Raw genomic sequence first — 56,511 nt, 5'->3', positions numbered from 1 at the left:
GATATTTTTGAGAAATCTTTTATGGAAAATGGGAAAACTTCTCTGTATTATAGAGAAATGTGTGGTTGAAATCTGTTATTGTAAATTTGTATAAATCTTTATACCTGATATTATTTACTGCTTTTTTTCTGTTATTTTTTCGAATATTGAGTCCTATAAAAGGAAAGGCATTTCTGAACTCAGAAATGCCTTTCCTTTTATAGGAATGAAAAATGTACTTGTTAAGCATCCACATTTGCATAATTTGCATTTTCTTCAATAAATTCACGACGTGGGCCGACGTCTTCACCCATTAACATTGAGAAAATGCGATCAGCTTCAGCTGCGTTTTCTATTGTTACTTGATGCAAAATTCTATTTTCGGGATCCATCGTTGTCTCCCAAAGCTGGTGTGCATTCATTTCTCCCAAACCTTTATAACGTTGTGTATGAATTTGGTTTTCACTGCCATTTCCATATTTTAAAATAAATTGTTGTCGTTGCTCGTCTGTCCAACAATATTCTTCGACTTTTCCTTTTTTACAAAGATATAGAGGTGGAGTAGCCAGATATAAATATCCGTTTTCTATAAGAGGACGCATATGCCTGAAGAAGAAAGTCATAATTAATGTCGCTATATGACTCCCGTCGACGTCGGCATCGGTCATTATAATAATTTTATGATAACGTAGCTTGGAGATGTTTGCTTCTTTTGTGTCATCTTCTGTCCCAATGGTTACTCCTAATGCTGTATATATATTGCGAATTTCTTGGCTTTCAAGGACTTTATGATGCATGGCCTTTTCTACATTTAGAATTTTACCGCGCAATGGTAAAATAGCTTGAAAAGCACGGTCACGTCCTTGTTTCGCTGTTCCACCAGCAGAATCCCCTTCGACCAAGAATATTTCACAATCCTCTGGGGTTCGTTTTGAGCAATCAGCTAATTTTCCGGGTAAGCCACCTCCTGATAGTGGTGATTTGCGTTGTACCATTTCTCTGGCATGACGGGCGGCATGACGGGCAGTTGCTGCTAAGATAACTTTCTCGACAATTGCTTTTGCCGGTTTGGGATTTTCTTCCAGATAATTGCGTAAGGCTTCACTTACAGCTACGTCTACAGCTCCGATTACTTCATTATTTCCTAATTTAGTTTTGGTTTGTCCTTCGAATTGAGGCTCCATGACTTTTACTGAAATAACAGCGGTAAGGCCTTCTCTAAAATCATCACTGCTAATCTCTACTTTTACTTTTTCGAGCATTTTAGAGTCTTCGGCATATTTTTTCAATGTACGGGTTAATCCACGCCGGAATCCAGCTAAATGAGTTCCACCTTCTATGGTGTTGATATTGTTTACGTAAGAGTAGATGTTTTCATTGTATGAAGTGTTGTACGTCATAGCGACTTCTACAGGAACACCTTGTTTTTCTGTATTGATATGTATAATATCTTCTATAAGATGTTCTTTGGAGCTGTCGATATATCGAACGAATTCTTTTAGGCCTTCGATGGAATAAAATTCTTCCTTTTTGTATTCTCCATTTTCTTTTTTCTCTCGTTTATCAGTTAAGGACAGATAAATGCCTGCATTCAGAAATGCTAAATCCCGTAAACGAGAGGCTAAAATATTTGCTTGGTAAACTACATCAGAAAAAATATCACCGTCGGGTTTGAATGTGATTGTTGTCCCAGTTTCGGTTGTTGTTCCGATGATCTCAACGTCATGAAGCGGTTTCCCACAAGAATATTCTTGCATGTATATTTTCCCGTTTCTTTTTATTTCTGCTCGGAGATAAGTTGATAATGCATTTACGCACGATACACCTACACCATGTAACCCTCCCGATACTTTATAAGAGCCTTTGTCAAATTTACCTCCGGCATGAAGTACAGTTAATACAACTTCAAGAGCAGATTTATGCTCTTTTTCATGCATATCGACCGGAATACCTCGTCCATTATCTACAACTGTGATAGAATTATCTTCATTGATGAATACGTCGATGTGAGTGGCATATCCGGCAAGTGCCTCATCAATAGAGTTGTCAACTACTTCATAAACTAAATGATGCAAACCTTTTACGCCGATGTCGCCGATATACATGGCCGGACGTTTTCTTACCGCTTCGAGACCTTCAAGCACTTGGATGCTGTCGGCAGAGTACGAAGCGTTGTTAGCCTTTTGTTCTTCTGACATATTTTTTTTGTATGTTTTTGTTTTTTAAACTGATAGATGAATCTGATGCAGAATGAGCAATCGAATTCAAGAATAAACAAAGTTAGCAAAAAAACTCGGATAGATAAAATCTGATGAATAGATTTTCGTTAAAATAACCTGCTAGAAAAATAAAATATAAAATGAAAAAGCACTAAGAAAAATCTTAATGCTTAAAGTAGCCCATAGGGGAATCGAACCCCTCTTTCAAGAATGAAAATCTTGCGTCCTAGCCGATAGACGAATGGGCCTTCTTCGAAAAGTCTATAATTATCTCTTATAGGTTTTCTCAAATGCGAGTGCAAATATAGAGCTGTTTTTTTAATTGACAAAATATTTGATAAAAAAATATGCCTAAACGGTATCTTTTTATGCATTTCCGTTATGTTTTGCCATATATATTGCCTTGCTAAAGCTGCATGACCTCTTTTTAGTTATCATTTTGACTCTTTGATAAGAATAAATATTAATCTCTTTCCATTTTGATATTATACAAAAACATTATTTTTGTGCTAAATTATCGTAGGATGCTGGATAAAACAACTGGAATTGTTTTAAGTATAACGGCTTATAATGATAAGGCGTCATTGGTTCATGTTTATACAGAAAAATATGGGCGAATTACCTATGCATTACCTTTACAACAAGGTAAAAAGAGCCGTCTTATGAGGACATTGCTTTCTCCATTTGCTATTTTATATATTGACGGAGAAATTAAGCCAAGGCAAGATATTCAGCGCATTAAGGATGTTCAGACCGCTGTCCCTGTATCTCGATTACATTATGATCCAATAAAAAATGCAATTACGCTTTTTCTTGCCGAGTTTCTCTCGAAAGTTATTCGTGAGCCTGAACCTAATAATTCTTTTTTTAGATTTTTGTTACAATCAATACAATTACTTAATTTGATGGAGGATGGAAAGGCTAATTTCCATATTTGCTTTCTTATCGAATTGACTGGTTATATGGGGTTTTATCCCAATATTTCCGGATATAAAAAAGGTGATTTTTTTGATTTGATAAATGGAGTTTTTTCTGCTGTTCGTCCCAATCATTCTTATTTTTTATCTTCGATGGAAGCTAGAGTATTTTATAAAATAATGAGAATGAATTATAATAATTTGCATTTGTTCCAGTTTAATCGAGGAGAACGATCTGAAATTTTAGACTATATAATAACTTACTTTAAATTGCATCATGCTGGATTTCAGGAGTTGAAATCTTTGGATGTATTGAAAGCCCTCTTTGATTAATTCTGATTTGGCTACATGAAGATTTTATTGTATTTTTGTATCAAAATATAAAAGTCTTTGTAGTTCAATGGATAGAACGAAAGTTTCCTAAACTTTAGATCCGGGTTCGATTCCCGGCGAAGATACAAAAAAGCTGTAATGATTATCATTACAGCTTTTTTGTATCTTATAAATGAAGAGAGCCAGAGATTATAATCTCTGGCTCTCTTCATTTATAAGATAGTTCACTAACTTACTTTTTTAAGGATGCAGCTTCTTGTGCTTGTTCCTTTTTTTGTTTGCGGCTTTGTAATTCATAAGCAATGGGGACAGCCATGAAGAGTGTGGAAAGAGTACCTATAATTACACCTAATAGCATGGCGAATGTAAAGCTACGGATTGTATCTCCTCCTAATACAAAGATACATATCAAAACAATTGCCGTACTCAATGATGTACTGATAGTACGAGATAATGTACTATTTAGAGCATCGTTAATGACGATAAATTTGTCTCGTTTTGGATAAATATTGGCAACTTCTCGAACACGGTCAAATACAACAACTTTATCATTTACTGAGTATCCAATCACTGTTAGAATAGCAGCAATAAAAGATTGATCGATTTCCATGGAGAATGGTAAGATTCCATAGAATATGGAATAGAAGCCGATGATAATGACAGTATCGAATGCCAATGCAACTAAGGTTCCTACACTAAACGAGATGTCTCGGAATCGTAATAAAATGTAAAGAGCAATAGCGATAAGGGAGAATAATACTGCCCAGAATGCTGCAATTTTAATATCATCAGCAATACTTGGTCCCACTTTTTGGGTACTCATGATATGCTGGTCTTTAAATTGAGCTTGAGATTCATCTCCAATTAAATTGCCGTTTTTGATTGAGCGATATATCTTACCTTCGATTTCTTCGTCAATTCCATCGGAGCTATCCATAATTTTGTAATTGGTAGAGATGCGAACTTGGTTGTCACTACCAATTGTGATTACGGATAAAGTGCTTCCTTCAAATTCCGGTTTTAGCAAGTTTGCAATTTCTTGAGTATTTACAGTCTTGTCAAAACGAACTACATAGTTACGACCTCCAGTGAATTCAATGCCTTGATTCAATCCTTTGGTCGCAAATGAGATAGCTCCAATTACTACTAATATTCCTGCTACAATGTATCCGATTTTGCGTTTTCCAAGGAAATTGATATTTGGATGAGCCAATAAATTCTTTGTCAAAGAAGTCGTAAATGTTAAGTTCTTGAACCATCCTTTTTCAAGACCTTTTTCAAATACTAAACGCGTTAGGAATACGGCTGTAAAGAATGACATAATAATACCGATAATCAATGTGGTTGCAAAGCCCTTGATAGGTCCTGTTCCGAAAAAGAATAGGATAATACCGGTAATAACAGATGTCAAGTTTGAGTCAAAGATTGCAGAGAATGCATTTTTGTAACCGTCGGTAATTGCTGATTTTAGATTTTTGCCTAACCGGAGTTCTTCTTTTGATCTTTCAAAGATAAGTACATTTGCATCCACGGCCATACCTAATGATAATACTAACCCTGCAATACCTGAAAGTGTAAGTACAGCTTGGAATGATGCCAATACTCCTAAAGTAAAGAACATATTACAGATAAGTCCTCCATTGGCAATCAATCCTGGTACTACACCATATACGCTGATCATGTAAACCATTAACAATATAAGTGCGAAAATGAATGACATGATACCGCTTTGTATAGCTTCTTGTCCTAATGACGGACCGATAATATCTTCTTGTACAATTTTGACAGAAGCTGCCATTTTACCGGATTTCAGTACATTAGCTAAGTCTTTTGCTTCTTCTGGAGTGAAATTTCCAGATATTTGTGAACTACCTCCTGATATTTCTGTATTTACTACAGGGAAAGAATACACTTGATTGTCAAGGACAATAGCGATACATTTTCCAATATTTTCACGAGTAAGTTGTTCCCATATTTTGGACCCTTCAGCATTCATCGTCATGCTTACAACGGCTGAGTTAGTTGTACGGTCAAAATCTTCCCGGGCGTCGGTAATAACGTCTCCTTCCAATGGGGGGCGACCTCCATTCGTCGCTTTTAATGCTACTAATTGATAATATTGTTCTTTTTCGTCAATTGCTTTCACTGTCCATTTGAACATGATATTGGCAGGTAACAATTCACGAACTTGAGGTATTTGCAAATAATGGTTGACTGCCGCTGTATCGGAATAATGCGCTATTCCGACTGCAGGACTTTGACTGACTGCACCCTGTTGGGAAACGTTGAGTTGCAACTTGGCGAATAATGGATTCTGTTTTTTCCAAGTTTCAATTCTTTGCTGGTCGCTTTCTGTCTTATTTAATTCTTTTTTGATTTTCTGAGCAACACTATCTTGAACATTAGTTGGATTTTGTGCTAAAGTTGTACTGTCAACGCTTGCTGTGGTATTTTTTACTACGGATGTGCTATCTGTTGTAAGATTTTCTGCTTGAGCAATGATATCATTTGCTGCAGCCAATTGATTGTAGAACTCACTTAAGTTATAAGTTTCCCAGAATTCAAGGTTAGCACTTCCTTGCAGGAGTTTTCTAACACGTTCAGGCTCTTTTACACCGGGAAGTTCGACTAAGATACGTCCGTCTTTTTCCAAACGTTGAATATTAGGAGCGACAACCCCGAAACGGTCTATACGCGTACGAAGAACGTTGAACGAATTGTCGATAGCGTCATCCAACTCGGAACGAAGAACTTTGAGTACTTCATCATTTGTTGCATTTGGTGTAATCTTATCTTTTAATTGATACGTGCTAAAAATAGCTGCTAAACGGACATTCGGGTCCAGTTTTCTATACTCATTGTAAAATGCTGATAAGAAATCTTTGTTTTCGGCTTGGTTAGCTGTTGCGATAGCTAAAGCTTTGTTGAAATTGGGGTCGAGGTTATTGTTCGAAAGAGATTTGAGAACGTCTGCTACAGAAATCTGTAAAGTTACATTCATACCACCTTTTAAATCTAGACCGAGGCCAATTTCCATTTCACGGCACTGTTTAAAGGTATAATACCATAAATACACTTTTTCAGTCGAAATAGAGTCCATGTATTGGGCATACTTCGTGCTATCTCCGTTTGCGTATTCTTCCGCTTTATTCGTCTGATATCGGGTCACCAGAGAGAATGACAGGTAAAATAAGCATACTAGCGTAAGTAATACCGCAAAAACTCTAATAAATCCTTTGTTTTGCATAAGATTATTACTTTATGATTTTTATTTAATTTGATTATCGCATTTTTAATAAGGTGCAAATATATGTTTTTTTTCAATTCGGCTAACAAAATGTTTGATTAATTTGTGTTTGTTATTATTATTCAAGGGCAGAAAAGATGCTTTTGCGACTTTTAATACTTCTTTTTTGTATCTTTACGGTCATTAATTTACAGAATAAAGTTATAAAGATGCGAAAAGAAAGAGATTCGATATATATTCCGATAATTTTAGTATTGGTACTAGCCGGAGGCTTTATATCATCATGTGCGAATATGGCACGGCCTGGTGGGGGGCCAAAGGATGAGACACCTCCAGTATTTGTAAAAAGCGATCCTTTGCCGAATCAAATAAATGTAAAGAAGAATAAAATAGAAATAGAATTCGACGAGATTGTTTTGGTGGAAAAGGCGACGGAGAAGGTGGTTGTTTCTCCTCCACAAAAGGAGATGCCGCTTATTCGTACTTCTGGGAGAAAAGTGATTGTAGAATTAAAAGATTCTTTGAGACCGAATACTACATATACAATAGATTTTGCAGATGCAATAGTTGATAACAATGAGAAAAATGTTTTAGAAAATTTTAGTTTTGCTTTTTCTACGGGGCCAATTATTGATACATTACAGGTTTCTGGTATATTATTAAATGCAGAAAATCTGGAACCGGTGACGGGCATGCTGGTAGGATTGCATTCGAATCTTAATGATTCGGCTTTTACTAAAACTCCATTTGAGCGTATTGCTTCTTCTGATGCTCGTGGTTATTTTTCGATACAAAATGTCTCTCCCGGAACATACCGTATATATGCATTGAAAGATTTAAATCGGGATTACCGATTTGATAATGCGACAGAAGATATAGCTTTTACAGATGTAACTGTAGTGCCATCAGTGGAAACCGTGATACGGCCAGATACAATTTGGACTGATAGTGTGACTATAGACACTATAATGATGAATCAGGTAGTTCTTTACCATCCTGATAATATCTTATTGAAATCTTTTAATGAAAATTTTAAAAATCATTATTTGGAAAAAAGCGAGCGTCTTTCTCCTCAAAAAATGTCTTTATATTTTTCAGCTCCAAATGACACTTTGCCAAAAATGAAACCTCTTAATTTTGATAGTGAAGATTGGGCATATGTAGAGTCGAATATAACAAACGATACAATACATTATTGGTTGAAAGATTCATTATTATATAAACGTGATACATTGGTATTTGAATCATATTATATGCGTACCGATAGTTTAAGAAAATTATCGATGTATACGGATACGCTTAAAATGATTTATCGACGTAAAAAGACTGTGGTAAAAGAAAGACGGAAAAAAGATGAAAAAGAGACTCCGGCAATTGAATTTTTGAAGCTTTCGGCAATAGTGCCGTCTTCATTAAATGTATATGATTTTTTACGGTTTGAATATGCAGAACCAGTAGATACCATAGACCGGAATGCTATCCATTTAGAAATAAAGAACGACACATTATGGAATCCAGTTGAGTTTACATTTAATCGGGATTCTGTAAAGATGCGTATGTATTTATTGAAGCATAAGTGGAGACCGGGAGAAGAATATAGGATTTCAATAGATTCGTTGGCTGGATTGAGTGTATATGGAACTCCAACAGATAAGTTTTCTCAGACATTTAAAGTGAGAGCATTAGAAGAATATTCTAATTTGTATTTGGCTACACAAGGAGTAACAGATTCGGCGTTTGTGGAGCTATTGAACAGCAATGATACTCCAGTTCGAAAGGTCCCTGTTGTGGATGGAGGTGCAGAATTCTTGTATCTTGATCCAGGGACTTATTATGCTCGTTTGGTAATTGATAAGAATGGTAATGGAAAGTTTGATACTGGGAATTATGCAGAAAAAAGACAGCCTGAGGATGTTTACTATTATCCTAAAGCATTAAAATTGAAAGCAAATTGGGATGTAGAACAAGATTGGGATGTATTTGCTTTACCATTGGAACAACAGAAACCTCGAGCTATTGTAAAAAATAAACCTAAAGATGAGAAGGCTGCAGATGAAACAGATGAAGGATCTTCTGAAAATGATATGCCGTTTAGTAATCAGTAATATGGTATGGAGAGTAGAGAAGGTTTGTGCCGGATGTGCTCTGCTAATACTCTCTTTTTCGATGACGGTCTGGTCCCAGCAGTTAACGACAGATAATGCACATTGGGGAGAAGAAAATTTATCATATGATGTAATTTACCAATGGGGTTTTATTTGGAAAAAGGCGGCAAGTGCCCGCTTAATATTGAAACCTGTGGTTATCAATGATGTATCATGTTATAAGTCTCAAATGGATGCTCGAACTTTAGCTTTTGCTGACCGTATTTTTCGGGTAAGAGATACATTAGTTTCTGTTATGAGGCGTAGAGATTTACGACCATTGTATTATGCCAAAATTTCTGATGAAGATAAAACATATCGAAAAGATGAAGTAAAATATAAATATGAAAAGGGGGCAGAAGGCTGTGTGGGCGAAATTACATTATATCGTCCAAAACGTAATGCTATTGAACATTATACTGTTCCGTCGAGCAAGCTGACATATGATATGTTGAGCGTATTTTACTATTTGAGAACAATCGACTTTCCAGTAACTCCTATGTATCAACGATTTAATTTAAATATATTTTCAGGGAATCATATAGAATATTTATCGATTGAATTTATGGGGCGAACGATTTTAAAGTTGAGAAATAAGGAATTTCCTGCATTTCGCCTCAAACTTCACTTTTCGACGGATGAGGGTGAAAATGAAAGTGATAATATTACAGCGTGGATAAGTGATGATAATCGTAGAATACCGTTACAGGTGGAAGGAAAACTTGCTATTGGTTCTTTAAAAGCTATTTATGCCGGAAATTGAAAGATGAAAAAAGATGGATTATGTAGATTTTTTTAAAAAAGACCATTTTGCTATGGATGCGGGGATAGAGCTAAAAGAAGCGAAACCTGGATATGCTGTAGCATGTGTGAATGTTATAGAAAAACATTTAAATGCAGGGGGAGTAGTTCAGGGGGGACTTCTTTTTACTTTAGCAGATTTGGCTATAGCTGCTGCAGCAAATGCTCATGGGTTACTTGCTTTTTCGATACAGTCAGATATCCGCTTTTTGTCGAGTGGGTATTTGAATGATATATTGACAGCAACAGCGACCGAAATTCTTTTGCATAAAACTGTTTGTCATTATAGGGTAGAAATAAAAAATCAGTCGGATGTACTGATTGCTGTTTGTGATGGAATATGTTACCGGAAAAACGTGACGAATGGACTGTAGATGTTATGTAATAATAAAAGGGGAAATCTTTGAAGGAACCCTTTATGTGAAGAAATAGTGAGCTCTTTATAAACGATGTTTCATCTACAAAAATAACCGTCTTATCTATATTATTATAAGAGCGGTTATTTTTGTAAATAAATTCATTATAACTTTTTATTTATTCAATTTCCATTCGAAACCATCTTTAGTATCTTTTATTTCAAAACCAATTTCTGTAAGCTTGTTTCGAATGAAGTCTGATGTAGCCCAGTCTTTTTTGGCTTTGGCATCTTTACGGACATCCAGCAATACATTTATAGCTTGTTTATATGCTTCGGTGGAAGAGGAATCTATATTGCTTTTTTCTGATTTGATTCCTAATATATCAAACATAAATATCTTGAATGTATCTTTCAGCTTATTCAAGTCTTTACTGTTTAATGTAGCATTACCAGTTGAGACTGTATTGATAATACGAACACCTTCAAATAAGTGAGATATTACTATCGGGCTACTCAAATCATCATTTATGGCTTCATAACATCTTGATTTTAAATCAGGTACTTCGATAGAGCTATTTTCTGCTGGAATAATTTTGTTCAGATTTTCCCATCCATCTAATAGTCGTTGTAAAGCTTTTTCTGAAGCTTGTAACGCTTCATTGCTGAAATCGACTGTACTGCGATAATGAGCTTGAAGAATAAAAAATCGAATAGTCATTGGACTGTATGCCTGAGATAAAAGAGGGTGATTCCCAGTAAAAAATTGTTCGAGAGTGATAAAGTTGCCTAATGATTTTCCCATTTTCTGCCCATTGATAGTAATCATATTGTTATGCATCCAATAATGCACGGTTTCTTTACCTTGTGCTGCTACCGATTGGGCTATTTCACACTCGTGATGAGGAAATAGTAGGTCCATTCCACCGCCATGTATATCAAATTCCTCTCCTAAATATTTAGTACCCATAGCTGAACATTCGAGATGCCAACCGGGAAATCCATCACTCCAAGGTGAGGGCCATCGCATGATGTGTTCTGGTGAAGCTTTTTTCCATAGAGCAAAGTCAAAACTGTTTCGTTTTTCTTGTTGTCCATCTAATTCACGGGTAGTATTTAATAACTCATCTATATTACGTCCTGATAATTTGCCGTAGTGATAGTCTTTATTGTATTTTTCTACATCGAAATAAACAGATCCATTGCTTTCATATGCATAACCGGCGTCAAGTATTTTTTTTATGTATTCTATTTGTTCAATAATGTGTCCTGAAGCGTGAGGTTCTATGCTGGGAGGTAAAACGTTCAACGCCTCCATTGCTTTGTGGTATCGGTTAAGGTAGTATTGAACAACCTCCATTGGTTCTAGCTTTTCAAGCCGGGCTTTTTTCGCAACTTTATCTTCTCCTTCATCTGCGTCATTTTCAAGGTGTCCAACGTCTGTAATATTTCGTACATATCTTACTTTGTAACCGGTGTGTTGTAAATAACGAAACAAGAGATCAAATGTTATGGCCGGGCGAGCATGTCCTAGATGAGCATCTCCATAAACTGTTGGTCCACATACGTACATGCCTACATATGGGGGATTAATGGGCTTAAATATTTCTTTTTTTCGTGAAAGAGTATTATAAATAGTTAGTTTATTTTCCATAATTGTACGGATTTGTCTATTATCATGCAAAGGTAATATAAATATATAAAACTTTCTTGTATCGTTAGAAATTGCGATTCCGTATCGAATTTCCAAATGACTTACAAGTTATCTCATCGGGTAATAGTTTTAATATTCGTACATTATTTACTGCTGGGGCACTATAGCTAAATTTTTTGTCTGTATAGTGTTCCATTAAGATATTCAGAGCTTCTACTTTCTCTTCATAATTTTCGACAAAAGCAATTGTACCTTTACATATTACACTTTTAGATACCATACTATAACTACATGCTACATTGGGATGTTGGTAAATCAGGTTTTCTCCAGAATTAAAAGTGAGGCATACCTTCTTATTCTTGTTTAGTAGTTGGATTTTTTTTCCGTCTGGTCCCGAATGCAGATAAAATATGTTGTTTTTGTATCCAAAATTCATAGGTACGACATAAGGACTTTGGTCATTATCTATCATGCCCAAATAACATACCTTACATTGATTTATAATAGTTTCTATCTGAGACTTTTCTTCAATAGTAAATGTTTTCATCTTTTTTTATTTAAGCTTCTCCGCCTGGAGCCATGAAAGGCGGCATGTTATTATTATTGTCATTCATACGAATAGGTCCGAATTGCTTTTCATATTTCAGAATATTTTCTTCTATAGCAAACATTAATCTTTTGGCGTGCTCAGGAGTTAAAATAATTCGTGATTTTACAGGAGCTTTAGGTACCCCAGGCATAAGACGAACGAAGTCGACGACAAATTCGGAAGAAGAATGTGAAATAATAGCTAAATTGGAGTAAATGCCTTCTGCTATTTCAGGTGTAAGCTCGATTTGCATTTCGTTGTTTTCATTTTTCATATTCTATATTATTTTAAATTCAAAGTAAAATTTTTTTCTTTTATATTATAGCAATTAACATATATTTTGATTGTTGTGAGATTTTGTCTTATAAGTAGTGGAGAAATTCTGAATGAAGCATACCCTGCGGTAAGAAAACCTGCAGGATCATTATTTTTGTCATGTCTTAGCTGTAAGCGTAGAGTATCATCAGGTAGTTGCTTCTCTGGTATATAAATCATCTCAAGGCTGTGAGGTATATTATTAAATTCTATTTTATATCTTAAATTAATACATTCTCCGCCATACCAAATAGAGTTTAAGTAAATGGAATCATCTTTTATTGTTGGAGCATCTTCTGCTGAAATGTTTAGTATTCCTTTATAGAGAACCTGTCCGATTGACCGGACTTTTATTATATATTCTTTGTCTGTAATTCTTTTTTCTTTTATTACATAATTCAACATTACACGTTGCATGTTTTTTATACCTTCGGGGGTGATTGTATTATCGGGAATCAGGTAAGAGCCATTGTCTAATTGAAAATAAACAGAATTATTATTGATAAGGCACGTTACCATATCAAGGCGGAATTCTTCATAATCAAATGTTTCGTCATTTTTACAAGATAAAAAAATCCCTGAGAACAGGCATAAAATGGCAATATGTTTTATCTGTAAATTCATATTATTTTAGGTTGGCTCAAGTTATAAAAGATTTTCTTCGGGCAAAATGATTAATCCGTCCTTCATTTGAATAATACGATCAGCCATTTTTGCCAGATTTTCATCGTGAGTTACAATTACGAAGGTTTGGTTAAACTCTTTTCTCAGGTCAAAAAATAATTTATGAAGCTCGATTTTATTTTGAGAGTCAAGGCTTCCTGATGGTTCATCAGCTAGAATAACGTCTGGATGATTGACTAATGCTCGAGCTACTGCGACTCGTTGTTTCTCTCCACCGGACAATTGTGCAGGTTTATGATTTATTCGGTTCGAGAGATTTAAGAACTCTAATATTTCTTTTGCCCTTTTTTCACTCTCAGATATTCGTTTTTTTTGTATCAAAGCGGGAATCATAACGTTTTCAAGGGCTGAAAATTCAGGGAGAAGCTGATGAAATTGAAAAACGAAGCCGATATGATGGTTACGGAAAGCCGCTAGTTCTTTTTCTTTTAGTTGACTTATTTCAATATTGTCAATGGTTACACTTCCTGCATCTGCTTTTTCCAAAGTTCCTACGATTTGTAATAGGGTTGTTTTACCGGCACCACTAGGCCCTACAACCGCAACGATTTCACCTCTATTGATATGAGCGTTAATTCCTTTTAGAACATGTAATGGACCATAATTTTTTTCTATGTTTTTTATTTGTATCATTCTCCAATTAATTTTCTGATAGTGTAAGATGCTAAATAACAACCAAAAATTGCGGGTAAATAAGAGATAGTTCCGACAGTTGATTTTTTGTTCCTTTCTTCATCTGTACGTATAATCGATTTTCTTTCGGTTTGTTCTGTAGAGAAAACTACTTTCAGCCCCTTTTTTATGCCAAGGGTTTGTAATCTTTTTCGGACAGCTTTTGCTAATCCACAATGATAAGTTTCTGAAATATCGGCAAATGTAATTTTAGATGGGTCAATACGTCCTCCAGCTCCCATTGATGATATAATTTTAGTCTTATTTTTTAAACAAGCAGTAATCAGAGCAATTTTGGGCGATAGTGTATCGATTGCATCTACTACAAAATCATATCTGTTATTTTTTATTATCTTGTCAATTTCTTCTTTTTCTATAAATTGGTATTGAGCATCAAGAATCAATTCAGGATTAATATCTTGTAATCGCTGTGCTAAAATATTGACCTTGGGTTGATTGAGTGTACTATGGAGTGCTATTAATTGTCGATTGATATTAGTTTTATTTATTGTATCTCCATCGATAATGGTAATATTTCCTATTCCGGCTCTACACAGCATTTCGGCAGCATAAGCCCCTACACCACCTATGCCTACGACAAGTACCTTTGACTGTTGTAAGAGAGAGAATTTATCAAAGCCGATTAATTGTTGAGTCCGAGAAAACCAATCTTCCATTTTTAAATTGTTTTATAATTACGAAGATACGGGTTTTCTTGAAAAAAGAGTATAAGGAATAAAATAATTAAGTGTTGTAAGTATTTGAAATCTTATTGGAAGATGGATTCTCGTTTAATGAGAGTAGGTAATTTATTGTTTTTAGTAGCATTAATTAATTTGTTTTCTATAAGTAATATTATACAAAAAAGGCAATAATTAGTATTGATAAATTGTGAAAAGGATAGAAAAAATATTTTTATTAGGAAAGAGATTGGAGGTATACAGAAGGTCTTTTTAGTATTTCGATAAAAGTTTTTTAGAAAAAGATAGAATTATGTACAATGACAGAAGATAAAAAGAGTCTCAAGTAGAATTTAGAGGCCATTTAAATCTATTAATAATAATGAGGGTACCTATTTGTCTGATGGTAATGATGGTAAAGATTATCTATTGAAGACGAGTAAATAGAAATTATTTACCTGTGTTTTCGGTATATTTATGTTTAGAGATAAAAGATGAAATGAAGGAATGAAAATTAATAAAAGTTTATTGTATGTATTTAAATTGGTTGTTGTATGAGAAATTAAAATATTAGTTTTAATTTTGTTAATAATAAATTAAGATAGATGAAATTATATTGGATATGATAAAGAGCATTCATTTTATATTTCTATTTAGTATTTTGAGTTGTTTTGTAACAGCTCAAAATATAACGTATCATACAATAAAAGATATTCCGTATCGTATCNATTAGGTGTAGTTTCAGTAAATTACCGCTTGTTGCCAAAGGGGACTTTGGCAGATTGTATTGATGATGCGGCAGCAGCAACAGCGTGGGTTTTTCAAAATATTGCAAATTATGGAGGTGACCCTCAAAAAATTTTTGTGTCGGGCCATTCTGCAGGAGGGTATTTAACTAATATGATAGGACTGGATAAAAAGTGGTTAAGAAAATATAATATTGATGCAGATTCTATTGCTGCATTAATCCCGTTTAGTGGACATGCCATTAGCCATTTTGCATATCGACAATCGAAAGGGATGAAAGATACCCAGCCCAGTATTGATGAGTTTGCTCCTCTATATTATGTGCGACCAGATGCTCCTCCATTGATTATTGTATCAGGCGACCGAGAGTTGGAAATGTTGGGGCGTTATGAGGAAAATGCATATTTTTGGCGTATGATGAAAGTCGTAGGGCATAAACAGGTATATATATATGAATTGGGAGGGCATGATCATGGAGCTATGGTTAAACCTGCTTTTCACATATTAAAGAATCATGTAAAACGAATTTTAGATAAAAAGTAGAAACTTATTTTAATTAATAATGAAACTCTCTTTCTCCTTTGAGTTGAGGTTAAGTAAAGGAGGTTCTTTGTAAATAAAGTTTGTAGTGCAGGGTATACCCTTATCGAGACCTATTGTGAATTTGTACGAGTTATTATTTTCGGTCAACATATATACGGTATTATATTCTTTATCGTCGGAGGGAATATAAAACATTCCCCAACTCTCTTGTTCGTTTTGAACTTCGTTCGTTAGTGGCATCCATCCCGATATTTTAGGAGAATATTCTATTTCGAACGGGTAGTGTAGATAGTTGATTAAGATTAGATAGTTTGCAAATTCTATATCGTATGGAAAGGTAATGATAAAAGTGTTGTGTTTTATTGGAGTTATTTTTAATATGGCTTGGTAGAAATCATGATTGTACATGTTACAGAATTGTATAGTAACATTGGTGATTTCTTTTTGAGAAATATTTGCAATATATATAAATTTTTTATTGTCGACAAAAGAATCTGGCATGAATTCTTTATTCGGGCGATGAGGATCTTTATATTCCGGTATTTTTTCGTCTGGTTTTTTCTTTGAAATTTTATATGCGAAATAAAGGAGAACAATAAATAGAGTACCATATATCCATTGATTTATCATCTTATCGGATTTTAAATGTTAATAATATATGGCAAATATATTTATTTTTGGATATTTTTTAGCAATAATTAGATTTTTAATGTTTGGAGGAAGATGTAATCGGGATATTATTATGAAAACAAAAATATTATATAAATGCGAAAAAGCCGATACAATTCTATATATCGGCTTTTTTTGTAATAATAATTTTGTTTTATGCTTTTTCTGATAAAGCTTGGTGCATGGATGCTGCAGCTCTTCGTCCATCTCCCATAGCAAGAATAACTGTAGCGCCTCCGCGTACGATATCACCGCCTGCATACAGGTCGGGAATGTCCGAACGCATAGTTTCCTGATTTACTATTATGGTTCCCCATTTACTTACTTGTAATCCCTTAATTGAATTTGGGATTAAAGGGTTAGGAGATACTCCTACACTTACTACCACTTCATCTACGTTTATTAGTTCTGTCTTTCCAGGGATAGCTATAGGACTTCTTCGCCCTGATGCATCAGGCTCTCCTAATTCCATCTTTTGAAGTAACATTTGCTTTACTTTCCCTTTTTCATCTCCGATATACTTGATAGGATTGTATAAAGTAAGAAATTCAACACCCTCTTCTTTAGCGTGTTTTATTTCTTCTATCCGGGCAGGCATTTCTTCTTCGGATCGGCGGTATACAATCATGGCGCGTTCTGCTCCTAAACGGCGGGCTGTGCGGACAGAGTCCATTGCAGTGTTTCCTCCACCGATAATGGCAACATGTTTGCCTTTAATTACTGGAGTATCGGATTCAGGATTGGCAGCGTCCATTAGATTTACCCGAGTAAGGTATTCATTGCTGGACATAATACCTATGAGATTTTCTCCGGGAATACCCATGAAACGAGGTAGGCCAGCCCCACTGGCAACGAAAATACCTTTGTAGCCCATTTCATGTAAATCGTCATAAGACAATGTTCTTCCAATAATACAGTCTGTTATGAACTCAACGCCCATTTTTCGCAAATTGTCTATTTCTACATCGACGATAGCGTTAGGCAGTCTGAATTCTGGAATACCGTATTTTAGCACACCTCCAATTTCATGCAACGCTTCAAATACGGTTACATTATAACCATATTTTGCCATGTCCCCCGCAAAAGCAAGTCCTGCAGGGCCAGAACCGACAACAGCAATTTTTATTCCGTTGTAGGTTTTTATTTCAGGAACAGATATTTGCCCGCTTTCTCGTTCGTAGTCTGCTGCAAATCGCTCAAGATATCCGATTGCAACAGCATCTTTTCCCATTTTTTGAGTGTAAAAGCATTTTGATTCACATTGTTTCTCTTGAGGACATACTCTTCCGCATACAGCAGGTAATGCACTGGTTTCTTTCAGGGTTTTGGCTGCTTCTAAAATTTCACCCCGTTCGATATTCTTTATAAATTGGGGAATGTTGATTTGTACAGGACATCCTGTCATGCATAATGGAGTGGGGCAATCGAGACAACGCGAAGCCTCTGTCATAGCTTGCTCTTTGGTAAGTCCTTGGTTTACTTCTTCTTTATTAGTTATGCGATATGCCGGAGCAAGTTCATTCATGTGTACTCTTTTTATTTGAGTACGTTCTTTATTACTTTTACTTTTTCGCAATTCTTCGCGCCAGGATTGTGCGCGTTCTGATGCTAAATATTCTTTATTGTCCATGCTTGTTTTCAGATTTTATTCCATATCTTTATATGAAGAGAGGCGCATCATCATTTCATCAAAATCAACTTGATGGGCGTCGAATTCGGGTCCGTCTACGCATACAAATTTTGTCTTTCCTCCTACAGTAATACGGCAAGCTCCGCACATGCCTGTACCATCTACCATTATTGTGTTTAGGGATGCGACCGTTGGTATGTCATATTTTTTTGTCAACAGCGATACAAATTTCATCATAATTGCTGGTCCTATTGTTACGCAAAGATCGACTTTTTCCCGTTTTATGACATCTTCAACGCCTTGAGTAACCAGGCCTTTTTGTCCATAAGAACCATCGTCGGTCATAACAATTACCTCATCAGAATTTGTTTTCATCTGTTCTTCCAGTATGATTAGCTCCTTAGTTCTTGCTGCCAGCACTGTTATTACTCGGTTTCCAGCCTTTTTAAAAGCTTCAACGATAGGGAGCAAAGGTGCGACGCCAACTCCACCGCCACAGCAAACGACTGTTCCCACTTTTTCTATATGGGTTGCTTGTCCAAGAGGACCTACTACATCTGTAATATAATCACCTTCATTTAAGGCACATAGTTTGGATGAGGATTTACCGACTGCTTGTACGACTAAGGTGATAGTCCCTTTGTCTTTATCGGCAGAAGCAATTGTTAGGGGTATACGTTCTCCTTTCGCTCCTGCACGGACGATAACAAAGTGTCCGGCCTTTCGGGATCGTGCTATTAATGGAGCTTCTACAACTAGCTTGACTACTTTTTCTGAAAAGTATTCTTTTTCGATTATTTTATTCATATTGAATATATATTGTTCTCTTTTTTGTGTGTTTGTGCCAATTTGAAATTAAGTTACAAAGTTATGCCAAAATATTGTAAATTACAATTTTACTTATTTGTCTTTGTTATCTTTTCTTATTGTTTAGGTTGAATGCCAATCTTATTTTAAGACCTACCGTGATTGGCAAAATACGAGATGATACTATTGCTTTTGTTTCGTTTTCGGTATTCATGTATGTATCCCATATTCCGTTTTGAATATTATTTCCGTCTTGTTGATATAAAAGTAATTTTTTTTTGTCATGAGGATATAAGTTGTTAAATCCATATCCGGCATATATTCCTGTATAAAGGTTGATACCAGGTGATAGACGGTAACAGACCCCAGTTTCGACAAAAGCCATCAGGTTAAGATTCATATCGATAGAAGTCGTATATTTATAATCATTTAAAGAGTAAAAACCATGTTCCGGTAAATTGGTGTAGTATATGTCTTCATATGCAAAATATCCGGATGTATTTAATTCTTTGGCAAATGTTGTACGACGAGTTTTTATCGGAAATCCAATTTTAGCTCCTATATTGAAATAGAATCCTTGAGCTTTATTATTTCGGTATTGTAAAAAGATAGGAATATTGAGATAGGTGGCTTCCTGAGTTTCTCTAAGTTGTTTGTAATTTACAGAAAAATCAAATTCGTTGTTGACATTATTGCCTCCAGGAATCGAGTTGGATATTGTTTTATATGAGTCCGAATAATCACCTAATTTGATTGCACCTTTGTACTGTGACAATTCTAGTCCTAAACCGTATCCCCAATTCTTATTGAAAAGAGTTGTGTAAGAGATACCCACATCCCAACCAGCATAGGGCTTTATTGTGCCGACAGAAGATTTATAATGAAGGGTAGATAAACCACCTGTTCCCCATATTGATATTTCCCCTATTGGTCTTTCACTATATATAGGTAAAAAAGTGAGGAAAAGTAATATGATGATAATATATTTTTTCATGGGGTACAAATGATTTTAGTCTCATGTATTTTGTTGGAGGGGGTTATGACTCGAACAATATAGTTACCTGCATTCCATGAGAATGGGAGATTTGTGTCGGATATAGTTGGAATAAAATCTTTTATAATGATACCTAATGTATTAATAATAGAAATACGACATTGGGATAGGTCTTCTTCTTGATCGATATGAATTTTTAAAATATCTCCTTGTTTAATAAGGGTTGGGGTAATAGTTACGTTTGAAGTTATGGGCAATATATTGGATTCACAACTTCTAAGTGTTATTCCTTCGGTTGTAACAACTTCAATATGATAGGCATTTTCTAATTTATTGGGAATTATAGAAATGTATGGTTGTGTTTTACCTGGCATAATGTCGTTATTACAAAACCATTGGTAACTGATAAAGTTGAGACCTCCATTGTTGTTAGGATTTGTAACCAACGAAAGTATATTATCCCATCGTTGCATTATAGAATATTCTGACAATTTTAAAAGGTTAAGTGTATAACTTTTTGTATGGCTTTTGTCTTCAGATGTGATTTTTATGGATATAGGATATTTCCCACTATTTTTACCGAATGTGAAATGATAATTTGTACCTACTTCACCGTTGATTTCGGATGTCGCTCCTGGAGAAGTTTTTATACTTATTACTACATTTTCGGTATGGCAGGGAAGCCCGTGAGACCATTCTGTCTTGGATAAATCTTCTGGAGACCAAGATTCTTCTACGTAACTGACTTCGAGGGATGAAATATCGGCATCCCAGTTTTTTTCACTTAGACGGAAAGATATTTCAGGACTTTCTTTAATGATTGTCTGGTTTTCATAAAGGGCTTCTATTTTGTAGCTATATTCTCCGGGTTGAAGCCCTGAGTCTGTAAAAGAAAGTGAATGTATAGGATTAGTATTAACTAATTGCCCGTTACGATATACGTTCCATGTTGTTGGGGGGATACCTACAGGAATAGAGGAATATATTGTCAAGTTTTCGGATTGTTTTTTCAATGCTATTTTTTCTGTAATTATAGTTTTAATTGCTTCTGAAGAGTTTTTTCCCTGATAATTGGAGGCGGTAGGAGTTTGGAAATTATTTTCAGGAACTAAAGATGATGAGATATTGGCTGCTACCAGAAAGTTAAAGTCGCTTTTAGGATCATTATCATAAATTGCGGTCCAGTTTTCTCCGTCTAAAGAAAGTAGGTTGCCTTTTCCATTTACAGCTGGGCCATTGTCGCAACAAGCTGGACCATGTTCGCTTAAATATGATTCAGCTTTAATGGCAATGATCAGTTGCCCATTGTCTTTGTCTATAATAAAAGGGGTATTTAATATGATTTCATTTATGGTGTTTAATTGAAAACTTTCGATTTTTTGAGTATAACTATTTATTCCTTGTTTTATCAATAGAGAATATTTTGCTCCTTGTGCAGGGAAGAAAGAAATAGAATGTATTACAAAGTTGTCAATAGAATTTATCTCTTTTTCGTCCCAACATTGTCCGAAATAAAAAGGCTTATATTCTACTGTCCTGCAAAAGACGGTCGGTTTCATCGTTCCCCAGAATATTTGTTGTTCACTTAAAGGATTCTCCCAAGATAATGAAAGTTCTTTATTTCCGCTTCGTACTATTTTTGGGGGAGTTGGTATTGGATAATTATATACAGAGACGGCTACTGGAGCTGAGGCTTCTGATGATTTTCCATCAGAATATACTCCGATTATTGAATATAAGTATTTGCCTATAGGTAATTTCTTTTCCGAGAAAAAAAGATTTGTAGTACTTCCTATGGGATAACCGTTACGGAGAATAATGTATTTTACTGGTATCTCTTCGCTTTCGGGTTTACTCCATTGTAAAGATATGGTTTCTTTTATTGCATCCCATGATGCACTCAATCCCGTGGGTATAGGTTTAGGCTCTGTTGCATATCTGCCTTGGAGTTGGGAGACTCCTGTTTTATTGGGATCGAGCCATATGTCTAGCCGCTCATTGTCTTCTTTTCCGCACATATCCCAAAAATAATGAAGTTTACCGAATAAATTCCTTCCATTGGGGTTTGTACATGAGGATGTACCACCGGTTAATGTCCCTACAATTAACCCGTTTTGATTGAATAGAGGAGAACCTGAAGAACCTTTTTCTGTAACTCCATGCCCATTAACTGTTTCACTGAATTGCACATTCCAATGTCCGTTTTCTAAAGCAACATTCTCTTTTGTTCTCCATGTGTCTGAGTTTGCTGGATTCGTGAAAGTAGATATTTTTTTTACATCGCCTTGTGGATGGTGTATGCATACACCTGATTGTGCTGGGGTGGGGGAACGGTCCCAACCATTATAATAGATATTTAAGCTGTCAGGAATGTCTTTACTCAGTTCGAGTAGGGCTTCATCTACTCCTCCTGATAATATAGATGCCGCAAGTAGTCGACAACCAGTTATAGTTTTGGGTTTGGTTTGGTGTTTTTCTCCACATCGTATTCTTTCATAATTAAAATAAAATAAAAATTGCTCTAATTCTTCATTTGTTGCTGTTTCTTTTGATGCTACAAGACAATGATGTGCTGTCAGTATATATGGGTATAATTTTCCAGATGTATTATTTATTACAGAGCCAGTGCATAAGTATGAACCAGTTCCTATTTTCATGATCATTTTACATACCCCTTTTTTTTCATCTTGCCACTCCTGACCTTCTTCACAATTAATGTCAACCATGCAACTTCCTGAAATATTTTCAGTGTTATCATTGTCTTCTCTTATTTCAAGATGATTATATCCATAACCGATTTCTTCGATCTCAATGCAGGGTTTATCGGAAGATGATTGTTCATCGGAGGCAACGTATTCGAGGATGACTTCTTCACCTGCAACGAACTCTGTTACGAATTTTCCGCCTTTAGGATTGGTGTAATGATCAAATGCTCCAAGTATTTGGGTATGTTGAGCATTGTATATATATAATTTCCCGCCTTCAGGTATGTAAAATTTATTATAATATAGAGCTATTGCGAGAGCATTATTTGCAGAAATATGTATTTGCCAAATTTTTTCTCCTCCAGGTAATGTTTTCCAAATTCCATTGTTGGAGATAGATAGACCTGCAGGTAATAATATGGCTATACGAGGTGGATTACCATCTTGTTCGTTTAATAAATCGTCAGATAAAAGGTCATCGATACTAAAAGGCACATAAATATCATGAATATCGGAAATAGAACTGCGCGTTTGTGGATATTTAAAGCTTGGAGGTATACCTCCAATTCCCAATTGGGCATGGATTCTGGTAATTAGGCACAATAATAATATGAATATTGTTCCCAAACGAAATATATAAGAACGATATACCATGCGAAATAATGACTCTATTTTTCCGGCTGCAATAATACAATTTTTTTTGTTAAAGATGAATCAAATGTCCGTTAATAACCATTTATATATTTATTCCTTCTTTAAATTGAAATGAAGGATTTTGTGTGTGGATTACAGAGTTAATATGTTGGCGTAGATTTATATCTTTAGGTAAATTCATTTTAGTTCGTATATTGCTTCGTATAGTAGTAACAGTGGATAAGGTAATGTTTAATGCTGCACTAATTTGGGAAACCGTCATTCCGCGAATAATGAAAAGGCAAACTTCAAGTTCTCCACAAGTCAGGTTCGGATAGCGAGAAAGAAGGATGGGTGAATATATTTGCTCATCTCTGACTAATTGACGGGCTTGTGAAGCAATACGCTGAGAAATATTTTTATTTATTAATTTTAGTACTGATAATGTTTTATCTGTGGAGATATGCTTGTTTTTGAGGCTTTCTATGAGCACATTCCAGTCTTGATGGCCGAGGTGGGCAAAATCTATGATTTCATTTTTTTCATCTTGAAGCGATATGTCCTTATCTTCTATCAAATAGAGTGTATTATATATTTTATTTCCAAGAATTGCTAATCCTAAAAAGGCTAATATTACAATATAAGTATATTGGGATAGATGGATATTTTGTGTAATGATTGTGCTCACAATATAAGTTACAACTGACAATATAGAAATGTAGAATGTGGAAAAACGTAGATATGCTAGTACTGCGCCGGAGGTTAAAATCATCATAATGGTTAGACGAGTAAGTATGAATGAAGATGATTGTTGTAAGTTCACGGTAGCTTCGTAAATCATCTCAGCTGCAACTTCTGTAGACATAATTAATAAGAAGGCATTTATAGCTTTCCTATACGAAACTTTTTTTGTAAAAGAAAGGATATGTAAAAGTGCTATAGCAATGAGTTGTAGAATATTACCGTAAGTGTAAAATTCGGAGTTGATTCCGGTATCGAAAATAAGTGCAATCATTACTCCTGCCGTGTAACAAACACTCATATAAAAGAAAGCAAGTTTGGCTTGTTTATTGAGAAATAGATATCTTTTATCGTTTTTTTTATATTCAGAGTTATTATTGTCAGAAATATTAGTGATATTCATACATTATTTTTCTTTTCGATTTAAATGTTTCCACATTTTTTTATTATTCCATTTTAACCGTCCTAGAAATGTTCGTAAATCTGGAAATCGTGTATAATGCCTTTGTACATCAATAGAGAGGGGATCTGTAAAAAAAGATAATAATTCACTCTCTTTACCAAATTGTTCAGGATAGAGAACAACTAAATTATTGCCTGCAAAGTAACGAGATAAGAATCCTGGCAACTTGTCAAACTCTGGATTATGGGAGACAGATGTTCTTCGAGCACTAACAACAATAAATAAATCATCTTGTAATACTATTCCGGTAAGCATAAGAATGTCTTCCCAGTTTTCAAGAATTTCAAATTCATTTCTAATGCGATATCCACCTTGTTTCAATACGGCTTTTAGTTGTACAATAGTGTTGGGGTGAGCATAGAAAATAGCTCGACATCCTATTTGTTTTGCCATATTGGCTATTCTATCTATCCATTTTACGAATCCTGTTTCAAATTCTGCTTTTTCGGGTACCGCAATGACAATTCTGGTGATTGTATTGATTGGTATAATGCATTTTGCGATAAATATCATTTTATTTGTCCCTTTTAGTAGGGATTCTGTTTTGTTCCCGAAAAAGCTATCTACAATATTTGCTTTATGATGTAATCCTATAACAAGTTCCGAAATATCTTTTTCTTTCATCGAGTGTAGTATACCACTAGCGATATTAATATCAAAACGATAAATAGGTTCGAGTCGGGTATCAGCTGAAGAAGCAACTTTTGCTGCCGTTCGTAATGCATTTTTTGCTTTAAAACCGGGACCATCACCTGCATTTGTGTCATCGGTTACATGTATGGCATAGAGAGGGCTTTTCTTTTTGGGACTTTTTAGTAACAATGCTATGTTAATTAGGTTTTCTATAGAAGTGGGATTGGCAATGGGGATCAGTATTCTTTCTTCTCCAGTATCTAAGTTGGTAGTTTGGTCTTCGGTCATTTGCCGGGTCACTATTTTTCTTGCGGCTTTTTCTGTTACAAATGAGCTAATAGTACAGGTGACCAATATCATAACGATAGTACCATTGAGGACGTTAGTATTGAAAATGCCTAAATCGTGTCCAATAAGAACAGCAGCCAATGTCGCTGCCGCTTGGGCATTACTTAGCCCAAATATCATATCTCGATCTACTTTAGGAAGTTTGAATGTCTTTTGCGTGAGCCATGCTGCTATCCATTTGGACAAAGTTGCTACAATGGACATATTTAATGCAACAATAATTGCATCACTACTATTAAATACTACTTGAAGGTCGATAAGCATACCTACTCCGATGAGGAAATAGGGTATAAAGAGTGCATTTCCAACAAATTCAATTCGGTTCATTAACGGAGAAACTGCTGGTATGAAACGGTTTAGAACTACACCTGCGAAAAATGCACCGATTATTGCTTCCAAGCCTGCGATTTCAGCAAGAAATGATGCTGCGAAAACTAAAGCTAAAACATAAATATACTGTGTAACATTATCACTGTATTTTTTTAAAAACCAGCGGGTTATCCTTGGATATGCATATATGATAAATGCAGTATATACAGTTACGGATAGAGTAAGCCGTATCCAGAAAACATTATTGATATTACCTTGTGCCATTCCGGCGATTACGGCAAGGATAATAAGTGCTCCTAATACAGTTATGATAGTTCCTGCAATCGTCGTTGTTACAGAAGTTTCTCTGGCTACCCCATATCGGCTAACTATCGGGTATGCGACCAAGGTATGGGATGCATACATACTTGCCAATAAAATTGAAGTTGTCCAATTAAAGTGCAGAGTATAGTAACTAATAAAAGTTCCTATAATCATTGGAACTAAAAAGGTATATAATCCAAAGACAATACCTTGAGTTTTATTTTTTTTGAAGTCGTTAATGTCCATTTCGAGCCCTGCGAGAAACATGAGGTATAATAACCCTACATTTCCGAATAATTGAAAGCTACTATCTCGTTCAAGTAGCCCAAATCCATATGGCCCAATGATGATTCCTGCAATAATGAGTCCAATAATATGGGGTATGCGCAGTCTGTTAAGTAGAAGTGGCGCGAACAAGATAATGGTCAGTACTATGAAGAATATTAGCACAGGATTGGTAAATGGAAGTGCAGGTAGAGTACTGGCTATATCCATGGTTAAAGTTATTTATATTTGCTGAATAGATTTTCTATTTTTTATATGACAAAAATAGAAAAAAATGTTTAATGAAAAAAGAGTAAAATACTTACAATTTATAATATAATAAAGGCCTATATATAAATTTTTGATGTTATCTGTTTGGAATCTTGCAAAATGTTTTAATTTTGCGAGAATAATGCAAATAATGTAATGAATTCGAGGCTTTGGGAACCTCAATAAACAAGAAAAATAATAAATATCTAAATTGAAGAGAAAATGAGAGTAGCTATTGTAGGTGCAAGTGGAGCAGTAGGACAAGAGTTCCTTCGTGTGTTGGACGAGAGAAATTTTCCATTGGACGAGTTGCTGCTATTTGGTTCTAAACGTAGTGCTGGAACTTTGTATACATTTCGTAATAAAGAAATTATAGTAAAGGAACTCCAGCACAATGACGATTTTAAAGACGTAGATATTGTCTTTACATCAGCCGGAGCTGGAACCTCTAAAGAGTTTGCCCAAACAATAACTAAATATGGCGCTGTAATGATAGATAATTCAAGTGCTTTTAGGATGGAGGATGATGTCCCTTTAGTCGTTCCCGAAGTAAATGGGCCTGATGCTAAGGTGCGTCCGCGTGGTATTATTGCAAATCCAAATTGTACAACCATACAGATGGTTGTAGCTTTACAAGCAATAGAGAATCTTTCACATATAAAAACTGTACATGTGTCGACTTACCAGGCTGCTAGTGGTGCAGGCGCAGCTGCTATGGCGGAGCTTAAACATCAATATGAACAGCTGATTAACGGGGAAACTCCTACGATAGAGAAATTTGTATATCAACTGGCTTATAATGTTATACCTCAGGTAGATGTCTTTACAGACAACCTTTATACAAAAGAAGAAATGAAAATGTATAATGAGACACGTAAAATTATGCATTCAGATGTAAAAGTCAGTGCAATGTGTGTGCGGGTTCCAGTAATGAGGGCTCATTCAGAATCTATTTGGATTGAGACAGAACGCCCAGTGTCTGTGCAGGAAGCAAAAGAAGCTTTTGCAAAGGCCGATGGTGTTATATTAATGGATGAACCTGAAAATAAGCGATACCCAATGCCATTAGATATTGCAGGGAAAGATGGTGTATATGTAGGACGTGTGCGTTCTGATATATCAAATCCTAAAGGGCTGACTTTTTGGGCAGTGAGCGATCAAATTAAAAAAGGTGCAGCTTTAAATGCTGTGCAAATAGCTGAATACTTAATAAAAGAAAACGCGTTGTAAATTTTATAGTCAGGCAAGAAACGGGGAGAAAACTGAGAGAATGTTTGCTCCCCGTTTTTCTTTTTTTACCTTTGTGTAGATTGTATAAAAAAGAGAAAATGCAAATACCTGAATTTTTAAAAACAGGCGATAAGGTAATGGTTATTTCTCCGTCTGGAAAGATAGAAGAAGAAATAGTAAAAAAAGGAATGGATGTTTTATCTGATTGGGGGTTGGATCCGATACCGGGTATGGCGTGCCTCAGTAGGTGTGGACGTTTTGCTGGTGATGATAATGTTCGTTTTTCTGATTTGAAAAGTGCGTTATTTTCTGAGAATATAAAAGCTATATTTTGTAGTCGAGGAGGATATGGAGCAGTTCGTTTGTTAGATAAAATTTCAGATAAAATGATTTTCTCTTTACCAAAATGGCTTATTGGATATAGTGATATTACACTTCTACATGCAGCTTTTAGAAAGGCAGGGATTATATCTTTGCATGCACCGATGATGAAACATTTGGCCGAAGAAAAAGACGATGTCTCTTCAAATATGTTACGTGATATACTTTTTGGAAACTTTGTTAGTTATACAGTAGGGAAACATGTGCTAAATCGTCAAGGAAATGCTTGTGGAACCCTTTTTGGAGGAAATCTTTCGGTTTTATTAGGTTTACGGGGCACCCCTTATGATCAAATAAAAAAAGGAGATATTCTTTTTGTTGAGGATATAGGAGAGCGCCCATATCATTTAGAAAGAATGTTTTATAATCTAAAGTTAGGAGGAGTATTAGAATCTCTTTCTGGGCTAATAGTAGGACAATTTACAGGCTATGAAGAAGATCTCTCGATAGGAATGACCGTATATGAAATGATAAGTGGTATGATCAAAGAATATGATTATCCGGTATGTTTTAATTTTCCGGTAGGGCATGTAAAAAATAATTGGCCTATGTTGGAAGGTATGAGAATGAATCTGATAGTAACAGAAAGAGATGTTGTATTAAAGCCTGGTAAATAATGATTCTTAGCATTTAATTTTTATATTTACGACATAGATTTATAATGAGTTATGGATATATTGAAAACAGCTTTATTGGGAGGGACAGTATTCACATTTATAAGTTGTGGTGCGCAGTCTCATAAGCAAAATATGAATGCCGAGTCAGAAGAGTTAACAAGAATTGAAATGAGTGTCCCTGTTTTTGAAGAGGATAGTGCATATAAATATATGCAGCAACAAGTTGATTTTGGTTTTCGAATACCGAATACTACGGCCCATAGGGCTACAGCAGAGTTTCTTGCTTCGGAGTTGGGACGTCATGGGGCAGATGTTTTTATACAAGAAGCGAGAGTTACAGCTTATAATGGGACAATTTTAAATGCTAAAAATATAATAGGATCATATTCTCCTGAGAAAAAAGATAGAGTATTATTATTTGCACATTGGGATTCACGTCCTTATGCTGATAATGATCCGGATAAAGCGAATCATCAAAAGCCTATTATGGGAGCAAATGATGGGGCAAGTGGGGTCGGTGTGCTTCTTGAAATTGCACGATTGGTGGGAGAGCGATTACCCAATATTGGCATAGATATTATATTTTTTGATGCGGAAGATTATGGCCAACCTTATTTTTATGAAGGGCCAGAAAATGAGGATAGTTGGGCATTAGGAACTCAATATTGGGCTGCTCGTCCTCATAGGCCTGGGTATCGAGCACGTTATGGAATTTTGCTAGATATGGTTGGTGGGAAAGATGCTATTTTTGCTCGTGAAGGTTTTTCTCAACGCTATGCTAGCGGAGTCAACGATAAAGTTTGGTCTGCTGCTCAACGCTTAGGATATGGAAAATATTTTGTGAATACAGAGGGCGGATATATAACGGATGATCATGTATATGTCAATAGAATGGGCATTCCCAGTATAGATATTATCCAATATGACCCGAATACAGAAACCGGATTTTGTAAGCAATGGCATACATTAGATGACACTATGGATTTTATAGATAAAGAGACCTTAAAGGCTGTAGGACAGACGGTTTTGGAAATAATATATAATGAATAGATAATTTTATAAAGAGATTTGGATTTGTCTTTTTGTTGTATATGTCTTTAAAAAAGTGTAATATTGTGCTGTAAAATGCAATAAGTTATGACAATAAATGAAAAACAAGACGAAATAATTGAAGAATTTTCGGCTTTTGATGATTGGATGGACAAATATGCCTTATTAATTGACTTGGGAAATTCATTAGAACCACTGGAAGAAAAATATAAGACTCCTGAGAATTTGATTGAAGGTTGCCAGAGTCGAGTTTGGTTACAAGCTGATTATGAAAATGGTAAAATTGTATTTAAAGCAGAAAGCGATGCTGTCATTGTAAAAGGTATAGTCTCTTTACTGATTAGTGTTTTGTCAAATCATACTCCAGACGAAATATTAGATGCAAATCTATACTTCATAGATAAAATAGGACTGAAAGAGCATCTATCACCAACTCGTTCTAATGGATTAGTTTCAATGGTAAAACAGATGCATCTCTATGCTCTCGCATTTAAAATGAAAAACAATTAAAAAATTATAATCTAAATCTTACATTATGTTTAAAAATCAACCTAAAGGACTGATAGCGGCGGCTTTTGCCAATATGGGTGAACGCTTCGGTTTCTATACTATGATGGCTATTTTGGTATTATTTCTTCAAGCTAAATTTGGCTTGAGCGGGAAAGATGCCGGTCTGATTTATTCCGTATTTTATTTTTCAATTTATATTCTTGCTTTTGTAGGAGGAATAATAGCTGATAAAACACGTAATTATAAAGGTACTATATTAATGGGCATTATTGTGATGGCCTTAGGATATCTGATGGTTGCTATTCCATCTCCGACTCCAGTGTCGAATAAAATCCTTTTCTTGACAATTACTTGTGCAGGCTTGTTTGTAATCGCTTTTGGGAATGGGTTGTTTAAGGGAAATTTGCAAGCATTAGTAGGGCAAATGTATGATAATGAAAAATATGGAAAAATGAGAGATTCTGGTTTTTCATTATTTTATATGTTTATTAATATAGGAGCAATTTTTGCGCCTATGGCGGCAGTGGGTGTACGAAATTGGTGGTTGGTTCGGAGTGGATTTCAGTATAATGCAGATCTTCCGGCTCTTTGTCATGGTTACCTTGAAAATAGTCTTACACCCGAAGCTGCTGAAACTTTTTTGCGATTAGCGCAAGAAGTTTCGGGTAAGCCAATTACAGACCTTTCTGGATTTGCAGTAAATTATTTAAATGTATTTACTACAGGCTTTCATTATGCTTTTGTTGTTGCTATATTTGCTATGATAATATCATTAGTAATTTATTTGATTAATAAAAAGGTTTTTCCGGATCCAAAAGAAAAAACTAAAGAGATATCAACTGAAGGAAAGATATCGGTTGAGATGGATATTAAAGAAGTTCGCCAGCGTATATATGCATTAATTGCCGTATTTTGTGTTGTTATTTTCTTTTGGTTTTCTTTCCATCAAAATGGCTTGACCTTAACTTATTTTGCAAAGGAATATACGCAATTGAATTTATTTGGCATGAGTATTTCTGCTGAGTTATTTCAATCGCTGAATCCTTTCTTTGTTGTATTTTTGACACCATTGGTCATGGCGGTTTTCGGATGGCAGCGTTCACGTGGAAAGGAGCCTTCTACTCCTAAAAAAATAGCAATTGGTATGGGAATTGCTGCATTAGCATATATTGTTATGGCAATAGGATCTTATACGGCACATTTGCCCTTGCATAGTGAAATTATAGCGGCAGGGACTTCTCCGGTGAAAGTAACTCCATTGTTATTAATGGTTACATATTTTATTCTTACAGTGGCAGAATTATATATTTCTCCGTTAGGAATATCCTTTGTAACAAAAGTTGCTCCTCCACAATATCAGGGAGTTATGCAAGGTGGTTGGTTAGGTGCAACAGCAATAGGAAACCAATTGTTATTTATAGGGGCGGTCTTATATGAGTCTATACCTATATGGTTGACGTGGATAGTCTTTGTTGCTGTCTGTTTGTTGTCAATGTGTACGATGTTGTTTATGTTGAAGTGGCTAGAGCGAATTGCAAAATAATAGAAAATAATATTTGAAAATAACTTTATATGGAAGTTATTGACTTAAACACTACCTCATAATTGTATCGATTGAGGTAGTGTTTAGGCAGAAATAAGAGGTTTGATGCAAAATTGGATAGGGGAGAAAACATTACATATATTAGGCGGAAAGAATAATTTTGATATTATTCGATATTATCTTTCTTTTGCTGTATTTTTTGCTCATTTTGGAATTCTAACAAATACGAACTATTTTTTGCCAACTTCGAGTGTAGATGCTGTTCATGGCTTTTTTGTACTAAGTGGGTTTTTAGTATTTTTGAGTTATATCCGTAATCCGCAGGTAGGACATTATGCAAATAGACGGATTAGAAGAATTTTGCCGCCCTATTTTTTTATAATTACATGTTGTTTTTTCTTAGGAGGAATAATTTCCAGTTTATCCTTTGGGGAGTATATTACTTCAACTCAGACATGGAAATATTTAATTGCAAATTATACTTTTCTTAATTTTTTAGAGCCAGCTTTGCCCGGAGTTTTTTCCAATAATGTGGTACCAGTTATAAATGGTTCTTTATGGACTTTGAAAGTTGAAGTTTTGCTTTATGCCAGTGTCCCAATCGTGTATTTTTTGATGGAGAGGTATGGCAAGTTGTCAGTCTTTCTATTTATTTTTATTTTTTCTGTTATTTATAATGAATTTTTTCTTTTCATGTATTCAAATACTCAAAAAGAAATTTTCCTTATTCTTAAGCGTCAAGTAGGAGGACAGCTTGTGTATTTTTATTCAGGTACTTTTTTATTGTTATATTTTAATTTTTTTCAAAAACGAGCTCTTTATTTTATTATATTGGCGATGTTAGTTCTTTGGTTTAGAGATGATAATATAGTGTGTAAGTATATGGAACCCTTGGCTTTTGCTGTTGTATTAATAGGGTTTGCTTATAATCTACAATGGTTTACATTTTTACGTAGGTATGACAATATTGCTTATGGAATATACCTTTTCCATTTTCCAGTTATACAATTTGTTGTTTGGTTAGGTATTGATAAGATAAATATTCATCTAGCATTAATATCATCAATTCTATGTACGATTTTAATTTCGCTAGTATCTTGGTTTTTATTAGAAAAACCAGTATTACAGAAACGCCTGCCCTCTTTTAAATTCTAATTTATTATAAAAAGTTCAGAAAAGACTTTGTTGGCGTTCCAATAATTGAAATGTCATGCGGTGATATGGAGTAGTACCATACTCTTTGATGGCATTGCGATGAGCTTTGGTTGGATATCCTTTATTTTTGTTCCATCCATATTGAGGATATGTTTGATGTAGTTGCAGCATGTAATCATCCCGATATGTTTTGGCAAGAACTGAAGCGGCTGCAATGGAAAGGTATTTTCCGTCACCTTTTATAATGCAAGAATGTCCAATTTTGGGGTATGGTTTAAACCTATTACCATCTATAAGAAGGTGTTCAGGGGTGACTTTCAATTGTTCTATTGCTCTATGCATGGCTAGAAAGGAGGCATTTAGAATGTTTATTTTATCTATTTCTTCAGGAGAGACGATTCCTATAGCCCAGGAGATTGCTTCCTTTTCAATGATAGAGCGTAATGCATATCGTTGTTTTTCTGAAAGTTTTTTAGAATCATTCAACGCTTCACATCTGAAATTTGTAGGGAGGATTACTGCTGCAGCGTATACAGCTCCAGCCAGGCATCCTCTGCCAGCCTCGTCGCAGCCAGCTTCTATTCTGTTTGGATCGATATAAGGTAATAACATGATGATTATATAAAAATTTCAAGATTTAACTTAATGTACCATTGATTATTCTCTTTTTCGATAAATCCGAACCTATAAGACTCGCAATCGGGTATAGATAAATATGCGTTATCAAATAGGAAATTGCCTAGATATTTTTTGTCAGAATTATGGAAAAATGCTATACTCCCATCTGGCTGTATAAAAAGCTGAGATAAAGAATTTCCGTATCCTTTATAAATTTTTGAAGGTCTCATCCCAGCTATAAGAGATAGTAAAAATTGGATTGTTTTGTATTCGTAAAACTGATATTGGAAAATAAGTTCTTCTTTTATTTTGTATGGATTTATATGTTTTATTTCTTCTACTAATTTTTTTATCGAACAAGTTTTTGTAATATAAGAAAGACGCGTTATTTCAGATAATAACTTGGGCAGATGCAAATCTATTATGGATAGATTATATAGAAAAATCTTGTTTTCTGTGGTTGTATATTTAAGCTTCCCCCCTAAACGCTTTATTTCATATAATCTTGCATCCCAATTGTCTATTCGATTGATTTTATTGGCTTCAGGATTGGAAAATTTTATGTTTAAAATGTCATATTTAATGTTTGCTGCACGATTGGCTGGCAATAATTTATAGTAAGGAATTCGAGATTTTACCATAATAGGAATATGAGTGGAGTCAGACAGTGAGATTGTAAAATCTCTTTTGTCTGAAGAAATTGAATAGAACTGATTGTAACGTAATGTGTGTAACATTGTTTCTGCTTCTGGAATAATAAATTCTTTTTCTTTACTTTTGTGTATGGCAGAAAATAAAAATGAAGAAAAATCCTTACAAGCTTGTCGTGATATTTGTACGTACTCTTCTCCTTGCTTTATGTGGATTATGTCAGAAGATATATGGTATACTATTTCTCCCGATTCATCTTTTCTAATAATTTTCTGAATTTCAGTATTTTCTATTGTTCCTTTTAATAAAAGCTGTATGAGAGCGTAGATTTTACTCCAGTCTTGTTTGGTTCCAGATAGTTGCATGTTAATATAATTAAGTTTGTGAACAAAAATAATAGATAATTTGTTAACAAAGAGAATTCGGAATGAAGATTTATAATGACTGTTTTCCGAATAAGACGTGTATTTAATTTTGGTTTGGTTTGTTGAATACGCGTGTTGTGTTGTTGTTTAGTTTGATTTAAAGTAGAAGATGAGGGCTGTATCTGAAGATATGGCTCTCGTTTTTATTGGTGGAGTTTGATGTGTTGAGATTTTTCGTTTTAATGATTTTTTAATAATGCTTATTGGATTCATTGGTATTTGCGTTTTGAAAAAAACTATAAAAAAGCAACTAAAATATTTGTATTTCATTTGGTTACTAAGGATTTAGTAATTATCTTTGCATCGTTTTTGACGCTAAAGAAGGCTGCTATTTTGCATAATTGGCTGATTATGTGAAAGTAATAGCTGGGTTTGGCTGATTTTACATAGAAATAAAAGACATAAAGTTTATAAATTTAAAAGATTAAAAAGTTCTAAAAATGCCTACAATTCAGCAATTAGTAAGAAAAGGTCGGGTTGTTTTGGAAGATAAAAGTAAATCTCCAGCATTGGATTCATGTCCGCAAAGACGTGGTGTATGTGTGAGGGTTTATACTACTACTCCGAAAAAACCTAACTCTGCGATGCGTAAAGTAGCGAGGGTACGTTTAACAAATGGAAAAGAGGTAAACTCTTATATTCCAGGAGAGGGACATAATTTGCAGGAACACTCGATTGTATTGGTTCGTGGTGGTCGTGTGAAGGATCTTCCTGGTGTGCGTTACCATATCGTTCGTGGTACATTGGATACTGCTGGTGTGAATGGTCGTACACAACGTCGCTCCAAATATGGTGCAAAGAGACCTAAAGCAGGTGCAGCTCCTGCAGCAAAAGGTAAGAAGTAAGGAAACTTTCGCCTAATAAAAAGAGAATTTTAAATTAGTGTAAAACGCTAGTTTGAGTTTATGGGATAGGCTATTCGGTTGAGTAAACAAAGCCGGCGGGTTTTGTTGAAGATGTGATAAGCAACCAAAAACAAGAACAACAATTTTGTAAAAAAAATGAGAAAAGCAAAACCAAAGAAAAGGATCGTACTTCCTGATCCTGTCTTCAGTGATGTAAAGGTGACGAAATTCGTTAACCATTTAATGTATGATGGCAAAAAAAGTATTGCCTTTACTATTTTTTATAGTGCTTTAGACGCTGTGAAGGCGAAATTGGCAAATGAGGAAAAGACGTCACTCGAAATTTGGAAGAAAGCGCTGGATAATATTACTCCTCAAGTTGAAGTTAAGTCTCGCCGTGTAGGTGGTGCTACATTCCAGGTTCCTACAGAAATCCGTCCTGATCGTAAAGAATCTATTTCAATGAAAAATTTAATACTCTATGCTCGTAAAAGAGGTGGAAAATCGATGGCAGATAAGTTAGCTGCTGAGATTGTTGACGCTTATAATGAACAGGGGGGAGCTTTTAAACGTAAAGAAGATATGCACAAAATGGCAGAAGCTAACCGTGCATTTGCTCATTTCAGATTTTAATTGAAATTTTAAATAACAAAGGAATATTACGATGGCAAAATCACCTGATGATTTATTGAAATATACCAGAAATATTGGTATTATGGCCCACATTGATGCGGGTAAGACCACGACGTCTGAACGTATCCTTTTTTACACCGGATTGACTCATAAAATTGGTGAGGTGCATGATGGTGCTGCTACTATGGACTGGATGGAGCAGGAGCAAGAACGTGGTATTACGATTACTTCTGCTGCTACTACTACATGGTGGAATTATGCGAATGAAAAGTATAAAATTAATCTGATCGATACTCCGGGGCACGTAGATTTTACTGCTGAAGTAGAACGTTCTTTGCGTATTCTTGATGGAGCTGTAGCTACATTTTGCGCGGTGGGTGGTGTTGAACCTCAGTCTGAAACAGTATGGCGTCAGGCTGATAAATATAATGTGCCTCGTATTGGTTATGTCAATAAAATGGACCGGTCTGGTGCCAATTTCTTTGAAGTTGTCCGTCAGCTAAAAGAAGTGTTAGGTGCTAATCCTTGTCCCATTCAGATTCCTATTGGCGCTGAAGAAACATTTAAAGGTGTTGTTGATCTAATCAAAATGAAGGCTATTTTCTGGCATGATGAAACTATGGGAGCAGATTATAGCCAAGAAGAAATTCCTGCTAATTTGCTTGATGAAGCGCAGGAGTGGCGTGATAAGATGCTTGAGAAGATAGCTGAGTGTGATGATGCTTTAATGGAAAAATACTTCGATGATCCTTCCTCAATTACTGAGGATGAGATTAGGGTTGCAATCCGAAAAGGTACATTAGCAATGCAGATTGTTCCGATGACTTGTGGTTCTTCTTTTAAGAATAAAGGAGTTCAAACTTTGCTTGATGCAGTTTGTGCTTATTTGCCTAGCCCTGTAGATACGCCGGCAGTAGTAGGTCATGATCCTAATGATCCGGAAAAAGAAATTGACCGTAAACCTTCTGCATCAGAACCGATGGCTGCTTTAGCTTTTAAGATTGCTGTTGACCCATATGTAGGACGTTTGTGCTTTTTCCGTGTCTATTCAGGAGAGGTCGCTGCAGGATCTTATGTATTGAATACTCGTTCAGGGAAAAAAGAACGTGTATCTCGCTTATTCCAGATGCATTCAAATAAACAAAATCCGAAAGAGTTTATTGGTTGCGGTGATATTGGTGCAGGTGTAGGGTTCAAAGATATTCGTACAGGTGATACTTTATGTGATGAGAACGCTCCTATTGTTCTTGAAGCTATGGACTTCCCAGATCCAGTGATTGGTATTGCTGTTGAGCCTAAGACTCAAAAGGATATGGATAAGTTAGGACTTGGTTTACAGAAACTGGCAGAAGAGGATCCCACATTTACTGTTAAGACAAATGAGGAAACTGGACAGACGGTAATTAGTGGTATGGGTGAGCTTCATCTTGAAATTATTATTGATCGTTTAAAGCGAGAGTTTAAGGTTGAATGTAACCAAGGTCGTCCACAAGTGTCTTATAAAGAGGCTATTACTAAACCTGTAGAACTTCGTGAAGTTTATAAGAAACAGACGGGGGGGCGTGGTAAATTTGCCGACATTATTGTTCGAGTAGAGCCTGTGGATGCCGGTTTTGAAGGAGCTCTTCAATTTATAGATGAGGTGAAGGGTGGAAACATTCCTCGTGAATTTATTCCTTCTATTCAGAAAGGTTTTACTACTGCAATGAAAAATGGTGTATTAGCTGGATTCCCGATGGACCAATTAAAGGTAACAGTAATTGACGGTTCTTACCATCCGGTTGATTCTGACCAGTTATCATTTGAGGTTTGTGCTATTCAGGCATTTAAGAAAGCTTGCGAAAAAGCAGCTCCGGTATTGCTTGAACCAATTATGAAAATTGAAGTAGTAACACCGGAAGAAAGTATGGGTGATGTGATTTCAGACTTAAATAAACGACGTGGACAAGTTGAAGGAATGGAATCAAGCCGTTCTGGAGCCCGTATTGTAAAAGCAAATGCTCCTTTGGCCGAAATGTTTGGATATGTAACCGCTTTGCGTACAATCACTTCAGGCCGTGCTACATCGACAATGACTTTCTCTCACTATGCAGAAGTTGGCTCATCAATTGCCAAGGCAGTCTTGACTGAAGCACAAGGAAGAGTAGATTTATTGTAATGAGATAAAAGTAACAAGTTAGCGAATGACTCTTAACTTGTTACTTTACTTTTGTTTTTTAATATATCAAAATCAATAACAAAACTAATGAGTCAAAAAATTAGAATTAAATTAAAATCTTACGATCACAACTTGGTTGATAAATCAGCTGAAAAGATTGTAAAAACTGTGAAAGCAAGTGGTGCTGTAGTTAGTGGTCCTATACCTCTGCCTACACATAAGCGCATTTTCACTGTGAATCGTTCGACTTTTGTGAACAAAAAGTCGAGAGAGCAGTTTGAATTATCTTCGTACAAAAGATTAATTGATATCTACAGTTCTACAGCTAAGACCGTAGACGCTCTCATGAAATTAGAGTTGCCAAGTGGTGTGGAAGTAGAAATTAAAGTGTGATTTTTTAAATTAAAGAGAAATGCCAGGATTATTAGGAAAAAAAATCGGAATGACATCCGTTTTCAGTGCCGAGGGAAAAAATGTTCCATGCACTGTTATCGAAGTAGGTCCTTGTGTAGTTACTCAAGTAAAGACCATCGATAAAGATGGTTATGAAGCTGTGCAGGTAGGTTTCATGGATAAAAAAGAGAAACATACCAACAATCCAGAAATGGGACACTTCAAAAAAGCTGGAGTAACACCCAAGAGACACTTGGCCGAGTTCAAGGGTTTTGAAACAGAGTACAAATTAGGAGATGTTATCTCTGTAGATTTGTTTGAAGGTGCAGACTTCGTTGATGTAGTAGGTACTTCAAAAGGTAAAGGTTATCAAGGCGTTGTTAAACGCCATGGATTTGGTGGAGTAGGGCAGACTACTCACGGTCAGCATAACCGTTTGCGTGCTCCTGGTTCTATCGGTGCATGTTCTTATCCTGCACGTGTGTTTAAAGGAACTCGTATGGCTGGTCAAACAGGAAATGAGAGGGTAACTGTACAAAACCTCCAAGTGTTAAAGGTAATTCCTGAACATAACCTTTTATTAATTAAAGGGTCTGTACCAGGAAGTAAAGGTTCAATCGTAATAATTGAGAAATAATGGAACTGAGCGTATATAACATTAAAGGTGAGGATACAGGGAAAAAAGTTACGCTGAATGACTCTGTTTTCGGTATCGAAGCTAACGAACAAGCCATTTATTTGGATGTGAAGCAATATATGGCTAATAAGCGTCAGGGAACTCATAAATCGAAAGAAAGAAGTGAGATCTCAGGAAGTACACGCAAGTTAAAAAAGCAGAAAGGTACAGGAGGTGCTCGCAGCGGCGATATTAATTCACCGGTTATGATCGGTGGGGGTCGTGTTTTTGGTCCTAAACCTCGAGATTATAGTTTTAAATTGAATAAAAAAGTTAAGAGATTGGCTCGTAAATCTGCTTTATCTTTGAAAGCTCAAGAAAATGCGATTATCGTAGTTGAAGACTTTTCTTTTGAAGCTCCCAAAACTAAAGAGTATGCAGAGTTTGTAAAAAACTTGCAAGTTGCTGATAAAAAGTCTCTTTTAGTTTTAGCAGACCAAAATAAAAACGTATATTTGTCAGCTCGAAATTTAGAGAAGGCAAAAGTTGTAACAGTTTCAGAATTAAATACTTACAAACTACTTGATGCAAAAAGTCTTTTGTTAACAGAGAGTTCTGTAGCTGCTATTAATAATTTTTAATGTAAAGGAGGCTAAATAATGGCAATAATTATTAAACCGATTGTTACAGAAAAGATGACTGCAATGGCCGATAAGCTTAATCGCTATGGCTTTCGCGTTTGTCCGGATGCGAACAAGCTGCAAATAAAAAAAGCAGTAGAAGAATTATATAATGTAACAGTAGTTGACGTGAATACGATGAGCTATAAAGGCAAAAGAAAAAGCCGCTATACAAAAGCCGGTCTGATTGTAGGTAAAACTGCAGCATACAAAAAAGCCTTAGTTACATTAAAAAAAGGTGAAACGATTGATTTTTATAGCAATATCTAATTAAGAAATGGCAGTACGTAAATTAAAGCCCACAACACCGGGGCAGAGACACAAAATTATTGGTGCATTTGATAAAATCACTGCTAGTGCGCCAGAAAAGTCTCTTGTAGTTGGTAAAAGAAAATCGGGTGGTCGTAATAATGAAGGGCATTTGACAATGCGTTACATTGGTGGTGGCCACAAACGTAAATTTAGATTTATCGATTTCAAGAGAAACAAAGACGGTGTTCCAGCAACAGTAAAGTCAATCGAGTATGATCCTAACCGTTCATCTCGTATTGCGTTACTTTATTATGCTGATGGTGAAAAACGTTACATTATTGCACCCAACGGCCTTGAAGTTGGCGCAAAAGTATTGTCGGGAGAAAATGCTGCACCTGAAGTAGGAAATTCATTGCCTTTGCAGAATATACCTATTGGTACTGTGATCCACAATATTGAATTGCGTCCTGGACAGGGAGCCGCACTGGTTCGTTCAGCCGGAGTTTTCGCTCAGTTGACTTCGAGAGAAGGAAAGTATGCAATTATCAAATTACCTTCAGGTGAGACTAGAAAGATTCTTGCTACATGCAAAGCAACCATTGGTAGTGTAGGGAATTCTGATCATGCGTTGGAACGTTCAGGCAAAGCCGGTCGTTCTCGTTGGTTAGGTCGTCGTCCTCGCAACCGTGGTGTATCTATGAACCCTGTTGATCACCCAATGGGTGGTGGTGAAGGACGTTCTTCTGGAGGACATCCTAGATCGCGTAAGGGCTTGTACGCAAAAGGTCTTAAGACCAGAGCTCCGAAGAAGCATTCTTCAAAGTATATAATTGAAAGAAGAAAAAAGTAATCTGATTAATTAAGCAACTATGAGTCGTTCATTAAAAAAAGGCCCATATATCAGTGTGAAACTGGAAAAGAAAGTTTCGGCAATGGAAGAATCAGGCAAAAAGTCTGTTATTAAAACCTGGTCGAGAGCTTCTATGATATCTCCGGATTTCGTAGGTCATACTTTTGCCGTTCACAATGGTAATAAATTTATTCCCGTATATGTTACTGAGAACATGGTAGGTCACAAGTTGGGAGAGTTTGCTCCAACTCGTATTTTCCGTGGTCATGGTGGTAACAAAAAGAAATAAGGGCCTAATCGGGAGTTTGAAAATTTCGAATAAAAAACAGAATTAAAAATGGGTGCAAGAAAAAGAATATCAGCCGATAAAAGAAAAGAAGCCCTGAAAACCATGTATTTCGCTAAGTTGAATAATGTTCCGACTTCTCCCCGTAAAATGCGTTTGGTTGCAGATATGGTGAGAGGTATGGAAGTTTTCAAAGCTTTGGGAGTACTTAAGTTTTCATCAAAAGAGGCTTCGGCTAGACTGGAAAAATTATTGCGTTCGGCTATTGCCAATTGGGAGCAGAAAAACGAACGTAAAGCCGAAAGCGGAGAACTTTATATTTCAGCAATCTATGTTGATGCAGCTGCTATGTTGAAAAGACTTCGTCCGGCTCCTCAAGGAAGAGGTTACAGAATACGCAAGCGTTCAAATCATGTAACTTTGTTTGTTGACACAATGAGTAAAAACGATAACCAAAATTAAGCAGGATGGGACAGAAAGTAAATCCGATAAGTAACCGTTTGGGAATCATCCGTGGGTGGGATTCTAATTGGTATGGCGGCAAAAATTATGGCGATACTTTGGTAGAAGATACCAAAATTCGTAAATATCTGAATGCCCGTCTTGCAAAAGCAAGTGTTTCACGTATTGTCATCGAACGTACACTGAAACTGATTACTATTACTGTATGCACTGCGCGTCCAGGTATTATTATAGGTAAAGGTGGACAAGAGGTTGACAAGCTGAAAGAAGAGTTGAAAAAAATTACAGACAAAGATGTTCAAATCAATATTTATGAAGTAAAAAGACCTGAACTTGATGCTGTAATTGTAGCTAGTAATATCGCTCGACAGATTGAAGGCAAAATTGCATATCGCCGCGCTGTGAAAATGGCAATCGCATCGACGATGCGTATGGGTGCTGAAGGTATCAAGGTTCAGGTATCCGGCCGATTGAATGGTGCAGAAATGGCTCGTTCTGAAATGTATAAAGAAGGTCGTACTCCTTTACATACATTGCGTGCCGATATTGATTATGCTTTGGTTGAAGCTCTTACTAAAGTCGGTTTAATTGGCGTTAAAGTATGGATTTGCCGTGGTGAAATTTATGGCAAAAAAGATTTGGCACCTTCTTTTGTAAGCAACTCTAAAGAATCACGTGGCGGTAACGCTGGAAATGGAAGCAAAAAAGGCTTCAAAAAACAAAAAAAGTAATCGTTAAACGAATTGAATTAACAGAAAATGTTACAACCGAAGAAGACAAAATTCAGAAGACAACAGAAAGGGCGTATGAAAGGATACGCTCAGAGGGGTAATCAGTTAGCCTTCGGTTCTTTTGGTATAAAATGTATGCAAACAAAATGGATAACAGGACGTCAGATTGAAGCTGCACGTATTGCTGTTACCCGTTATATGCAACGTCAAGGTCAAATCTGGATTAGAATTTTTCCAGATAAACCTATTACCAAAAAACCAGCTGAGGTACGTATGGGTAAAGGTAAAGGTTCGCCTGAGGGTTTTGTGGCTCCTGTTACTCCTGGGAGAATTATTATTGAAGTCGAAGGAGTGCCTTTTGATGTCGCTAAAGAAGCATTGAGATTGGCAGCCCAGAAACTTCCGGTAACTACTAAGTTTGTCGTGAGACGCGACTACGATGCAACTCAAAATGTGTAAATAAGTTATGAAAAAGGCAGAAATAAAAGAGTTGTCTACTAAAGAATTGGTAGAGAGAATAGAAGCTGAGGGTGTTGCATTGAACCGTATGGAAATCAATCACAGTATCTCTCCGCTTGATAATCCTGCTCAGATTAAACACAGCCGCAGGATGATTGCGCGCATGAAGAGTGAGTTGCGCCAAAGAGAACTTAACAAATAATAACCAATTGAGCCTGATGGAAACAAGAAACTTAAGAAAAGAGAGAATCGGGGTGGTTACTAGTAACAAAATGGATAAGACCATTACTGTTGCGGTTAAATGGAAGGAAAAACACCCTATTTATGGTAAGTTCGTAAATAAAACGAAAAAATACCATGCTCACGATGAAAAAAACGAGTGCAACATTGGTGATACTGTAAAGTTGATGGAAACTCGCCCTTTGAGCAAAATGAAAAGATGGAGATTAGTTGAAATAATCGAAAGAGCTAAGTAATTATGATACAACAAGAGTCAAGACTTACAGTCGCTGATAACAGTGGTGCTAAAGAAGCACTTTGTATACGTGTTTTAGGTGGTACAGGAAGACGCTATGCATCGGTAGGTGATGTAATTGTTGTCGCTATTAAAAGTGTAATACCATCCAGTGACATTAAAAAAGGTGCCGTATCTAAAGCTGTTATCGTGCGTACTAAGAAGGAAATCCGTCGTCAGGATGGATCCTATATTCGTTTCGATGATAACGCGTGTGTATTGTTGAACGGGGCTGGGGAAATTAGAGGTAGCCGTATTTTCGGACCGGTGGCGAGAGAATTGCGTGCTACGAATATGAAAATAGTTTCATTAGCACCGGAAGTACTTTAATAGTATAAAAAAGAAAATTAATGAGTAAATTACACATTAAAAAAGGTGATACTGTATACGTTAATGCCGGTGAAGACAAAGGTAAAACTGGCCGGGTGTTGCGTGTCCTTGTTAAGGATAATCGTGCTGTCGTAGAAGGTATCAATATGGTGTCAAAGCACACCAAACCTAATGCCAAGAATCCTCAAGGAGGTATAGTGAAAATGGAAGCCCCGATTCACATTTCGAACTTAAATGTGCTCGATCCAAAGAGTAATAAACCTACTCGTATTGGTCGTAAAAGAAACGAAGCGGGAGTTTTAGTGCGTTATTCAAAAAAATCAGGAGAGGAGATTAAGTAATGAGCAATACTGCAAGTCTTAAAAACGATTATAAAGAAAGAATCGTTCCCGCTTTGATGAAAGAGTTTAAATATAGCTCGGTAATGCAGGTGCCGGTCCTGAAAAAGATTGTGATCAATCAGGGACTCGGTCAAGCTGTTGCTGATAAAAAAATTATAGAAACAGCTATTAATGAGTTAACTGCTATAACAGGGCAGAAAGCTGTTGCTACTCTTTCCAAGAAAGATATTTCGAACTTCAAGCTTCGTAAAAAAATGCCGATTGGAGTTATGGTAACTCTTCGTCGTGAAAGAATGTATGAATTCCTTGAGCGTCTTGTACGTGTGGCTTTACCTCGTATTCGTGACTTTAAGGGTATCGAAGGAAAGCTTGATGGAAGAGGTAATTATACACTCGGTGTTCAAGAACAAATTATTTTCCCTGAAATAAATATTGATAGTATTACTAAAATTTTGGGAATGAATATTACCTTTGTAACATCTGCTGAGACAGATGAAGAAGGGTATGCCTTATTAAAGGAATTTGGTTTACCTTTTAAAAATGCAAAAAAGAACTAAGATATGGCAAAAGAATCAATGAAAGCCCGCGAAGTGAAACGCGCTAAATTAGTTGCTAAATATGCTGCCAAGAGAGCTCAATATCTGGCAGAAGGTAACTATGTAGCTCTTCAGTCGCTGCCTAAAAATGCTTCTCCTGTACGTTTGCACAATCGTTGTAAATTGACAGGACGTCCGAAGGGGTATATCCGCCAATTCGGAATTTCTCGTATTCAATTTCGAGAAATGGCATCGGCAGGCTTAATACCGGGTGTAAAAAAAGCAAGCTGGTAAATTATTTTTAGTGTTAAATATTGTCCGGAAGGCCGGATCAATTTAAACAAATTATTTTTATGACAGATCCAATAGCAGATTATCTTACAAGATTGAGAAATGCAATTAAAGCTCAACATAGAGTAGTTGAAGTGCCTGCCTCAAACTTGAAAAAAGAAATCACGAAAATCCTTTTTGACAAAGGTTACATTCTTAATTATAAGTTTGTAGAAGATGGTCCTCGTGGCACAATAAAAATTGCCTTGAAGTATGACCCCGTTAATAAAGTAAACGCAATCAAGAAACTTATTCGGGTTTCTACTCCGGGTTTACGTCAGTACACTGGTTATAAAGATATGCCCCGCGTTTTGAACGGCTTGGGTATTGCTATTCTTTCTACCTCTAAAGGTGTTATGACTAACAAAGAAGCCCGTGAACTGATGATTGGTGGTGAAGTATTATGTTATATCTACTAAAAAGGAGGTTTAATTATGTCAAGAATAGGAAAATTGCCCATAAATATACCTGCAGGTGTAACAGTTACGGTTAACGGAGACGAAGTTAAAGTTAAAGGACCTAAAGGAGAAATGTCTCAGATAGTTACTGGAGGCATTAAAGTGGAAATTGTTGACGGACATGTTGTCGTTAGCAGACCCAGTGATGATAAAGAACACCGTGCATTACATGGTTTATATCGTTCTTTGATTAACAATATGGTAATAGGAGTTTCTGAAGGATATAAAAAAGAGTTGGAACTCGTGGGAGTCGGGTATCGTGCTGCCAATAATGGACAGGTACTTGACCTATCTCTAGGTTATTCTCATAATATATATTTGAAATTGCCGAAAGAAATCAAATTGGAAACTAAATCTGAAAGAAATAAAAACCCGTTAATCATTCTCGAATCATGCGATAAGCAACTGATAGGGCAAGTTTGTTCAAAAATTCGCTCTTTCCGTAAGCCTGAACCTTATAAAGGAAAAGGTATTAAGTTCGTTGGTGAGATTATTCGTCGTAAATCGGGAAAATCAGCAGGTGCTAAATAATTCACGTAAATAGGTATAATCATGATAACGAAAATAGAAAGAAGATTAAAGATTAAAACCCGCATACGTGGTAAGGTTTCAGGTTCTGCTGAACGTCCCCGTATGACCGTTTTCAGAAGCAATAAAGAGATATATGTGCAGTTAATTGATGATTTAGCTGGAAAAACTCTTGCTACAGCTTCTTCTAAAGGCTTTGAAGGTACAAAGAAAGAACAAGCTGCCCAAGTTGGGGAACTCATTGCTAAAAAAGCACAAGAAGCAGGTATTACAGCTGTTGTATTTGATCGTAATGGTTACTTATATCATGGTCGAGTTAAAGAATTAGCTGATGCCGCACGTAACGGTGGACTTAAATTATAAAGAACATGGCAGGAAAAAGTAATAGAGTAAAATCGACCAACGATTTAGAATTGAAAGATAGATTAGTTGCTATTAATCGTGTAACGAAAGTAACGAAGGGAGGACGTACTTTTAGTTTCTCTGCTATCGTTGTAGTTGGTAATGAAGACGGCATTGTAGGTTGGGGATTAGGTAAAGCTAGCGAGGTAACAACTGCAATTGCTAAAGGTGTAGAAGCTGCTAAGAAAAACTTAATTCAAGTTCCAGTTCGTAAAGGAACAATCCCCCACGAGCAACTTGCTAAATTTGGTGGGGCATTAGTATATATCAAACCGGCTTCTCATGGTACCGGAGTGAAAGCGGGTGGTGCTATGCGTGCTGTACTTGAGAGTGTTGGAGTAACTGATGTACTTGCAAAATCTAAAGGTTCATCTAATCCTCATAATCTGGTAAAAGCAACTATGGCTGCTTTAAGTGAATTGAGAGATGCTTATACCGTAGCACAAAATCGTGGTGTAGCATTGGAAAAAGTATTTAAAGGTTAATGAAAGGCTGGATATATGGAAACAATTAAGATCAAACAAGTAAGAAGTAGAATTAAGTGTCCTGCTGTTCAGAAAAGAACCCTAGATGCTCTTGGTCTGAGGAAAATGAATCAGATTGTTGAGCATACTGCTACTCCTCAAATTTTGGGAATGGTAGAAAAGGTGAAACATTTAGTTGTAGTAGTAGAGTAATTCATTGATTGAAAAAAAGTAGTAATATGGATTTGAGTAATTTAAAACCTGTAGCAGGTTCTACCAAGACAAGAAAAAGAATCGGACGGGGTCCGGGTTCTGGTTTAGGGGGAACATCTACAAGAGGTCATAAAGGGGCCAAATCAAGATCGGGATATTCAAAGAAAATCGGTTTTGAAGGTGGACAAATGCCTTTGCAGCGTCGTGTCCCGAAATTTGGTTTTAAGAATATTAACCGTGTAGAATATAAAGCAATCAATATAGAGACTATTCAAGCTTTGGCTACTGCTAAAAACCTTGAAAAGGTAGGTATTGAAAACTTGATTGAGGCTGGTTTTATTTCTAGTACTCAGTTGGTGAAAATTCTTGGTAAAGGTGCAATTTCGTCTAAATTAGAGGTATCTGCTCATGCTTTCTCTAAGACAGCCGAAACTGCTATTGTTGCCGCAGGTGGAACCGTAGTTAAACTCTAACCCCATGAGAGCAATAGAAACTATAAAAAACATATGGAAGATTGAGGATCTGAGAAATCGGATTCTCACTACCATTCTTTTTGTGATGGTGTACCGAGCAGGAAGTTATGTTGTACTTCCGGGTATTGATCCGCAGTTTTTAACCCAATTGCAAAACCAGACTCGTGGTGGTTTGATGCAGTTATTGGATATGTTTTCAGGAGGTGCATTCTCTAATGCTTCTATTTTTGCATTAGGTATTATGCCTTATATCTCCGCTTCGATTGTTATCCAGTTATTAGGTATGGCTCTTCCACATTTTCAGAAGCTTCAGCGTGAAGGAGAGAGTGGACGACGCAAACTTAATCAGTATACTCGTTATCTTACTGTCGCTATTCTGTTGATTCAAGGTCCTTCTTATCTGGTTAATCTAAGAGTTCAGATGCAAGGAGCTTTCCCGGCAGATTTTATGTTTATAGTTTCTTCTACAATAATACTTGCCGCTGGCAGTATGTTTATTATGTGGTTGGGTGAACGCATCACCGACAGAGGTATCGGTAACGGTATTTCGTTTATTATCTTGGTAGGTATCATTGCTCGTCTTCCGCAAGCTTTTGTGCAAGAATTTATTATGCGCACAGCTACGACATCTGGAGGTTTGGTTATGTTCCTTGCTGAGATTGTTTTCTTATTATTTGTGATTTCAGCTTCTATTTTGTTAGTGCAAGGTACTCGTAAGGTGCCTGTGCAGTATGCAAAACGTGTAGTTGGAAATAAACAGTATGGTGGAGCAAGACAGTATATACCTTTGAAAGTTAATACTGCTGGAGTAATGCCTATTATCTTTGCCCAAGCTATTATGTTTATTCCTATTACTTTGGTAGGTTTTTCTACAGATAATGCAACGAGTGCATTTATGCGTTCGTTTATGACCAATACTGGATTCTGGTATAATTTTGTCTTTGCATTTTTGATTATTGTATTTACCTATTTTTATACTGCAATTACAGTACAACCTACACAAATGGCAGAAGATATGAAACGTAATAACGGTTTCATTCCGGGAATAAAGCCAGGAAAACAAACTGCATCGTATCTCGATTCTATTATGTCGCGCATTACTTTGCCAGGTTCAATTTTCCTTGCTATTGTCGCAATTATGCCTGCTTTTGCACAAATTGCCGGAATTAGCGCTGAATTTTCACAATTTTTTGGAGGTACATCTTTGCTCATTCTTGTGGGTGTCGTTCTCGATACATTACAGCAGATTGAAAGCCATTTGATGATGCGCCATTACGACGGTCTTCTTAAATCTGGAAAGATTAAAGGGCGTACTGGTTCGATCGCCGCATATTGATATATTGAAGATTTATAGATAATGATTTATCTTAAGACAGATGACGAAATAGAGTTGATGCGTGAAAGTAATCTCTTAGTGGGAATGACACTTGGTGAAATTGCCAAATGGATAATTCCGGGGATTACAACGCTGAAGCTTGATAAAATAGCCGAAGAATTTATTAGGGATCATAATGCAATTCCTGGTTTTCTTGGTTATGGAGGATTTCCCAATTCTTTATGTATTTCTGTCAATGAGCAAGTGGTGCACGGTATACCTTCAAATTACGAACTTAGAGAAGGAGATGTAGTTTCGGTAGACTGCGGTGTTATAAAGAATGGTTTCAATGGAGATTCTGCTTATACGTTTTGTGTAGGAGATGTTACTGATGAAGTTCGTCGCTTGTTGAAGACAACAAAAGAATCACTCTATCTCGGAATAGAGCAAGCTGTTGAAGGAAGACGTATTGGAGATATCAGCCATGCAATACAAATATATTGTGAGCATAAAGGATATAGTGTTGTTCGAGAGCTTTGTGGGCATGGTATTGGCAAAAGGCTTCATGAGGATCCAGAGGTTCCTAATTATGGACGTCGTGGATGCGGTCCTCTTTTAAAAAAAGGAATGTGTATTGCGATAGAGCCAATGATAAATTTGGGATCACGCAATATTATTATTGAACGGGACGGGTGGACAACCCGTACTCGTGATCGTAAGCCGTCGGCACATTTTGAGCATACGGTTGCTATTCGTGAGGAAAAAGCCGATATTTTGTCTTCATTCCAGTTTGTAGAAGAAGTTTTAGGAGGTAAATCAATTTAATATTTTATATGGCAAAACAATCAGCAATAGAACAAGATGGTGTAATAGTAGAGGCATTATCAAATGCCATGTTCAGAGTAGAATTAGAAAATGGACATGAGATTACTGCTCATATTTCAGGTAAAATGAGAATGCATTATATTAAGATTCTCCCTGGTGACAAAGTAAGAGTAGAAATGTCCCCCTATGATTTATCCAAAGGAAGAATTGCTTTTAGATATAAATAATACAAAAAGATATGAAAGTAAGAGCATCATTAAAAAAGCGTACGCCCGATTGCAAAATCGTTAGAAGAAATGGCCGCTTGTATATTATTAACAAGAAAAATCCTAAGTATAAACAACGTCAAGGATAATTTATTATTTTTGTAAAATAATTTTTCTATTATATGGCTATAAGAATAGTTGGAGTAGACTTGCCGCAAAATAAAAGAGGCGAAATCGCATTGACCTATATCTATGGAATAGGTCGGAGTGCATCAAATACCATTTTGGAAAAAGCCGGTATTGATAAAGATATTAAAGTAAAAGACTGGACCGATGAACAAGCCGCAAAAGTGCGAGAGATTATTGGTGCAGAATACAAAGTAGAAGGTGACCTTCGTTCAGAAGTGCAGCTTAACATTAAGCGCCTTATGGATATTGGCTGTTACCGTGGTATCCGTCATCGTAACGGTCTGCCTGTGAGAGGTCAGAGTACAAAAAATAACGCCCGTACACGTAAGGGTAGAAAGAAAACAGTTGCTAACAAGAAAAAAGCTACTAAATAATAATTAAGTATGGCAAAAAAGACAGTCGCAGCAAAGAAGAGAAATGTTAAGGTTGATGCTATTGGCCAAATGCATGTCCATTCTTCGTTCAACAACATTATTGTATCGCTTGCCAATAGTGAAGGTCAGGTTATTTCTTGGTCTTCTGCTGGTAAGATGGGATTTAGAGGTTCAAAGAAAAATACTCCGTATGCTGCTCAGATGGCCGCTCAGGATTGTGCTAAAGTAGCCTATGACCTCGGATTGAGAAAAGTAAAAGCTTATGTGAAGGGACCGGGTAATGGTCGTGAGTCGGCGATTAGAACCGTTCATGGTGCCGGTATTGAGGTAACTGAAATTATAGATGTTACTCCACTTCCACATAATGGATGTCGTCCCCCTAAAAGAAGAAGAGTTTAATTTTTCTTTTGAAACTGGTGAATCTAGAATTGTGAATAGATTGCAATTTCTCTCCTCTCTGCAATCGCGGCTGCACTATTCCGGGTTCCATAATTTATAAATTTAAAAAAATTTAGAAATGGCAAGATATACCGGACCTAAAACAAAAATCGCTCGTAAATTCGGTGAGGCTATTTTCGGTGCTGATAAGGTTCTATCGAAAAAAAATTACCCTCCTGGACAACATGGAGCAAATAAGAGAAGAAAAACTTCTGAATATGGTATTCAGCTTCGTGAGAAGCAAAAAGCAAAATATACTTACGGAGTATTGGAAAAACAATTCCGTAATTTATTTGAGAAAGCATCTCGTACCAAAGGTATCAAGGGTGAAGTATTGCTTCAGCTCCTTGAGGCACGTTTGGACAATGTGGTTTTCCGTATGGGAATCGCTCCTACAAGAGCTGCTGCCCGTCAATTGGTTTCACACAAGCACATTGTTGTCGATGGTAAAGTTGTGAATATTCCTTCTTATTCGGTAAAACCGGGTCAGATTATTGGAGTTCGTGAGAAAGCAAAATCTCTTGAAGTAATTGCTGATGCACTTTCTGGTTTCAATCATAGTAAATATCCTTGGATTGAATGGGATCAGAACTCGTTGAGTGGTAAGTTTTTACATTTGCCAGAAAGAGCAGACATTCCTGAAAACATCAAAGAACAGTTGATCGTAGAATTGTATTCTAAATAATAATTGATTCCATGGCGATATTAGCATTTCAAAAACCCGATAAAGTATTAATGTTGGAGGCGGACGCATTCTTCGGTAAATTTGAATTCCGTCCGTTGGAGCCCGGTTATGGTGTTACTGTTGGTAATGCTTTACGCCGTATTCTCCTTTCTTCGCTTGAAGGCTTTGCTATCACATCGATTCGGATCGATGGTGTTGAACATGAGTTTTCAACAGTCCCTGGTGTTATCGAGGATGTGACAAATATGATTCTGAATTTGAAAAAAGTTCGTTTCAAACAAATTGTTGAAGAAATCGAGAATGAGAAAGTAACGATTACTGTTTCGGGTTCGGAAGTGTTCAAGGCTGGAGACATTGGCAAATATTTAACTGGATTTGAAGTATTAAATCCGGATCAAGTTATTTGTCACATGGATTCAAGTGCAAGTTTTCAGATAGATATTACAATTAACAAAGGTCGTGGTTATATTCCGGCAGATGAGAATCGGAATCCGAACGATGAAGTGAATGTAATTCCTATCGACTCAATCTTCACTCCGATTCGGAATGTGAAATATGCTGTTGAAAACTTCCGCGTAGAACAAAAAACGGACTACGAGAAACTGGTATTAGAAATTACGACCGATGGATCAATCCATCCGAAGGATGCATTAAAAGAGGCTGCTAAAATCCTTATTTATCACTTTATGTTGTTTTCTGACGAAAAAATTACCTTGGAAACAACAGATGTTGATGGTAACGAAGAATTTGATGAAGAAGTATTGCATATGCGTCAGTTACTTAAGACTAAACTTGTTGATATGGATTTATCAGTTCGGGCTCTTAATTGCCTAAAGTCGGCTGATGTAGAGACATTGGGAGAGTTGGTTGTCTTCAATAAGACAGATCTTTTGAAGTTTAGAAATTTTGGTAAAAAGTCTTTGACTGAATTAGATGAACTCTTGGCCAATTTGAATCTTTCATTCGGAATGGATATCTCGAAGTATAAATTAGATAAAGAGTAAAAAGATGAGACATAATAAAAAATTTAATCATTTAGGTCGTACTAAATCTCATAGAGACGCTATGTTATCAAACATGGCCAGTTCTTTGATTCTTCACAAAAGAATTTTCACGACACTGGCAAAAGCGAAAGCGTTGAGAATGTACGCTGAACCCCTTATCAATAAAGCAAAACAAGATACAACTGCTTCGAGAAGAACAGTATTTAGTTATTTACAGAATAAAGAGGCTGTTACTGAACTTTTCAAAGAAGTTGCTACAAAAATAGCAGATCGACCAGGTGGGTATACTCGCATATTGAAGACGGGTAATCGTTTGGGTGATAATGCTAAAATGTGTTTTATTGAGCTCGTTGATTATAACGAAAATATGTTGAAGGAAAAGGCTACTAAGAAAACAACAAGAACACGTCGTTCAAAGAAAAAAGAGACTGCTCCTGTTGTTGAAGCTGCAACTGCGGTTGAAGAGACTCCTGCTACTCCGGAGGCCCCTACTGCCGAAGCTTCTGCTGTGGAAAAAAATAGTGCTGAATAAAAATACAGAAAATACATATATAAAAAGCCTGACTTATGAGCAAGTCAGGCTTTTTATATATGTATTTTCTAATCGTCATACCCAATAAAAGTATATGACTTATTAAATCTGATTTCTATATCATTTGATAACTGTATCTCGATATATCGTTTTTCTTTTTCTATTTTGATTATTTTTTTGTTTGGATGGTTGTTTTGTACAAAGTTATTTATTGTTTGGGGTATAATTTCATTTGGAACTTCTGATGCTATACATTCTATATTTTTCCATTCTCCGTTTTTATAAAACTCAATTCTGTCTCCACTATTAAAAAGTACGTTGTACCTTTTTTCCCTTCCATCTTTTTCATACTTAACTTGCAGAATATTGTTATTGGAAAAGTATTTTTGAATAAATTCTTGTGCAGGTTCAGGTAATCTTTCTGTAGATATTATTTCTTCTTTATCACAGGCAATTAGCATTACTAGAATAGTAAAGCAAAATAATTTTGTAGCAGATTGTTTGCATTTAGTTATCATATACCAATTGAATTTTTTGTTAAAAATGATTTAATGAATTAGTACAAATTTATAACTCAAATTTGTAAAGAATCTGGAATTTATTTGAAGAGATAAACAATTTTGATAGAGTATTTATAAAATAAACAAAATATATAGTTTAAGTGTTTATATAAATTAGGAAAATATTTAAACTGTAATTATGAAAATAAAAAAAATTGTAGCGAGAGAAATTTTGGATTCAAGAGGTAATCCAACTGTAGAAGTGGATGTCTATTTAGAGTCTGGAGTTATAGGGCGGGCAGCTGTTCCCTCTGGTGCATCTACAGGATCGCATGAAGCATTAGAGCTCCGAGATGTTTTAAGCCCTCGATATGGTGGTAAAGGGGTAACTAAAGCGGTAGAGAATGTAAATAAAAAGATTGCCCCACATTTGATAGGTAGGTCATGCTTAAATCAAATGGAGATAGATAGAGAATTAATCTTGTTGGACGGTACTCCAACAAAATCAAATTTAGGTGCAAATGCTATTTTAGGGGTATCTTTAGCTGTGGCTAAGGCTGCTGCTGCATACTTGAATATTCCGTTATATCGGTATGTTGGGGGTACAAATACTTATGTGTTACCGGTTCCCATGATGAATATTATAAATGGTGGATCTCATTCCGATGCACCGATAGCTTTTCAAGAATTTATGGTACGTCCAATTGGAGCACCGAGCTTCAAAGAAGGACTGCGAATGGGAGCCGAAGTTTTTCATACATTGAAGAAGGTTTTGCATACACGAAATTTAAGTACTGCTGTTGGTGATGAAGGTGGTTTTGCTCCTTCTTTAAGTGGAATTGAAGATGCTTTAGACTCAATTATGACAGCAATAGAAAAAGCTGGGTATCAGCCTGGGAAAGATCTTTCAATTGCTTTAGATTGTGCAGCATCGGAATTTTATCATGATGGAATATATGATTATACTATGTTCGAAGGAGATAAAGGTGTTAAACGGTCTTCAAAAGAACAAATTGATTATTTGAAAACGTTAATTGATAAATATCCGATAGACTCTATTGAGGATGGTATGAGCGAAGATGATTGGAATGGGTGGAAATTATTGACGGAATTAATAGGCAAAAAATGTCAGTTAGTAGGTGATGATTTGTTTGTAACCAATGTTGAATACTTAGAGAAAGGAATTCATACGAGTTGTGGAAATTCGATTTTAATTAAAGTTAACCAGATAGGAACGTTAACTGAAACACTGAGAGCTGTTGAGATGGCACAACGAAATAGTTATACTGCAGTAATTTCTCATCGTTCAGGGGAAACAGAAGATACGACTATAGCTGATATTGCAGTTGCGACGAATGCTGGACAAATAAAAACAGGCTCGTTAAGCCGTTCAGATCGTATGGCTAAATATAATCAATTACTACGTATTGAAGAAGAGTTAGGAAAAGATGCAGTTTATGGTTATAAAAAAATAAGAATGTGATATTTGCTAATCATGTTAAGGATCTGATACGCCCCTAAATGAGAAATTCATCCTTATCCAGAATACATGCGATAGGGATGAATTTGTTAAGTTAGGATTTATTAAAAAATCTGTCCTTTTTATAAAGGGCGTATTATGCGTATTCCAGTTTGATTCTTGAACTTAGACAATTGTTTTGATAAAGGAACATCTTCTGTTATGACTTTACGTGCATTCAATGATGCATGTATAAGATATATGTGTCCATTTATATTTTGTGCTATTCCGACATGGGTAATATCTAATCCGGGACGATCTGTAGTTATTGCGATAATATCTCCACTTTTTATCCAAGATAAATCTATATTTTCTAATTTGTTTTTAGGAATGTAATAAATGCTGTCCATTGCTATGCTATTTTCATATCTTTTGATTTCTTCGATGGCTTTTAGATTATCTTTCAGAGCATTATATCTTTCCGGGTGTTTTGACATAAAGTATAAATGTAAAGGAACTCTGTCTATTGAATATTCTTGAGTTATCTCTTTAACTATGTTTTTTTGAATATTATTTAGTATCCAATCACTAAAATAATGTAATCGAGAAGTATATCCATTGATAACACCATTACGGTACCTTATGTATTGTAATGTTTGAGCGAAGTCTTTTGTAGATTTTTGATTTTTTTGCTTGGTGGTGGCTAGGGCTAAAACTGTTTCAACAAAAGTTGTACAATCAAAAGCATGTAAGTTGATGATTAGATTTTCATTTAGACAAGTATCTAATGTACCACCAGCATATGGGGTTCCTTGTAGTTTTTTTGCATAAAAGAAAACATAATCATTTCTTGTTTTCGCATGAATATTTTCATTTAATAAGTTTTCGATGTATATACTGTCTTCAGGTGTGCATAGTTTTTGGGCCCTCATATTGTTTGACAATATGAAAGAAAAAGTAATTACAAAGACCAAAGTTTGTTTCATATTTATATTATTTTCTTTGATAAGCAAAAATACAAAATATGAAATGAGAATGCTACTTTATTGAAAGTATAATTGGAACCGGATTTTTTTTATGATGTAACCAGCATAAACAGAGTGATATAAGGAAAAAGTTAAAAAAAAGTAGCAAAAAAGTTTGGGATTGAAGAATAAAAAGGATTATCTTTGCACCGCTTT

The 56,511-nt window shown here is 35.8% G+C and carries 64 protein-coding genes and 2 tRNA genes; 46 read left to right on the top strand and 20 right to left on the bottom strand.

Annotated features, from left to right (window positions below):
• Positions 1-221: 221 nt before the first annotated feature.
• On the bottom strand, positions 222-2,177 hold the full coding sequence (gene gyrB, locus BN2628_RS10405; protein ID WP_044230375.1) for a DNA topoisomerase (ATP-hydrolyzing) subunit B: 1,956 nt from the start codon (positions 2,175-2,177) through the stop codon (positions 222-224).
• Between the two features lie 197 nt (positions 2,178-2,374).
• Positions 2,375-2,446, bottom strand: a tRNA-Glu gene (locus BN2628_RS10400).
• Between the two features lie 276 nt (positions 2,447-2,722).
• Between BN2628_RS10400 and recO the strand changes: the two genes are divergently transcribed.
• Complete coding sequence (recO, locus tag BN2628_RS10395) at positions 2,723-3,448, top strand: DNA repair protein RecO (protein WP_044230377.1); 726 nt, start codon at positions 2,723-2,725, stop codon at positions 3,446-3,448.
• 53 nt (positions 3,449-3,501) lie between these two features.
• A tRNA-Arg gene (locus tag BN2628_RS10390) sits at positions 3,502-3,573 on the top strand.
• A 107-nt stretch (positions 3,574-3,680) separates the two neighbouring features.
• On the opposite strand, the gene secDF is transcribed toward BN2628_RS10390, so the two are convergent.
• The gene (gene secDF, locus BN2628_RS10385) at positions 3,681-6,695 is read right to left on the bottom strand and encodes a protein translocase subunit SecDF (protein WP_044230378.1); all 3,015 of its coding nucleotides are present in this window, start codon (positions 6,693-6,695) and stop codon (positions 3,681-3,683) included.
• A 209-nt stretch (positions 6,696-6,904) separates the two neighbouring features.
• Here secDF and BN2628_RS10380 point away from each other — a divergent pair, with 209 nt between their 5' ends.
• Genes BN2628_RS10380 through BN2628_RS10370 form a run of 3 tightly spaced genes read left to right on the top strand, consistent with a single transcriptional unit; the run spans position 6,905 to position 10,014 of the window.
• Positions 6,905-8,800, top strand: coding sequence for an Ig-like domain-containing domain (locus BN2628_RS10380; RefSeq protein ID WP_044230437.1), 1,896 nt, complete (start codon positions 6,905-6,907; stop codon positions 8,798-8,800).
• The gene (locus BN2628_RS10375) at positions 8,733-9,602 is read left to right on the top strand and encodes a DUF3108 domain-containing protein (protein WP_082002311.1); all 870 of its coding nucleotides are present in this window, start codon (positions 8,733-8,735) and stop codon (positions 9,600-9,602) included. The genes BN2628_RS10380 and BN2628_RS10375 overlap by 68 nt, the downstream gene beginning before the upstream one ends.
• Positions 9,603-9,615: 13 nt before the next feature.
• Entirely contained in the window at positions 9,616-10,014 is a 399-nt protein-coding gene (locus BN2628_RS10370) for a PaaI family thioesterase (RefSeq protein WP_044230382.1), read from the top strand.
• Positions 10,015-10,170: 156 nt separating this feature from the next.
• Here the strand turns inward: BN2628_RS10370 and cysS are convergent, their stop codons facing one another.
• From cysS to BN2628_RS10340, 6 genes are all read right to left on the bottom strand, one after another.
• Positions 10,171-11,649 (bottom strand): cysteine--tRNA ligase, encoded by a 1,479-nt coding sequence (cysS, locus tag BN2628_RS10365; protein WP_055097183.1) that lies wholly within the window; start codon positions 11,647-11,649, stop codon positions 10,171-10,173.
• Between the two features lie 64 nt (positions 11,650-11,713).
• Entirely contained in the window at positions 11,714-12,196 is a 483-nt protein-coding gene (locus BN2628_RS10360; protein WP_044230386.1) for a pyridoxamine 5'-phosphate oxidase family protein, read from the bottom strand.
• A 10-nt stretch (positions 12,197-12,206) separates the two neighbouring features.
• Complete coding sequence (locus BN2628_RS10355) at positions 12,207-12,512, bottom strand: DUF3467 domain-containing protein (protein ID WP_021931605.1); 306 nt, start codon at positions 12,510-12,512, stop codon at positions 12,207-12,209.
• A gap of 8 nt (positions 12,513-12,520) precedes the next feature.
• Complete coding sequence (locus tag BN2628_RS10350) at positions 12,521-13,177, bottom strand: NigD1/NigD2 family lipoprotein (RefSeq protein ID WP_044230388.1); 657 nt, start codon at positions 13,175-13,177, stop codon at positions 12,521-12,523.
• Between the two features lie 21 nt (positions 13,178-13,198).
• Entirely contained in the window at positions 13,199-13,870 is a 672-nt protein-coding gene (locus tag BN2628_RS10345; protein WP_044230390.1) for an ABC transporter ATP-binding protein, read from the bottom strand.
• Positions 13,867-14,586 (bottom strand): tRNA threonylcarbamoyladenosine dehydratase, encoded by a 720-nt coding sequence (locus tag BN2628_RS10340; RefSeq protein ID WP_044230391.1) that lies wholly within the window; start codon positions 14,584-14,586, stop codon positions 13,867-13,869. Before BN2628_RS10340 ends, BN2628_RS10345 begins: the two co-directional genes overlap by 4 nt.
• Positions 14,587-15,255: 669 nt before the next feature.
• Here BN2628_RS10340 and BN2628_RS10335 point away from each other — a divergent pair.
• A complete protein-coding gene (locus BN2628_RS10335; RefSeq protein ID WP_411267746.1) occupies positions 15,256-15,879 on the top strand; it encodes an alpha/beta hydrolase in 624 nt (207 codons plus the stop codon).
• Positions 15,880-15,888: 9 nt separating this feature from the next.
• Here the strand turns inward: BN2628_RS10335 and BN2628_RS10330 are convergent, their stop codons facing one another.
• From BN2628_RS10330 to BN2628_RS10295, 7 genes are all read right to left on the bottom strand, one after another.
• Complete coding sequence (locus tag BN2628_RS10330; protein WP_055097181.1) at positions 15,889-16,509, bottom strand: hypothetical protein; 621 nt, start codon at positions 16,507-16,509, stop codon at positions 15,889-15,891.
• 193 nt (positions 16,510-16,702) lie between these two features.
• On the bottom strand, positions 16,703-18,178 hold the full coding sequence (gltA, locus tag BN2628_RS10320; protein ID WP_044230394.1) for an NADPH-dependent glutamate synthase: 1,476 nt from the start codon (positions 18,176-18,178) through the stop codon (positions 16,703-16,705).
• Between the two features lie 15 nt (positions 18,179-18,193).
• Entirely contained in the window at positions 18,194-18,985 is a 792-nt protein-coding gene (locus BN2628_RS10315; RefSeq protein WP_044230395.1) for a sulfide/dihydroorotate dehydrogenase-like FAD/NAD-binding protein, read from the bottom strand.
• 106 nt (positions 18,986-19,091) lie between these two features.
• Positions 19,092-19,979, bottom strand: a complete 888-nt coding sequence (locus tag BN2628_RS10310; protein WP_044230396.1) for an outer membrane beta-barrel protein — start codon at positions 19,977-19,979, stop codon at positions 19,092-19,094.
• The gene (locus BN2628_RS10305; RefSeq protein WP_257606464.1) at positions 19,976-23,311 is read right to left on the bottom strand and encodes a cadherin-like beta sandwich domain-containing protein; all 3,336 of its coding nucleotides are present in this window, start codon (positions 23,309-23,311) and stop codon (positions 19,976-19,978) included. The genes BN2628_RS10310 and BN2628_RS10305 overlap by 4 nt, the downstream gene beginning before the upstream one ends.
• 109 nt (positions 23,312-23,420) lie before the next feature.
• Positions 23,421-24,461 (bottom strand): helix-turn-helix transcriptional regulator, encoded by a 1,041-nt coding sequence (locus tag BN2628_RS10300; RefSeq protein ID WP_044230398.1) that lies wholly within the window; start codon positions 24,459-24,461, stop codon positions 23,421-23,423.
• Positions 24,462-24,464: 3 nt separating this feature from the next.
• Positions 24,465-26,630, bottom strand: a complete 2,166-nt coding sequence (locus tag BN2628_RS10295; protein WP_055097179.1) for a cation:proton antiporter — start codon at positions 26,628-26,630, stop codon at positions 24,465-24,467.
• 261 nt (positions 26,631-26,891) lie between these two features.
• Between BN2628_RS10295 and BN2628_RS10290 the strand changes: the two genes are divergently transcribed.
• The 6 genes from BN2628_RS10290 to BN2628_RS10265 all read left to right on the top strand — a co-directional run bounded on the left by BN2628_RS10290 (position 26,892) and on the right by BN2628_RS10265 (position 33,155).
• Positions 26,892-27,899, top strand: coding sequence for an aspartate-semialdehyde dehydrogenase (locus tag BN2628_RS10290; protein ID WP_044230401.1), 1,008 nt, complete (start codon positions 26,892-26,894; stop codon positions 27,897-27,899).
• A gap of 98 nt (positions 27,900-27,997) precedes the next feature.
• Positions 27,998-28,897 (top strand): S66 peptidase family protein, encoded by a 900-nt coding sequence (locus tag BN2628_RS10285; RefSeq protein WP_044230441.1) that lies wholly within the window; start codon positions 27,998-28,000, stop codon positions 28,895-28,897.
• Positions 28,898-28,948: 51 nt separating this feature from the next.
• Positions 28,949-29,947: a M28 family peptidase gene (locus BN2628_RS10280; RefSeq protein ID WP_044230403.1), complete on the top strand. Its 999-nt coding sequence runs from the start codon at positions 28,949-28,951 to the stop codon at positions 29,945-29,947.
• Between the two features lie 87 nt (positions 29,948-30,034).
• Positions 30,035-30,457, top strand: coding sequence for a SufE family protein (locus tag BN2628_RS10275; RefSeq protein ID WP_044230404.1), 423 nt, complete (start codon positions 30,035-30,037; stop codon positions 30,455-30,457).
• A gap of 25 nt (positions 30,458-30,482) precedes the next feature.
• Positions 30,483-32,000, top strand: coding sequence for a peptide MFS transporter (locus BN2628_RS10270; protein WP_055097177.1), 1,518 nt, complete (start codon positions 30,483-30,485; stop codon positions 31,998-32,000).
• A gap of 105 nt (positions 32,001-32,105) precedes the next feature.
• On the top strand, positions 32,106-33,155 hold the full coding sequence (locus BN2628_RS10265) for an acyltransferase family protein (RefSeq protein ID WP_044230407.1): 1,050 nt from the start codon (positions 32,106-32,108) through the stop codon (positions 33,153-33,155).
• 15 nt (positions 33,156-33,170) lie between these two features.
• Here BN2628_RS10265 and BN2628_RS10260 read toward each other — a convergent pair whose 3' ends face one another.
• The gene (locus BN2628_RS10260) at positions 33,171-33,767 is read right to left on the bottom strand and encodes a ribonuclease HII (RefSeq protein WP_044230409.1); all 597 of its coding nucleotides are present in this window, start codon (positions 33,765-33,767) and stop codon (positions 33,171-33,173) included.
• A 5-nt stretch (positions 33,768-33,772) separates the two neighbouring features.
• Positions 33,773-34,789: an HpaII family restriction endonuclease gene (locus tag BN2628_RS10255; protein ID WP_044230410.1), complete on the bottom strand. Its 1,017-nt coding sequence runs from the start codon at positions 34,787-34,789 to the stop codon at positions 33,773-33,775.
• Between the two features lie 500 nt (positions 34,790-35,289).
• Here BN2628_RS10255 and rpsL point away from each other — a divergent pair, with 500 nt between their 5' ends.
• From rpsL to rplQ, 33 genes are all read left to right on the top strand, one after another.
• The gene (rpsL, locus tag BN2628_RS10250; protein ID WP_021929247.1) at positions 35,290-35,694 is read left to right on the top strand and encodes a 30S ribosomal protein S12; all 405 of its coding nucleotides are present in this window, start codon (positions 35,290-35,292) and stop codon (positions 35,692-35,694) included.
• Between the two features lie 156 nt (positions 35,695-35,850).
• Entirely contained in the window at positions 35,851-36,327 is a 477-nt protein-coding gene (rpsG, locus tag BN2628_RS10245; protein WP_044230412.1) for a 30S ribosomal protein S7, read from the top strand.
• Between the two features lie 31 nt (positions 36,328-36,358).
• Complete coding sequence (fusA, locus tag BN2628_RS10240; protein WP_044230413.1) at positions 36,359-38,485, top strand: elongation factor G; 2,127 nt, start codon at positions 36,359-36,361, stop codon at positions 38,483-38,485.
• Positions 38,486-38,572: 87 nt separating this feature from the next.
• Positions 38,573-38,878 carry a 30S ribosomal protein S10 gene (gene rpsJ / locus BN2628_RS10235; RefSeq protein ID WP_021929244.1) on the top strand — a complete coding sequence of 102 codons (306 nt, stop codon included), beginning with the start codon at positions 38,573-38,575 and terminating at the stop codon, positions 38,876-38,878.
• 19 nt (positions 38,879-38,897) lie between these two features.
• Entirely contained in the window at positions 38,898-39,515 is a 618-nt protein-coding gene (gene rplC / locus BN2628_RS10230) for a 50S ribosomal protein L3 (protein ID WP_021929243.1), read from the top strand.
• A complete protein-coding gene (gene rplD, locus BN2628_RS10225; RefSeq protein ID WP_044230415.1) occupies positions 39,515-40,135 on the top strand; it encodes a 50S ribosomal protein L4 in 621 nt (206 codons plus the stop codon). The genes rplC and rplD overlap by 1 nt, the downstream gene beginning before the upstream one ends.
• Positions 40,136-40,153: 18 nt before the next feature.
• Positions 40,154-40,444, top strand: a complete 291-nt coding sequence (rplW, locus tag BN2628_RS10220; protein WP_044230416.1) for a 50S ribosomal protein L23 — start codon at positions 40,154-40,156, stop codon at positions 40,442-40,444.
• A gap of 7 nt (positions 40,445-40,451) precedes the next feature.
• Positions 40,452-41,276, top strand: coding sequence for a 50S ribosomal protein L2 (gene rplB / locus BN2628_RS10215; protein ID WP_021929240.1), 825 nt, complete (start codon positions 40,452-40,454; stop codon positions 41,274-41,276).
• A 19-nt stretch (positions 41,277-41,295) separates the two neighbouring features.
• Complete coding sequence (rpsS, locus tag BN2628_RS10210; RefSeq protein ID WP_021929239.1) at positions 41,296-41,565, top strand: 30S ribosomal protein S19; 270 nt, start codon at positions 41,296-41,298, stop codon at positions 41,563-41,565.
• Between the two features lie 48 nt (positions 41,566-41,613).
• Positions 41,614-42,024, top strand: a complete 411-nt coding sequence (gene rplV, locus BN2628_RS10205; RefSeq protein WP_021929238.1) for a 50S ribosomal protein L22 — start codon at positions 41,614-41,616, stop codon at positions 42,022-42,024.
• 5 nt (positions 42,025-42,029) lie between these two features.
• Positions 42,030-42,755: a 30S ribosomal protein S3 gene (rpsC, locus tag BN2628_RS10200; RefSeq protein WP_021929237.1), complete on the top strand. Its 726-nt coding sequence runs from the start codon at positions 42,030-42,032 to the stop codon at positions 42,753-42,755.
• A 27-nt stretch (positions 42,756-42,782) separates the two neighbouring features.
• Positions 42,783-43,214: a 50S ribosomal protein L16 gene (gene rplP / locus BN2628_RS10195; RefSeq protein ID WP_021929236.1), complete on the top strand. Its 432-nt coding sequence runs from the start codon at positions 42,783-42,785 to the stop codon at positions 43,212-43,214.
• Between the two features lie 7 nt (positions 43,215-43,221).
• Positions 43,222-43,416: a 50S ribosomal protein L29 gene (gene rpmC / locus BN2628_RS10190; RefSeq protein ID WP_021929235.1), complete on the top strand. Its 195-nt coding sequence runs from the start codon at positions 43,222-43,224 to the stop codon at positions 43,414-43,416.
• Positions 43,417-43,432: 16 nt separating this feature from the next.
• Positions 43,433-43,690, top strand: a complete 258-nt coding sequence (rpsQ, locus tag BN2628_RS10185; RefSeq protein ID WP_021929234.1) for a 30S ribosomal protein S17 — start codon at positions 43,433-43,435, stop codon at positions 43,688-43,690.
• 2 nt (positions 43,691-43,692) lie between these two features.
• Positions 43,693-44,058: a 50S ribosomal protein L14 gene (gene rplN, locus BN2628_RS10180; protein ID WP_021929233.1), complete on the top strand. Its 366-nt coding sequence runs from the start codon at positions 43,693-43,695 to the stop codon at positions 44,056-44,058.
• Positions 44,059-44,078: 20 nt separating this feature from the next.
• Entirely contained in the window at positions 44,079-44,399 is a 321-nt protein-coding gene (gene rplX / locus BN2628_RS10175; protein ID WP_021929232.1) for a 50S ribosomal protein L24, read from the top strand.
• A complete protein-coding gene (gene rplE, locus BN2628_RS10170; RefSeq protein ID WP_021929231.1) occupies positions 44,399-44,956 on the top strand; it encodes a 50S ribosomal protein L5 in 558 nt (185 codons plus the stop codon). Before rplX ends, rplE begins: the two co-directional genes overlap by 1 nt.
• Before the next feature lie 3 nt (positions 44,957-44,959).
• A complete protein-coding gene (gene rpsN, locus BN2628_RS10165; RefSeq protein ID WP_021929230.1) occupies positions 44,960-45,229 on the top strand; it encodes a 30S ribosomal protein S14 in 270 nt (89 codons plus the stop codon).
• A gap of 59 nt (positions 45,230-45,288) precedes the next feature.
• A complete protein-coding gene (gene rpsH, locus BN2628_RS10160) occupies positions 45,289-45,684 on the top strand; it encodes a 30S ribosomal protein S8 (protein WP_044230417.1) in 396 nt (131 codons plus the stop codon).
• Between the two features lie 15 nt (positions 45,685-45,699).
• Positions 45,700-46,254 carry a 50S ribosomal protein L6 gene (gene rplF / locus BN2628_RS10155; protein WP_044230418.1) on the top strand — a complete coding sequence of 185 codons (555 nt, stop codon included), beginning with the start codon at positions 45,700-45,702 and terminating at the stop codon, positions 46,252-46,254.
• Positions 46,255-46,275: 21 nt separating this feature from the next.
• Complete coding sequence (gene rplR, locus BN2628_RS10150; RefSeq protein WP_044230420.1) at positions 46,276-46,614, top strand: 50S ribosomal protein L18; 339 nt, start codon at positions 46,276-46,278, stop codon at positions 46,612-46,614.
• 5 nt (positions 46,615-46,619) lie between these two features.
• Positions 46,620-47,138, top strand: coding sequence for a 30S ribosomal protein S5 (gene rpsE, locus BN2628_RS10145; RefSeq protein ID WP_021929226.1), 519 nt, complete (start codon positions 46,620-46,622; stop codon positions 47,136-47,138).
• Positions 47,139-47,153: 15 nt separating this feature from the next.
• The gene (gene rpmD, locus BN2628_RS10140) at positions 47,154-47,330 is read left to right on the top strand and encodes a 50S ribosomal protein L30 (RefSeq protein WP_021929225.1); all 177 of its coding nucleotides are present in this window, start codon (positions 47,154-47,156) and stop codon (positions 47,328-47,330) included.
• 26 nt (positions 47,331-47,356) lie between these two features.
• Complete coding sequence (gene rplO, locus BN2628_RS10135) at positions 47,357-47,803, top strand: 50S ribosomal protein L15 (RefSeq protein WP_044230422.1); 447 nt, start codon at positions 47,357-47,359, stop codon at positions 47,801-47,803.
• Positions 47,804-47,807: 4 nt separating this feature from the next.
• Positions 47,808-49,139: a preprotein translocase subunit SecY gene (gene secY / locus BN2628_RS10130; RefSeq protein ID WP_021929223.1), complete on the top strand. Its 1,332-nt coding sequence runs from the start codon at positions 47,808-47,810 to the stop codon at positions 49,137-49,139.
• A gap of 21 nt (positions 49,140-49,160) precedes the next feature.
• Positions 49,161-49,943, top strand: a complete 783-nt coding sequence (gene map, locus BN2628_RS10125) for a type I methionyl aminopeptidase (RefSeq protein ID WP_044230424.1) — start codon at positions 49,161-49,163, stop codon at positions 49,941-49,943.
• A gap of 8 nt (positions 49,944-49,951) precedes the next feature.
• On the top strand, positions 49,952-50,170 hold the full coding sequence (gene infA / locus BN2628_RS10120) for a translation initiation factor IF-1 (protein WP_005634776.1): 219 nt from the start codon (positions 49,952-49,954) through the stop codon (positions 50,168-50,170).
• Positions 50,171-50,181: 11 nt separating this feature from the next.
• Positions 50,182-50,298: a type B 50S ribosomal protein L36 gene (ykgO, locus tag BN2628_RS16840; protein ID WP_009318522.1), complete on the top strand. Its 117-nt coding sequence runs from the start codon at positions 50,182-50,184 to the stop codon at positions 50,296-50,298.
• Positions 50,299-50,331: 33 nt separating this feature from the next.
• Positions 50,332-50,712 carry a 30S ribosomal protein S13 gene (rpsM, locus tag BN2628_RS10115; protein WP_021929221.1) on the top strand — a complete coding sequence of 127 codons (381 nt, stop codon included), beginning with the start codon at positions 50,332-50,334 and terminating at the stop codon, positions 50,710-50,712.
• A gap of 9 nt (positions 50,713-50,721) precedes the next feature.
• Positions 50,722-51,111, top strand: a complete 390-nt coding sequence (gene rpsK, locus BN2628_RS10110; protein ID WP_021929220.1) for a 30S ribosomal protein S11 — start codon at positions 50,722-50,724, stop codon at positions 51,109-51,111.
• A 118-nt stretch (positions 51,112-51,229) separates the two neighbouring features.
• On the top strand, positions 51,230-51,835 hold the full coding sequence (rpsD, locus tag BN2628_RS10105) for a 30S ribosomal protein S4 (RefSeq protein ID WP_044230426.1): 606 nt from the start codon (positions 51,230-51,232) through the stop codon (positions 51,833-51,835).
• 11 nt (positions 51,836-51,846) lie between these two features.
• Entirely contained in the window at positions 51,847-52,839 is a 993-nt protein-coding gene (locus BN2628_RS10100) for a DNA-directed RNA polymerase subunit alpha (RefSeq protein ID WP_021929218.1), read from the top strand.
• 4 nt (positions 52,840-52,843) lie between these two features.
• Positions 52,844-53,371 (top strand): 50S ribosomal protein L17, encoded by a 528-nt coding sequence (gene rplQ / locus BN2628_RS10095; RefSeq protein WP_055097175.1) that lies wholly within the window; start codon positions 52,844-52,846, stop codon positions 53,369-53,371.
• 68 nt (positions 53,372-53,439) lie between these two features.
• Here the strand turns inward: rplQ and BN2628_RS10090 are convergent, their stop codons facing one another.
• Entirely contained in the window at positions 53,440-53,889 is a 450-nt protein-coding gene (locus tag BN2628_RS10090) for a PepSY-like domain-containing protein (protein WP_082430166.1), read from the bottom strand.
• Positions 53,890-54,070: 181 nt separating this feature from the next.
• On the opposite strand from BN2628_RS10090, the gene eno reads away from it, so the two are divergent.
• The gene (eno, locus tag BN2628_RS10085) at positions 54,071-55,354 is read left to right on the top strand and encodes a phosphopyruvate hydratase (RefSeq protein WP_055097171.1); all 1,284 of its coding nucleotides are present in this window, start codon (positions 54,071-54,073) and stop codon (positions 55,352-55,354) included.
• A 119-nt stretch (positions 55,355-55,473) separates the two neighbouring features.
• Here eno and BN2628_RS10080 read toward each other — a convergent pair whose 3' ends face one another.
• Entirely contained in the window at positions 55,474-56,316 is an 843-nt protein-coding gene (locus BN2628_RS10080) for an N-acetylmuramoyl-L-alanine amidase-like domain-containing protein (protein ID WP_052431667.1), read from the bottom strand.
• Between the last annotated feature and the right edge of the window lie 195 nt (positions 56,317-56,511).

It is taken from the genome of Gabonia massiliensis (genome assembly GCF_001403595.1).
GTDB lineage: Bacteria > Bacteroidota > Bacteroidia > Bacteroidales > Coprobacteraceae > Coprobacter > Coprobacter secundus.
This window is presented reverse-complemented; position numbering and strand designations above follow the sequence as displayed.

Bases quoted from the DNA above. Each gene is read 5' to 3' on its own strand.
- BN2628_RS10360 (WP_044230386.1), bottom strand. From the start codon at position 12,196: ATGAAAACATTTACTATTGAAGAAAAGTCTCAGATAGAAACTATTATA.
- rpsD (WP_044230426.1), top strand. From the start codon at position 51,230: ATGGCAAGATATACCGGACCTAAAACAAAAATCGCTCGTAAATTCGGT.
- rplX (WP_021929232.1), top strand. From the start codon at position 44,079: ATGAGTAAATTACACATTAAAAAAGGTGATACTGTATACGTTAATGCC.
- cysS (WP_055097183.1), bottom strand. From the start codon at position 11,649: ATGGAAAATAAACTAACTATTTATAATACTCTTTCACGAAAAAAAGAA.
- BN2628_RS10310 (WP_044230396.1), bottom strand. From the start codon at position 19,979: ATGAAAAAATATATTATCATCATATTACTTTTCCTCACTTTTTTACCT.
- secY (WP_021929223.1), top strand. From the start codon at position 47,808: ATGAGAGCAATAGAAACTATAAAAAACATATGGAAGATTGAGGATCTG.
- eno (WP_055097171.1), top strand. From the start codon at position 54,071: ATGAAAATAAAAAAAATTGTAGCGAGAGAAATTTTGGATTCAAGAGGT.
- rpsE (WP_021929226.1), top strand. From the start codon at position 46,620: ATGGCAGGAAAAAGTAATAGAGTAAAATCGACCAACGATTTAGAATTG.
- map (WP_044230424.1), top strand. From the start codon at position 49,161: ATGATTTATCTTAAGACAGATGACGAAATAGAGTTGATGCGTGAAAGT.
- rplE (WP_021929231.1), top strand. From the start codon at position 44,399: ATGAGCAATACTGCAAGTCTTAAAAACGATTATAAAGAAAGAATCGTT.
- rplD (WP_044230415.1), top strand. From the start codon at position 39,515: ATGGAACTGAGCGTATATAACATTAAAGGTGAGGATACAGGGAAAAAA.
- BN2628_RS10350 (WP_044230388.1), bottom strand. From the start codon at position 13,177: ATGAATTTACAGATAAAACATATTGCCATTTTATGCCTGTTCTCAGGG.
- rpsK (WP_021929220.1), top strand. From the start codon at position 50,722: ATGGCAAAAAAGACAGTCGCAGCAAAGAAGAGAAATGTTAAGGTTGAT.
- gltA (WP_044230394.1), bottom strand. From the start codon at position 18,178: ATGGACAATAAAGAATATTTAGCATCAGAACGCGCACAATCCTGGCGC.
- rpsM (WP_021929221.1), top strand. From the start codon at position 50,332: ATGGCTATAAGAATAGTTGGAGTAGACTTGCCGCAAAATAAAAGAGGC.
- BN2628_RS10275 (WP_044230404.1), top strand. From the start codon at position 30,035: ATGACAATAAATGAAAAACAAGACGAAATAATTGAAGAATTTTCGGCT.
- rpsG (WP_044230412.1), top strand. From the start codon at position 35,851: ATGAGAAAAGCAAAACCAAAGAAAAGGATCGTACTTCCTGATCCTGTC.
- BN2628_RS10330 (WP_055097181.1), bottom strand. From the start codon at position 16,509: ATGATAAATCAATGGATATATGGTACTCTATTTATTGTTCTCCTTTAT.
- BN2628_RS10375 (WP_082002311.1), top strand. From the start codon at position 8,733: ATGAGAAGGCTGCAGATGAAACAGATGAAGGATCTTCTGAAAATGATA.
- gyrB (WP_044230375.1), bottom strand. From the start codon at position 2,177: ATGTCAGAAGAACAAAAGGCTAACAACGCTTCGTACTCTGCCGACAGC.
- rplC (WP_021929243.1), top strand. From the start codon at position 38,898: ATGCCAGGATTATTAGGAAAAAAAATCGGAATGACATCCGTTTTCAGT.
- secDF (WP_044230378.1), bottom strand. From the start codon at position 6,695: ATGCAAAACAAAGGATTTATTAGAGTTTTTGCGGTATTACTTACGCTA.
- fusA (WP_044230413.1), top strand. From the start codon at position 36,359: ATGGCAAAATCACCTGATGATTTATTGAAATATACCAGAAATATTGGT.
- rpsN (WP_021929230.1), top strand. From the start codon at position 44,960: ATGGCAAAAGAATCAATGAAAGCCCGCGAAGTGAAACGCGCTAAATTA.
- BN2628_RS10300 (WP_044230398.1), bottom strand. From the start codon at position 24,461: ATGAATATCACTAATATTTCTGACAATAATAACTCTGAATATAAAAAA.
- BN2628_RS10315 (WP_044230395.1), bottom strand. From the start codon at position 18,985: ATGAATAAAATAATCGAAAAAGAATACTTTTCAGAAAAAGTAGTCAAG.
- rpsS (WP_021929239.1), top strand. From the start codon at position 41,296: ATGAGTCGTTCATTAAAAAAAGGCCCATATATCAGTGTGAAACTGGAA.
- BN2628_RS10080 (WP_052431667.1), bottom strand. From the start codon at position 56,316: ATGAAACAAACTTTGGTCTTTGTAATTACTTTTTCTTTCATATTGTCA.
- rpsL (WP_021929247.1), top strand. From the start codon at position 35,290: ATGCCTACAATTCAGCAATTAGTAAGAAAAGGTCGGGTTGTTTTGGAA.
- rpmD (WP_021929225.1), top strand. From the start codon at position 47,154: ATGGAAACAATTAAGATCAAACAAGTAAGAAGTAGAATTAAGTGTCCT.
- BN2628_RS10355 (WP_021931605.1), bottom strand. From the start codon at position 12,512: ATGAAAAATGAAAACAACGAAATGCAAATCGAGCTTACACCTGAAATA.
- rplR (WP_044230420.1), top strand. From the start codon at position 46,276: ATGATAACGAAAATAGAAAGAAGATTAAAGATTAAAACCCGCATACGT.
- rplF (WP_044230418.1), top strand. From the start codon at position 45,700: ATGTCAAGAATAGGAAAATTGCCCATAAATATACCTGCAGGTGTAACA.
- rplV (WP_021929238.1), top strand. From the start codon at position 41,614: ATGGGTGCAAGAAAAAGAATATCAGCCGATAAAAGAAAAGAAGCCCTG.
- rpmC (WP_021929235.1), top strand. From the start codon at position 43,222: ATGAAAAAGGCAGAAATAAAAGAGTTGTCTACTAAAGAATTGGTAGAG.
- BN2628_RS10255 (WP_044230410.1), bottom strand. From the start codon at position 34,789: ATGCAACTATCTGGAACCAAACAAGACTGGAGTAAAATCTACGCTCTC.
- BN2628_RS10370 (WP_044230382.1), top strand. From the start codon at position 9,616: ATGGATTATGTAGATTTTTTTAAAAAAGACCATTTTGCTATGGATGCG.
- BN2628_RS10345 (WP_044230390.1), bottom strand. From the start codon at position 13,870: ATGATACAAATAAAAAACATAGAAAAAAATTATGGTCCATTACATGTT.
- rpsC (WP_021929237.1), top strand. From the start codon at position 42,030: ATGGGACAGAAAGTAAATCCGATAAGTAACCGTTTGGGAATCATCCGT.
- rplW (WP_044230416.1), top strand. From the start codon at position 40,154: ATGGCAATAATTATTAAACCGATTGTTACAGAAAAGATGACTGCAATG.
- BN2628_RS10340 (WP_044230391.1), bottom strand. From the start codon at position 14,586: ATGGAAGATTGGTTTTCTCGGACTCAACAATTAATCGGCTTTGATAAA.
- rplP (WP_021929236.1), top strand. From the start codon at position 42,783: ATGTTACAACCGAAGAAGACAAAATTCAGAAGACAACAGAAAGGGCGT.
- rpsJ (WP_021929244.1), top strand. From the start codon at position 38,573: ATGAGTCAAAAAATTAGAATTAAATTAAAATCTTACGATCACAACTTG.
- infA (WP_005634776.1), top strand. From the start codon at position 49,952: ATGGCAAAACAATCAGCAATAGAACAAGATGGTGTAATAGTAGAGGCA.
- rpsQ (WP_021929234.1), top strand. From the start codon at position 43,433: ATGGAAACAAGAAACTTAAGAAAAGAGAGAATCGGGGTGGTTACTAGT.
- BN2628_RS10290 (WP_044230401.1), top strand. From the start codon at position 26,892: ATGAGAGTAGCTATTGTAGGTGCAAGTGGAGCAGTAGGACAAGAGTTC.
- BN2628_RS10295 (WP_055097179.1), bottom strand. From the start codon at position 26,630: ATGGATATAGCCAGTACTCTACCTGCACTTCCATTTACCAATCCTGTG.
- rpsH (WP_044230417.1), top strand. From the start codon at position 45,289: ATGACAGATCCAATAGCAGATTATCTTACAAGATTGAGAAATGCAATT.
- recO (WP_044230377.1), top strand. From the start codon at position 2,723: ATGCTGGATAAAACAACTGGAATTGTTTTAAGTATAACGGCTTATAAT.
- BN2628_RS10270 (WP_055097177.1), top strand. From the start codon at position 30,483: ATGTTTAAAAATCAACCTAAAGGACTGATAGCGGCGGCTTTTGCCAAT.
- BN2628_RS10285 (WP_044230441.1), top strand. From the start codon at position 27,998: ATGCAAATACCTGAATTTTTAAAAACAGGCGATAAGGTAATGGTTATT.
- rplB (WP_021929240.1), top strand. From the start codon at position 40,452: ATGGCAGTACGTAAATTAAAGCCCACAACACCGGGGCAGAGACACAAA.
- BN2628_RS10100 (WP_021929218.1), top strand. From the start codon at position 51,847: ATGGCGATATTAGCATTTCAAAAACCCGATAAAGTATTAATGTTGGAG.
- BN2628_RS10380 (WP_044230437.1), top strand. From the start codon at position 6,905: ATGCGAAAAGAAAGAGATTCGATATATATTCCGATAATTTTAGTATTG.
- rplQ (WP_055097175.1), top strand. From the start codon at position 52,844: ATGAGACATAATAAAAAATTTAATCATTTAGGTCGTACTAAATCTCAT.
- BN2628_RS10280 (WP_044230403.1), top strand. From the start codon at position 28,949: ATGGATATATTGAAAACAGCTTTATTGGGAGGGACAGTATTCACATTT.
- rplO (WP_044230422.1), top strand. From the start codon at position 47,357: ATGGATTTGAGTAATTTAAAACCTGTAGCAGGTTCTACCAAGACAAGA.
- BN2628_RS10265 (WP_044230407.1), top strand. From the start codon at position 32,106: ATGCAAAATTGGATAGGGGAGAAAACATTACATATATTAGGCGGAAAG.
- rplN (WP_021929233.1), top strand. From the start codon at position 43,693: ATGATACAACAAGAGTCAAGACTTACAGTCGCTGATAACAGTGGTGCT.
- BN2628_RS10260 (WP_044230409.1), bottom strand. From the start codon at position 33,767: ATGTTATTACCTTATATCGATCCAAACAGAATAGAAGCTGGCTGCGAC.
- BN2628_RS10090 (WP_082430166.1), bottom strand. From the start codon at position 53,889: ATGATAACTAAATGCAAACAATCTGCTACAAAATTATTTTGCTTTACT.
- ykgO (WP_009318522.1), top strand. From the start codon at position 50,182: ATGAAAGTAAGAGCATCATTAAAAAAGCGTACGCCCGATTGCAAAATC.